This window comes from Olsenella absiana, from assembly GCF_036408855.1.
In the GTDB taxonomy this organism is placed as follows: domain Bacteria; phylum Actinomycetota; class Coriobacteriia; order Coriobacteriales; family Atopobiaceae; genus Olsenella_K; species Olsenella_K absiana.
Genome location: NZ_JAZGJQ010000004.1, coordinates 1 through 56,989 on the forward strand (window position 1 = coordinate 1; position 56,989 = coordinate 56,989).

Here is a 56,989-nt window from a genome sequence, read left to right on the forward strand (position 1 = left end):
CTTCCTCGATGGCCACCCTGCTATCCTTGTCCATGTGCTTCCTCTTGCCGTCCCTCATCGCCGTCTCCCTTCCGGCGGGAGCCAGCAGCAGCAAAAGGGATGCTAGAGGAGACGGAGGCAGGACGGATGCGGAATCCGTCCTGCCTCCAATTTCATCTGCCGTCCCTGCATGACTTGGTGCAACGGTGTTGCTTTTCGAAATTCAATTCACGCACCCGGCCGGCGCTGGCATCCGCCAGCGCAGCGGGCACGCGACCGACGGCGCTACAGCATCCTGAGCACGCCGCGCACCAGTTTCTGGAACTCCTCCTCCTTGCGGCCGGACTCCTCGAGCACGCTCTGGTGCGACGTGTCGCTCGCGCCCGAGTAGTTCGTCGCCAGCGTGAGCCCCAGCACGTTCATGCCCAGCGCGCGGGCCATGATGACCTCGTTCACCGTGGACATCCCCACGTAGGAGACGCCCAGCCCCGCCAGGGCGCGGACCTCGGCCTCGGTCTCGAAGCAAGGGCCGAGCACCCCGGCGTAGACGCCCTCGGCGACCTCGATGCCCTCGTCTTCCGCCACCGAGCGCGCGAGCGTGCGCAGGTAGGGCGAGTAGGCATCGGTCATGTCCACGAACGGGTTGTCTACCCCGCGCACCTCGTCCCACTCCGCCAGCGGATTGCGCCCGGTGAGGTTGATCTGGTCGCACAGGATGCCCAGGCCCGGCTCGGCGTTGCCCCGGATGGCGCCCGTCGCGCACGCGAAGATCACGTCGCGGCAGCCGAGACGGTGCGCATGGCGCACGAGCGAGGTCACCTCGGCGGCTGAGTAGCCCTGGTAGAGGTGGATGCGCCCCGGGTAGACGACCACGGGCACGTCGTCGATGCTGCCGATCGTGGCCTCGAAGCTGTGGCCCGCCATCGGGCGCGCCTCCTCCGGGAAGCCCTCGACGTCGTGGTAGTCGACCCTGCGGACGGGCCGCACCAGCTTGGCGAGGTGCCCCAGGCCGGTCCCCAGCACGATCGCGACGGGATGCTCCACGGACGGCTTGCAGCTCTCGACTACTTCCTCGCTCACCACGCAGATCCCCTCCTCCTCGAGCAGGCGGGCGAAGACGCCCTCCCCCTCGGTCAAAGAACCGGTATACGTACCATCGTAGATGTGGTGCACCCCGCAGGACGGGCTCTTCGCCTTGAGTACGGCGAGCGGCGCCGGCCGCGCGCGCACCTTGGCGAGCGAGCGGGCGGCGCCCAGCCGGAACTCCTCCGTGACGTCGGTGCCGTCGGCGAGAAGGACCCGCCCTCCGCGCTGTTCCGCGGGCGGGCGCGGCACCGGCAGGCCCGAGGCCGCCTCTGGGCAGACGCCCACGACCTCGGCCTTGCGCGCGAGGTCCCGGACGGCGGCGCTCGGCTTGGATCTACCGTCGTAGCGGCAGGCCACGCCGAGCAGGCAGCTGCTTATGATGAGGCGCATCGGGTCCCTCTCGCCGCTAGGCCATCAGTGTGCCGAGCGAGATGGTCGCGTTGGAGAGCAGGCCGTTCACGTAGTTGGTCCACTGCGAGGTGGCTTCGGAGTTGGCGGAGCTGTAGTTGGAGTAGGCCACGTAGTAGGCCGCCTGGGCGGCGTCGTAGGTGGCGGAGTCGTTGGAGATGGTGTAGCTGGAGAGCGCCGCGTAGTACTGGCCGTCGGTGCGGGCCCAGGTGTTGGCGTTGGAGTCCCACTCGTCGCCGACGAGGTTGATGATGTAGCTCGCGTACTCGGCGGTCGGCGTGCTCTCCTGGCCGCTCGCGGGCGACGACGGGGCGTCGGGCACGCTCGGCACGCTGACCGTCACGATCTGGTCGTGCAGCTTCTTCATGGTGGCAGAGGAGGTCATGAGGGACTTGACCTGGTCCTCGTCCATGCCGTAGGTCGAGGCGATGGTCGCGTAGTCGCTCGAGCCGATGGTGCTCTGCGCGTAGGAGGCGACCTCGTCGTCGCTCACCGTGACGCCGCGGTCGGCGGCGTCCTGCGCCACGATGCCGTTGCGGGCGATGGAGAGGACGTTGTCGACGGAGGGAACGTTGTAGGTGCCGTCGTCGTTCTTGGCGGCGTCGAGGGTCGTGGTCTCGAGGATGGCCTCGCGGGCGGTGACCTCGTGCTTCTCGCCCTTGTAGGTGTAGGTGCCGAGCACCGTGTCGAGCTGGCCCTCGGAGAGGGTGGTCTTGCCGGACAGCGGCGCGGTGGCGTCGCCCACGAAGCGATAGCCCACGAAGCCGCCGACGAGGCAGCCCACGAGGAGGCAGACGACGCCGACGACGGCGAGCCGCGCGCCCGCGCCCTTGCCGCCGCGCTTCGAGGAGCGCTTGGACGCGGACTTCGCGTCCTTATCGGCCTTCGCGGCCTTGTCGGCCTTCGCGGCCTTCTCAGACTTGTCCGCCTTCTCGGACTTGTCGGCCTTTGCGTCCTTGTCAGCCTTCTCGGACTTGTCGGCCTTCGCGGCGGCCTGGTCCTTGTCCTTGGAAGTGTCGTCCATGTGGTAATCCCCCTAACTTCAGGCCACCCAGCGGGCGGCGTCGAAGCCGCCCCGCGGGAGCGGGCGGCAGCGCTATGGTACAGCGGCGCGACGCGGCGCCCCCAGGAGCGCGGCAGGCCCTACGGCTTCTCCGCAGCCCCAAGCGAGGCTTAGCGCTTGGCCGCGGCCTTGGCCTCGTCGATGATCTGGCGCGAGTAGGCCCTGATGTAGCCGGCCGACGACCCCTTGTTGGCGTCGAAGTCGACGCGCGCCACCAGGGCGTCGCGCGCCTCGTCGGAGATGTCGCCCTTCACGAACTCGATGAGCGCCTGCAGCATGTCGCGGTACTCCGGGTCGCCGTGGAAGCACTGGATGGCCTCGTCGAGCAGCGGCCAGGCCTTGTCGGAGTGCTCGGGAGAGGTGGCGCCGACGCGCGCGATGAAGCGGAACGCCGCCAGGCGCACGGCCGCCGAGTCCTCGTCGAACAGCGACGCCTCGGCGCCCTCGAAGGCGCCTAGGACCTTGGCCGGGTCGTGCTCGGCCAGGTCGGCCAGGGCGTCGAGGCACTCCCAGCGCGTCTGCGCCTCGGGGCGGAAGAGCGCCTCCTCGAGCGCGTCCGCGTGGTCGATCAGGACGTCCGGTGCGTACTTCGCCATGATCGCCAGCTGGTGCGAGGCCTCCTGGCGACGGCGGCGATTCGCGCTCCCGAGCTGGTCGAGGAGGGCGTCTCGGGACTCCTCCGGGCTTGCGCTGCGTCTAGTGTCTTCTGCCATGTGTCCTTATCCCCTTCTGTCGCTGCACTGCCGGGCGCCTGCGCTGCCGGCCTACTCGCAAAAGCCGTCGACCGCGATGGTCCCGCTCTTGGGGTCCTGGTGGATCTCTATGAGCCCCAGCTTGGAGGCCTCCCTCAAGAGGTTGCTGAAGGAGCGGTACCCGTAGGTGCGCTCGGAGAACTGCGGCTTCTTGCGGCGCATCGTGTCCTTGATGCGCGAGGCCACCACGGCCCCGTCCGCCTCGCGCTCGAGCGCGTCGACGGTCTCGAAGAGCAGCTCGTAGCAGGGGTACTTCTCCTTGGGCACCTTGCCCTCGAAGCTCGGGATGCCGGCGGTGCTCGCGATGTCCTCGTAGAAGATGAACTCGTCGCAGACCTCGGCGAGCAGCGTGCTCGTGGACTCCTTCATGCCGACGCCGATCACCGTCTTGCCGAACTCCTTCAGCTTGGAGACGAGCGGCGAGAAGTCCGAGTCGCCCGAGAGGATCGCGAAGGTGTCGATGTGGTCTTTGGTGAGGCACATCTCCACCGCGTCGACCGACAGGCGGATGTCCGCGGAGTTCTTGCCCGTGTAGGCGCGGTCCGGGATCTCTATCAGCTCGATGCCCAGCTCGTGCATGGGCGTGACCGCGTTGTCGAAGCGCTGCCAGTCGCAGTAGGCGCGCTTGGCGACGATGCGGCCCTTGTCCACGAGCCGCTCCAGGATGCGCTTGACGTCGGGCGTGGGACCCGGCTCCTGGTGGCCGTTGCGCCTGCGCTTTCCGGTCCCCAGCGCGAGGTTCTCGTAGTCGATGAACACCGCGATGGAGCTCTGGATTGTTTCGCTATTCATTCTCTTGCATTGTTCCCTTCGTTTCGTGCGCGCGCGAGAAGGACGTGGCGCCGCGGGCAGGCTCCGCCCGGCCGATGCGCCCCGCCCTGGGCGCTACGCGCCGCCGTGGGGCCTGAAGTACCCCACGCCGTGGTAGTACTTGGGCTCGCTGCCGGAGCCGCCGTGCGCTCCTTCGCCCGCGGCGCCCCCGCGAGCCGGCGCCTGGTCCGCGCCCGCGGCGTCGGCCGCGGCGTCGGCGGCGTCGAACGCGTCGCCCTCGGCGTAGTCGTCCTCGTCGAGCAGGGACCAGTCGAGGCCCGCCTTGGCCGTCTCCGCCTGGCCCTCGTAGAGCAGCGAGACCGCCTGGGTGCCCAGGCGCTTGCCGCCCACGCGGCACAGGACGTCGTAGAGGTCGAAGGCGTTCTGCGTCCCGGGCAGCGTGAGGTCGAGGTCGTCGGCCTCGGCGAGGGCGAGCCCCACGTCCTTGCGCAGGTGCTCGGAGAGGAAGCCCGGCCTGAAGTCGCCGTCCACGGACTTGGGCGCCAGGCGCTGGAGCGCCACCGAGCCGCCCATGCCGTGCGCGACGAGGTCGACGACCTTGCGCTGGTCGAGCCCCGCCTGCTTGGCGAGCGAGATAGCCTCGGCGTAGCCCACCATGCAGGACGCGAGCGAGACCTGGTTGCAGAGCTTGGCCACCTGGCCGGCGCCCGGCTCGTCGAAGTAGTAGACGGAGTCCGAGAAGGTCTCGAGGACCGGCAGGAGCGGCGCGACCTCCTCCTCGCGCGCGCCGAGCATGAGCGTGAGAGTGCCCGCGCGGGCGCCCTCCTCGCCCCCCGTCACCGGGCAGTCGACGGCGTGCTTGTCCATGACCTCCGCCGCGTCGTGGATGTCGCGCGCGAGCTGGGGCGAGGAGGTGGTGAGGTCCACCATCCATGCCCCCTTGCGCACGGTGCGGATGAGCCCCTCGGTCGTGAGGTAGACGTCCTCCACGTCGTCGGGGTAGCCGAGCATCGTGAAGACCACGTCCGCGTCGCGCGCGGCCGCAGCCGGGCTCTCGGCCCAGGAGGCGCCGCGGGCGAGAAGCCCCTCGGCCTTCTCCTTGGTGCGGTTGTGGACCGTGAGCTCGAAGCCGGCGTCCAGGATGTGGCCGGCGATGGGGGCACCCATGATGCCCGTCCCTATGAACGCGACCCTGCGGATCATCTCTCCCACCTCGTTCGCTCCCGCCGCGCACGGCGGCACTGCCGTCGCCACGCGCGGCGGCAGACCCTCTCCCTCTCGCTACCTCGAGCTGCGCACCTTGCGGGCGATCCGGTCCGTGAGCGAGACCTTCTCGCGGCGGTCGGTGCCCCAGAACACCAGGGCCACCATGCCGGGCCCCACGTGCGAGCCCAGGATCGGCGAGACCTGGCTGCGGATGATCGTCACGTCCTCGCAGCCCTTCTCCTTGCGGACCTCCTTCTCGAGCCAGTCCGCGTCCTTCTCGGCGTCGGTCGAGACGATCGCGAGGGGCAGCGAGGTGTCATAGGAGTAGTTGTCGCGGAAGTCCTGCAGGATCGCGCGAAGCGCCTTCTTGCGGCCGCGGCACATGCCGCGCAGCGTGAGGGCGCCGTTGGTGTCGTAGGAGAGCTCAGGCTTGATGTCCAGCTTGCTGCCCACGTTGGCCGCGGCCGGCGGGATGCGGCCGCCCGCCTTGAGCGCGTTGAAGTTGTCCAGCGTGAAGTAGCCGTGGACGAAGTAGCGCGCGTCGCGCGCCCACTCGAAGACCTCGCGCGCGGAGAGGCCGCTCGTGGCCTGGCGCACGACCTCGATCGCGAGCAGCTCGCCGGCCGCCGAGTCGCAGCGGTTGTCCAGGACGTAGAGCTCGTAGTCCGGATACTTCTCGCGAATCATGTCCGCCGCCTGGCGCGCCGAGTCGATCGAGGAGGACAGGCCCGCCGGCAGGCTCATGTAGATGGCCGGCAGCCCCGAGAGCGCCGCGCGCTCGAAGACCTCGAAGTAGTGGCCGGGCGTGACCGCCTGCGTCTTGAAGTGGACGTCCGGGTGCTTGCGCATGTACTCGTAGAACTCGTGCGGGTCCCTGGTCTGCCAGAGGTCGTCCTCGTGCTCGCCGTCCTGGTCCACGTAGTGGAAGGGGATGACCTCCACGCCGAGCTGGCGGGCGACCTCGGGCGAGTAGTCCGCCGTCGAGTCCACGATGATGTGGCAGGAGGCCTTCTGGTGGTAGGCCTTGCCGACCCGTATGACGTCGGCGGGAGCCGCCTTGGTGGCGGCTCCCGCCTCTGCCGACGAATCAGCCTCGTTGCCCTGGACGTCCTCGCTAGCGCTCGGCTTCGCCATCTTCGCTCTCAATCTTCGGCTTGATGATTCCGTACCCACCGTTCTTACGGTGATAGAGTACGTTCACCAAGCCCGTCTCGTCATTCTCGAACACATAAAAGTCATGACCGAGCAGGTCCGCCTGGAAGATGGCCTCGTCCACGCTCATCGGCGCGAGGTCCACGTACTTCTCGCGCACCAGGGTGTCGTCCTCCTCCTCGGGCAGGGGCTCGAGCAGGTCGGAGAGGTCCTTGACGCGCTCGGCCGCGACCTCGGGCCTGCGTGCGCACTGGCGCTTGTCGATCACGCGCGTCTTGTACTTGCGCAGCTGGCGGGTGACCTTGTCGGCCGCCTCGTCCACCGCGGCGTAGAGGTCGTCGTTGCTGGCCTCGACGCGGACCACGTTGTCGCGCACGAAGACCGTGACCTCGCAGGTCTTGCGGTCGAGGTTGGCGGGGTTCTTGTCCACTCTCAGCACGACGTCGCACGTCATGGGCTTGATGTCGAAGACCTTCAGGGCGTCGCCTATCTTGGACTCGACGCGCGTGCGCATGGCGTCCGAAACCGTGACTCTGCGGCCCGAGATCTTGATATCCACCATGGTTGCCTCCTTGTGACCGTCGCGAACGTATGCGCGGGACGCGGCGGCGCTCCCGCCTCAGCGGGCGACCCGCCTCGGGGCCTCCCCCGGCGACCGGCGTCCCGTACCCTCTCCTTACCCATTCTTCGCGGGAAGCGACACCGGGAATCGCGGGGCGGGCGGGCGAGAAGGACGCGCGGCCCGGGCGCGGAGGCGCTCCCCGCGCGGCGGCCTACTGCGCGGCGCGGACCACCGAGCCCTCCCCGAGCCTCTCGCCCGTGCCGAACCAGCGCGCGCGGATGCAGGCGAGGCGGCCGTTGGACTCGAGCCTCGCGTAAGCCTCGTCGACGGCGGACTCGAGCGCCTGGTCTGAGGAGAGGAGCGCCACGCCCTGCCGCGAGGGGGCGGCGATGGTGCCCGCGAGCGAGACGTCGTCGTAGAAGGTCGAGAGGTAGCCGCCGGAGTTGACGTCGCACAGGACGTAGTCGACCTCGCCGGCGTCGAGCGCGTCGAAGGCGGCGTTCACGTTGGCGTAGGTCCTGGTCCGGACGGCCAGGTCGGTGGCCCCGAGCGCGCGCAGGGAGGAGGAGCTATCCTGCGCGCCGACGGTCGCGCCAGCGAGCGCGGCGGCGTCGGGCACGTCGGAGGCGCCCTTCCCGAAGAGCCCCACGCCCTCGTCCTCGAAGGGCGCGACGATGGTGGCGACGGCGGACTCGCCCGAGCGCACGCCCAGGACGGCGTCGACCGAGTCGGAGAGCGCGGCGTCCACGCCGCTCACGCTCACGAAGGTGACCCTCAGGCCCATCTCCTCCGCCAGCGCCGAGGCGAAGTCCACGTAGTAGCCCTCGAGCTCGCCGTCGGCGCCGGTGAAGGCGGCGGGGCACCCCGCGTCCGCGCGGACGCCCACGGTGAGGCGGCCCGCGGTCTTGAGGGTGGGGATCTCCTGCGCCGGCACGAGCGAGGCCGCGCGTTCGGCGCGCGCCTGCTCGACGCTCGTGGTCACGGAGCCCCGCAGGGCCCCTGCGAGCGAGGCGGGGTCGGCCGCCGCGGGCAGCGCGCACCCCCCGAGCGCCGCGGCCAGGGCGACGGTGAGCGCTGCCAGCGAGCGAGCGGCGATCTTCATGGGCGCGACTCCCAACCCGAGGCGCCCCGCCGCCCGTCGCGCGGGCCGCAAGGCGCGGTTCCTGTGATGCGTCCCACCCCAGCTGACCTGGTATTTGACCCCACACTCGCGTACCGGGGCGCTCGCTCGGGGGCGTACCCCTCACTGGTGGCCCTCTCGCCCGCAGGGCACCGTGCCCTGAAGTCGGCTGTTCGGGCGGTACGACTTACCTCTAGGACGAGCCATGCTCGCGCGAGCCCGCGCCCGCGCTTACGTGGATCCCTTCGACCTCGTCTGCCATGGACTAGGGCGCAGAGGCGCCCGCAACCACAGACCTGGGGCGAGACCAGGTTAGTATAGCTTTCTATGGCCGCGGGCGCCGCCCGGAGGCCGCCCGGAAAGGTCCCTCCCCTGGCGGGCGGCACGGGCGCCGGCCCGGGGAGGGGCCGCCACCCTCACCAGACGCGGGCGAAGGCACAGCAGGTCACGCTCCTCGCGCCGCGGGCGAGGAGGGCGCGGGCGCACTCGCGCATGCTCGCCCCCGTCGTCACCACGTCGTCCGCGAGCAGCAGGGCGAGCCCGCTCACGTCCGCCACGCAGCCCACGCTCCCCGCGAGGTTCTCCGCGCGCTGCTCGCGCCCGAGCGCGCGCTGGTCGCCGGCAGCCGCGCGCACCAGCACGTCGGCGAGGGGCACGCCCGTGAGGCGGGAGAGCTCGCGCGAGACGAGCTCCATGTGGTCGAAGCCGCGCCGGGCGAAGGCCTTGGCGGTCGCGGGGACGAAGCAGATGGCGTCCGTGGCGGCGAGGTCCGCGCGGGGCGCGCCGTCCGGGGCGAGAAGGGCCGCGGCCTCGTCGAGCGAGGTGGCCATCGCGGCGGCCATGACGGGGGCGAGCCTGAGCTCGTGCGCGTCCTTGAGGGCGCAGGCCACCAGGCGGGCGACGCCGCCCGAGCCCGCGAAGTCGAGCGCGCAGACGGTCGCGCGCGACTCCCACGCACCGTCGCACTCCGTGCAGGTCAGCCACCCGAAGGGCGCCCCGCAGACCGGGCAGGCGAAGCGCTGGTCCACCCAGGGGAGGGATGCGCGGCACTCCTCGCACAGGAGCTCCCCCGGCTGGTCGCAGCCCGCGCAGCGCGTGGGCCACAGGAGCTCGAGCGCGGCCTCTGCGAGCGCGCCCGCGACCCCGCGCGGGCCCGCCCCGCCGCCCGCGGCGAAAGCCTGGTCCATGGACGCCCACCTCCCGGCGCTCGGGAGGCCCCGGTCGGGCTAGCTTAGCACGCGCGCCCCCGCCGGGTGCCCGAAGAGCGCGCAGGCGTTCTCCCACAGCGCGGCGTAGGTGTCCGCGCGCGACGCCACGCCCGCGGCCTCGCGCGCCCCGGCCACGCAGGCGGCGGAGAAGCCCACCATGGCCGGCTCGCACTCGAGCCCGCGCAGCGGCACGGGCGCCATGTAGGGGCTGTCCGTCTCGCAGAGCAGCTGCCCCGCCGGGCAGGCGACGGCCGCGGCGCGCACGTCGTCGGAGCGGCGGAAGGTCGAGACGCCGCCGAAGGCCACGTGGCAGCCGAGCTCCACGAAGGGGGCCATGACCTCGGGGCCCTGCGTGAAGCAGTGCAGGTCGCAGCCGCGCCGGGGCACGCCCACGCGCTCGAGGACGCGCACCGCGTCCGCGTGGGCGCTCGCGGCGGCGTCGCGGGCCGCGTCCCTGATGTGGAGCTCCACGGGCAGGTCGCGCTCCTGGGCCAGCCGGAGCTGCCACTCGAAGGCCGCGAGCTGCGTCTCGCGGGGCGCCTCGTTGTACGGGCCGTAGTCGAGGCCCACCTCCCCCACGCCGACGCAGCGCCCGCTCTCGAGAAGGACCTCGAGCTGGGGGCGCGCCTCGCGGAGGCGCTCCGCGCCGTAGGGGTGGACGCCAGCTACGACGCGCACGGACGAGACGAGGTCGGCGACGCCGCCCCAGCCCTCCGGGGCCACGCCCTCGATGCCGAGCTCCCGGGCGCGCCCGAGGAGCTCCCCCGCGCGCGCCACGACGCCGTCGAGCCAGTCGAGGGTCGCGCGCGCGTCCGTCGCGTCGTCGGCTGGGTCGAGGGGGCAGACGAGCAGGCGGACGCCGGCCAGCGCCGCGCGCGCGACGGCGCAGGCGGCGTCGGTCCCGTCGAAGTGCGTGAGGTGGCCGTGGGTGTCGGCGAGGGGCGCGAGGGGCCGGGGCAGCTCCTGCGGGCGGCCCTTCTTGTCGCGGAAGAGCGCGCCGCCTGGCAGGAGCGCCTCGAGCTCGGGCGCGGCGCCGGCGCCGGGTGCGGGCAGCGGGTCCTTCTCGCCCGTGGGGCCGGACGCGGGCAGCGGGCCCTTCCCACCTGCGCGGGTCACGAGAGCCTCCCGGCGAGGCGCACGAAGTCGGCGGGCGAGAGGCGCTCCGCGCGGCTCCTGGGGTCGATGCCCGCCGCGGCGAAGGCGGCGTCGAGCTCGGCCTTGTCGAAGCCCGAGGCGCCCATGGAGTTGCGGATGGTCTTGCGGCGCTGCGCGAAGGCGGCGTCGATCACGCGGGCGCACGCGGCGAGCCCCTCGGGGCCGAGCGGGGTACCATCCGCCCCGAGGGCGGGCGCGCGGTCGATCCTCACGACCGCGGAATCGACGTGGGGCGCCGGCATGAAGCAGCCAGGTCCGACCTCGAAGCGGCCGGTCACGCGCCCGAGCAGGGCGAGCTTGGCCGTGTAGGCGCCGTAGGCCCTGGAGCCCGGCTCGGCGGAGATGCGGTCGGCGACCTCGGCCTGGACCATCACGACGATGCGGCCGACCGAGGGCATCTCGGAGAGCACCTTGAGCACGAGGGTCGCGGCGACCTGGTAGGGCAGGTTGGAGACGAGCTTGTCGGGCAGGGCCGGGACGCCCGCCACGCCGAGCGAGGCGAGCTCGGCGGCGATGCGGTCCTTTCCCACCCTGAGCGCGTCGCCCAGGATGAGGCCGAGGCGCTCCGAGTCGCTCGCGCAGGTCTCGGCGAGCACGGGGGCGAGCGAGCGGTCCGCCTCGACCGCCACGACGGCGCCCGCGCGCTCGAGCAGGGCGACCGTGAGCGTGCCGATGCCGGGGCCCACCTCGAGCACCACGTCCTCGCGGGTGAGCTCCGCCAGGCCGAGGATGCGGCCGATCACGGAGTCGTCCACGAGGAAGTTCTGGCCGAGGGCGTGCACGGCGGCGTGGCCGTAGCCGTCGAGCACCGCGCGGGTCTCGCGCGGGTTGGCGAGCCAGGAGTAGCCGCGGGGCCCTGGCGCGGGGGCGCCGGGCGCCGGGGCGGGCGCCGGGGCGCCGCGGCGGGCGGAGTCCCTTCTCGCCACGCCTACGCGCCCTTCTTCTGCAGGCGCGGGAAGAGCGCGTCGCCCTTGATGACCGCAAGCCCGCCCGAGAGCTGGCCCCAGGCGCAGGCGGCCGCGAGGTCCGTGCAGGCGGCCTCGTCGCCGTGGCTCATGCGGCGCAGGGCCTCCGCGGAGGTCTCGGGCATGAAGGGGGCGAGCAGGTGGGCGCAGATGCGGATCGACTCGAGCAGGTTCAGGATGATGCGCGCCAGCTCGCCGGAGCGGGCCGGATCCTTGGCGACGTTCCAAGGCTCGGAGTCCTCGATGTAGTGGTTGGCGGCGTGCACGAGCTCCATCACCACGTCCTTGGCCTGGACGTACTCGATCTTCTCCATGTGGGCGGCATAGCGGCCGAAGATGCCCTCCGCCACGTCGTGCAGCGGACTCGCCTCCGCGGCCCAGCCCGCCGGGACCTCGGGGCTCTTGCCGTCGAAGTACTTGGCGCTCATGTTGAACGCGCGCGAGACCAGGTTGCCCCAGCTGTTGGCGAGGTCGGCGTTGTAGACCTGCTCCATGCGGGAGAAGCTGATGGCGCCGTCCTCTCCGGGAGTGACGTCGGTCATGAAGTAGTAGCGGTAGCCCTCGACGCCAAGCAGGTCGATGACGTCGTCGGGCGCGATGGCGTTGCCGCGCGACTTGCTCATCTTCTCGCCCTGGCCGGTCTCCTCGTTCCTCACCATGAGGAAGCCGTGGGCGAAGACGTGCTCGGGCAGGGCGTCGCCCATCGCCATGAGCATGGCGGGCCAGATGACGCAGTGGAAGCGGATGATGTCCTTGCCGACCACGTGCATCTGCGCAGGCCAGCGGTAGGCGAGCTCGCGCCGGGCGGCCTCGCTGGGGTCGCCGTAGCCCACGGCGGTCATGTAGTTGAGCAGGGCGTCGAACCACACGTAGGTGACGTGCCTGTCGTCGAAGGGCACCTTGATACCCCAGTCGAAGCTCGTGCGCGAGACCGAGAGGTCCTGCAGGCCGCCCTCGACGAAGCTGCGCACCTCCCTCATGCGGAAGTCCGGCTGGACGAAGTCGGGGTGCTCGTCGTAGAGCCTGAGCAGGCGGTCCTGGAACGCGGAGAGCTTGAAGAAGTAGGACTCCTCCTGGACGCGCTCGAGCGGGCGGCCGCAGTCGGGGCAGAGGTGCTCGCCCTCGGTGTGGCGCTCCTCGTCGGCCTTGGCGACCTGGGTCTCGGTGAAGTAGGTCTCCTCGGGCACGCAGTACCAGCCGTCGTAGGAGCCCTTGTAGAGGTAGCCGGAGTCGCGCATGCGCTCCCAGAGGTACTGGACGGCGCGCACCTGGCGCGGCTCGGTCGTGCGGATGAAGTCGTCGTTGGAGACCTCGAGCCTCCGCCAGAGGTCCTGGAAGTACGGGGCCTGGCTGTCGCACCACTCCTGCGGCTCCATGCCGTGGGCGCGCGCGGCCTCCTCGACCTTCTCGCCGTGCTCGTCCATGCCGGTCAGGAACTTGACGTCGTAGCCCTCGGCCCTGCGGAAGCGCGCCTGGACGTCGCACAGGATCGTGGAGTAGGCGGTCCCGAGGTGCGGGCGGGCGTTGACGTAGTAGATGGGGGTGGTGATGAAGTAGGACCTCTTGTCTGCCATCTGGCGGCTCCTCGTGTGGTACGGCTGTGCGGCGGCGGGCCGGGCGCTGCCGCACGTCTGGGGGCGCGGGCAGCCCGCGCGCCCCGCGTGGGCGCACGCCCGGGCACGACCGCCTATTGTAGCGCAGCCGCCCCTGGCTAGCGCCTGAGGGAGACGCCGGTGTCGTAGGCCTCGAGCAGGGCCTTCAGGTCCTCGATCTGCTCGCGCACCTCGGCGCCGGTGTCGGAGTCGGAGACGAGCTGGGGCCGGTCGTAGGTCTGCACCACGGTGGTCTCGCTCTCGATGTCCGCGTCGTCATCCAGCGCGGCCTCCACGCTCTCGAAGGGCGCGTGCGAGCGCAGGGTCATGGCGTTCTGGTCCGAGACGAGCGTGAAGCCCGCGATGCCGGTCGCCGCGTGGTAGGCCTTGCAGAAGCCGCCGTCGATCACGAGGAGCCTGCCGCCGCCGCGGATGGCGCTCTCGCCGCTGCTCACCTTGACCGGGGTGTGGCCGTTGATGATGTGGCCGCGCTCGGGGCTGACGCCGAACTCGCGCAGGATCTCGCGGCAGGCGCGCTCGTCCTGCGTGAGGGTCCAGTAGGCGTCGCGCGGCTCCTGCCAGGTCGACCTGTCCTTGACCAGGGCGCGCTCGAAGGTCTTGACCACCCTGCCGGACAGGGGCGAGTTGCGGCCGCACCACAGGTACCACATCCAGTCGAGGGCGTCCTGGTCGCCCTCGCGCCAGGCGCGACGGGCCACCTGGTCGCAGAAGTCGAAGTAGGCCCTGCCGGACAGCCTCCTGGAGCCGCAGTCGACCATGTGCAGGGTGCCGTCCTCGTTCATGGGGACGCAGCCGTGGAAGATCAGGTTGTCGTTGCGGACCAGGTAGACCGAGCCCTTCTCGAAGAGGAAGTTCACGTGGTCCTGCAGCTTCTGCGAGGAGCGGAAGCTCGCGACGAGGTCGTCGATCACGGCCTCCTCCTCGCGGGTGAGCGCGTAGGGGTCGTCCGGGTCGATGGTGGGCAGGTCGCGCGTGGAGAGCTCGTAGTCGACGCCGTCGATGCGCACGCAGCCGCGCGAGAGGTCGACCTTGTCGAGCAGCAGCCGGTCCGCCATGTCGAACTCGGGGTGGCGGCGGATCAGCTGGCCCTCGAGCTTGAGCAGGATGACCGAGATGGCCCGCTCCTCCGGCGTGCGCCCGCCGCCCTCCGAGCGCGCCGCGTAGGTGTGCTCGGCGAAGAGGGCGAGCTTGCGCAGGGGGATGCCGTAGGAGCTCTCGAGGATGGAGTAGGAGTCGTAGCGCACGTTGTTGCGCACTGCCGTGGCGACGCAGGCGGCCGAGCCGGCGGCGGCGCCCATCCAGAGGATGTCGTGGTTGCCCCACTGGACGTCCACCGAGGGGTGCGCCATGAGCCCGTCGAGGATGCGGTCGGCGTGCGGGCCCCGGTCGAAGACGTCGCCCACGAGGTGCAGCCGGTCGACGGCCAGCCGCTTGATCAGCGAGGCGAGCGAGATGAAGAAGTCCTCGGCCGAGCCCGTCTCGACGATCGAGGTCAGGATCCTGCGGTGGTACTCGTGGCGCGAGAGGTTCCTGATGCCCGCCTCGTGGAGGAGCTCCTCGATGATGTAGGCGTACTCGACCGGCATGGCCTTGCGGACCTTGGAGCGCGTGTAGCTGTTGGAGAGGTAGCGGGCGATGCGCACCATGCGGTGCAGGGTCGTCTCGTACCACTCGGGCGTGTCGCGCCTCTGGGCGCGGATGCGGGCGAGCTTCTGCTTGGGGTAATAGATCAGGGTGCAGAGCTCGGCCTGCTCGGCGTCCGTGAGCTCCCCGTCGTAGGTGGCGCGCACGCGGTCGCGGATCACGCCGGAGCAGTTGTTGAGGATGTGGTTGAAGGCCTCGTCCTCCCCGTGGACGTCGCTCATGAAGTGCTCGGTCGCCTTGGGGAGGTTGAGGATCGCCTGCAGGTTGATTATCTCCGTGAAGACCGACTGCCTGGTCGGGAACTTCTCTGCGAGGAGGCGCAGGTACTTGAGGTCGCCTTCGGACCTGAAGGACATCGTGGGCAAGGTATCACCGTCCTGGAATCTAGTCCCGCCCCGTGGCGCGCCGGCTGGGCCGGGCCGGGCGGGAGGCCCCCAGACAGTATGGCAAGCGGGGCGCCGCGGGCGGGGGTCCAAACAGCCAGCGCGCAGGCCCCCTCGGCCGAAGGGCGCGGGCGGGCGCGGGCGAGAAGGACGCGCGGCCCGGGCGCGGCCCGGGCGCTACGCGCCCGCGGGGCCCGCGCCCTGCGAGAGGGCGACGACACGGTCGTAGACCTCGGGGCGCGGGACGCCGAAGGCGCGGGCGAGGCGCTTCGCGAGGCGCGTCTTGGACTCGCCGGCAACGAGGCCGGCCGCGATGGCCTCGTCGAGGCTCGGCGCGGCGGGCGCGCAGGCGCCCTCGGCGGCGGCTCCCGCGGGGACGCCGGGCGCGACGGCGGGCCGCACGGCGCCGGCCACCTCGGCCAGGGCCTCCTCGCGGCGCCAGGCCTCCTGCTCGCGCTCGTCGGGGCCGCCGACCACGATGACGCACTCGCCGCGCACCTCGCCGCGCTCGGCGACCGCGCGCGCGAGCTCGGCGGCCGGGGCGCGCAGGCACTCCTCGTGCACCTTGGTCAGCTCGCGCACCAGAGCGACCCGACGCGCGGGCAGGGCGCTCGCGACGGCCTCGAGCGTGGCCTGGACGCGGTGGGGCGACTCGTAGAGCACCACGGCGCCGGGCACGCGCGAGAGGGCCCGGAGCCTGCGGTCCCTCTCGCCCGCCTTGCGGGGCAGGAACCCCTCGAAGAAGAAGTGGTCCATGGGCAGGCCAGACGCCACGAGCGCGCAGGTCACGGCCGAGGGGCCGGGGACGACCTCCACCCTGAGGCCGCGGTCGAGAGCCGCGTCGACGAGGCGCTGGCCCGGGTCCGAGACGCCCGGCATGCCCGCGTCGGAGACGAAGGCCACGCGCCGGCCGTCCTCGAGCTCCTCGAGCACCTCGGGGACGCGCTCCAAGATCACGTTCTCGTCGCAGCGGCGGAGCGGCGCGCGGACACCCAGGCAGGACAGGAGCCTGCCCGTCACACGCGTGTCCTCGCACAGGACGACGTCGGCGGCGGCGAGGGTCTCGACCACGCGCGGCGAGGCGTCGCGGAGGTTGCCGATCGGGGTGCCCACCATGGAGAGCAGGCCCTCCACCTCGCGCGCGCCAGGCCGCGAGGGGCCGGACGCCGCCTCGCCGCGCCCCTTGCCGGCCGCCGTCACCCGAGCATCCTTCGCTCGAAGCTGGAGAGGGCGATGCGGGAGTCCCAGGCGGAGATGCGCCCGGAGGTCTTCCACGTCTGGAAGAACCACGCGGGGTGGTCGCGGAAGGTCGCGATCTGGTCCGCCACGTACATGCGCTCGAGCGCGATGCGGCCCTCGGGGGTCATCGCGGAGTCCGCGAAGGGCAGCGCCGCCGACCAGGCGCCCACCATCACGGGCAGGCCGCTCCTGGCCGCCTCCCTGAGCGAGCGCGCCGACGAGGCAACGAGGCCGCGGGTGCCGGCCGGCCCCGTGGCGTCGACGCGGTCGGCGTAGTGGTAGAGGTGGCAGTCGAGCCAGACGTTCTGGTAGCGCTTGGGCGCCATGAAGCCGCGCCAGGCCGAAGGCACGCCGGCGTCCGGGAAGACGATGACCGGGGCCTCCCCCGCCCGGTCGCGGATGGCCTCGTAGGCGTCGCGGTAGTAGTTCCGCAGCACGTGCAGGGGCACGCCGTCCGTGATGGAGAGGCCGTGGCGGCGCTGGGCCACCGGCTCGTCGGCGACCTCGATGCCGAAGAAGGCGGGCCAGTCCGCGTACCTGTTGGCGAGGGCGGCGAGCACCGTCAGGACGTCCTCCCTGTGGCCGGACTCCCCCGTCGAGAGCACGTCCTCCTCGCCCTGGGCGCCGGGGCTGATGGCCAGGCTGAGCAGGACCTTTACGCCGTGGCGCTCCGCCCACACGAGCGCGTCGTCCACGTGCATGATGCAGCCGACGTAGGGGCCCGGGTTGGGGCCCTGCCCGCCGAAGGCGTACCAGGGCACGGGGAGGCGCACCGCGTTGTGGCCGCGGCTGGCGATCTGCTCGAAGTCGCGCTCGGTGACGAAGGCCTCGCGGTGCTCGCAGACGAGGTCGGCGTAGAGCTCGTCGCCGAGGGCCGCGACGAGGGTCGCCTCGCCGAGCGAGCCCGTGCCCGCGAAGAGCTCCGGCGTGACCCAGGGCTCCAGCACGAGCCAGCCGCTCAGGTTGACGCCGTGCAGGACCTCTCCGCCCTCTCGTGCCATCTGACCACCTCCAAGCCCGTCCGCTCGGGCGACGACGGAGCCGAGCGGGACAACAACTCAAGTATATGCCGAGGGCGCCGCGCGTCAGTCGGGCAAGTCCGCCACCTTCGCCTCCACGAACCAGCGCGGGCCCTCGAAGAAGAGGTAGGTGGAGCGCCCTCCCACGCTGACGGTGTAGCGCACGCCCGTGCCGCCCGTCTTGAGCGAGCAGGCGCGGCGCCGGTCGAGCACGCGGTCTATGTCGTAGCGGCGCCCGTCCGACCAGACCACCACGAGCGGCGTGACCCTGCCCTCCTCGTCCGTCCGGGAGATGACCTCCACGTAGCGCTTCTCGCGTGCGGCTATCCCACGCATGCCGGCCTCCCTCCCCATCAGGCGAAGTAGGAGACGGGGTGGACGTTGTGGTCGCGCTCGGGGTCGAGCGCGGCGAGCCGGGGGTCGCCCAGCTCGGAGAGGCGCCGCACGGCGTGGTTGCCGAAACGCGAGCGCAGGTCGTCGACCGTGGCGTCGAGCCGGGCGCGCCCGAGGCGGGCGGCCTCGACGCCCTCGAGGTCGAGCTGGACGGGGAGCTCGGCCGGGACGAGCTGCGAAGCCCGCACGCCGATGCCGCGCAGCTTCTCGTGGCGGAAGTCCCAGTCGCCGAGGAGCAGCTCGCACGCGGCGGAGCAGATCTCCCCCGTCAGGTCGCTCGGGCGGGCGAGCTGGCGCTGGCGGGAGCGGCAGGCCAGGGTCTCGAAGTCCCTCCCCGTGACGGAGACGCAGCGCGCGCGAAGCCCCAGGGCGCGCAGGCGCTGGGCCACGGACTCCCCCATGAGCCACACGACCTGCCGGGCGCAGGTGGCGTCGTCCACGTCGAAGGGGCAGGTGACGCCGTTGCCCACGCTCTTGACCTCGCGGCGGACGTCCAGGGCGGAGGCGTCGAGGGGCCTGACCGGGCTCGTGTCGCGCCCCTGGGCGAAGGCCTGCACCACGTCGCCCATCCTGCCGAGGCGCTGGTGGACGAGCTCGGGGTCCGCGCAGGCGAGCTCGCCGACGGTGCGGATGCCGAGCCGGCGCAGCTTGCGCGCGGTCGCCGGGCCCACGTAGAGCAGCTCGTCCACGGGCCTGGGCCAGACGAGGCGGGCGGCGTTGCCCGGCGTGATGCGCATGAAGCCGTCCGGCTTGTCGTGGTCGCTGCCGAACTTGGCGAAGACCTTGTTCCAGGAGAGGCCCACCGAGACCGAGAGCCCCAGCTCGGTGCGGACGCGCTCCGATATCTCCTGCGCCACGAGGACGGGGTCGCCGCCGGCGAGCCCGACGGAGTGGGTGACGTCCAGCCAGGCCTCGTCCGGCCCGAAGGGCTCCACGAGGTCCGTGTAGTCGTAGTAGATCTTGCGCGCCAGGCGGGAGTAGCGCTGGTAGAGGCCATAGTGCGGCGGCACGACGACGGCCTCCGGGCAGGCGCGGCGCGCCTCCCAGAGCACCATCGCGGTCTTGACGCCGCGGCGCTTGGCCTCGTAGCTCGCCGTGAGCACGATCCCGTGGCGGGACTGCTCGTCCCCGCCCACGATCACGGGCCGCCCGCGTAGCTCCGGCCGCTCCGCCTGCTCGACGCTCGCGTAGAACGCGTTCATGTCGCTGTGAATGATGACCCTCGAGACGTCCATGGTCCTCTCCCCCTCGACACCACGATAGCAGAACTTCTGTTCGTATCATGTCCGAGGAACGGGACAACAATGGACGTGCGGGCGGGCCGGGCGAGAAGGACGTGCGCCCCGGGCGGGCGGCCGGCTACTCCTTGGGGCTGCCGGCGCTGCCGTTGCCGCCGGGAGCGCCGTCGTTGCCGGAGCCGTTGCCGCCGGGGGCGCCGTTGCCGCCGTTGCCGCGCCCGCGGCCGCGACCACCGCGGTGGCGCCGGCGGCGCGCCGGCCTCTCGGGGTCGCCGGACGCCGGGCCCTGGTCCGCGCGCGGGGCGCCCTGCTGGCCCCTGGGCTGCGGCTGTCCGCCCTGGCCCTGGCCGGCCTGGCCGCCCTTGTCGCCCGGGTGGCGCAGGTGGCGGGGCTGCTGCGCGCCGCCCTCGGCGCCCTGCCTGCCCTGGCCCTTGCCCTGGCGGCGCTGGCCGCCCCGCTCGCCCGCGGCCCCCTGGCCCTGGGCCTGCGGGGCGTCGCCGGAGCGGTGGTGGCGCCGGCGCATGCCGCCGCCGCGGGGACGGCCCCCCTCGCCCTGCGCGCCCTTCTCGGCACGCTCGTCCTGGCCGGCCTGCCCCTGCTGGCCCTTGCCCTGCTGGGGCGCCTCCTCGGCGGCGGCGCCGGCGGCCTTGCGGTGGTGGCGCCTCGTGCGCGTCTGGGAGGCGTCTGACGCCTGGCGCTGCGCGTCCTCCTCGCGCCCCTCGTCTCCGCGGCGACGGCGCGCCCTGCGCTGCTCGCCCTCCTGGCGCCCCTCGTCGCCGCCCGAGCGCTTGCGGCCGCCGCGGCGCGAGCGCTTGGGTTCCACGAAGATGTCGCTCTCGTCGAAGGCGTCCTCGGGCGGGACGACGCCGTGCTTGCGGTCGAGCTCCGCCAGGGCCATCTGCACGTCGGGCGAGTTGAGCTTGTCGAGGGAGGAGCGCAGCACCGTGTCCGGGCGGCAGGCGCAGCCGAGCTCCTCGGACTTCTTCTTGGCCGCCTCGGAGGGGACCATCTCCGCCAGCGGGATCCTGACCTGCTTGCCGTTCTCTATGCGCAGGCAGATCTCCTCCTTGGGGGTGTCGTACTCCACGATCTTGGCCTTGCCGAGCGGCGTGTCGATGACGGCGTTGCGCTTGGGGGCGCGGCCCTTGAAGTCGCGGTAGGCCTCGAACTCGTAGCGCAGGCAGCACATGAGCCTGCCGCAGGCGCCGGAGATCTTGTTGGAGTTGAGCGGGAGGTCCTGCTCCTTCGCCATGCGGATGGAGACCGGCTCGAACTGCAGGCCGAACCTGCGGCAGCACAGCTCCTGGCCGCAGTGGCCGTAGCCGCCGACGATGGCCGCCTCCTCGCGCACGCCGATCTGGCGCATGTCGATGCGCTGGCGCAGCGCGTGCGAGAGGTCGCGCACGAGCTGGCGGAAGTCAACGCGGTCCTCCGCGGCGAAGTAGCACACGGCCTTCTCGCCGCCGAAGAGGTACTCCACGCCCACGGGCTTCATCTCGAGCCCGCTCTGCTTCACGAGGTCGCGGAAGACGGGCATGGCGCGCTCGCCCTTCTCCGCTAGGGTCTCGGCGAGGGCGAGGTCGGAGTCCGTGGCGACGCGCAGGACGCCGGCCAGGCGGGAGTGGCCGACGGTGTCGCCCAGCTCCGCCTCGGAGACCTCGAAGGGGTCGGCCGTGGCGAGGCCGATCTCCGTGCCGCGCTCGGTGGCGCAGATCACGTGGTCGCCGCAGACGGCGCCCGACTTCTTGGGGTTGAACCACAGGTCGCGGGCGGAGTACCTGAACTTCACCGGGATGACGGTGGGCATGTGAGTGCCTCCTTGACACAGAGGAGCATGACCTCGAAGGCCAGCTGGGGAGAGACGTTGTGCGAGAGGTCGTCCGCGGCGCGCCGGACGGCGCCTATGGCCGCGAGGGCGCCCCGGGTGTCCGTGAGCGCCGCGATGCGGTCGACCACGTCCGCCACGTCGGCGTTGACGGGCTCTTTGGCCACGTCCTCGCAGCGCATGAGGACGTCGCGCAGGAGGGAGTCGGCCGCGGCCAGAGCCTCCATCATACCCGAACGCTCCCGGGCGGTGAGCTCGCGCTTGTTGGCGTCCTCGATCTGCTTGAGGGCCTTCGCGGAGAGGAAGTCCGCGCTCTCCTTGGCGCCCTCCGACTGCTGTCTGCGGTAGTCGTCGAGCGGCGAGCGCACGGCGGCGACGATGTCGCGCGCGGAGCAGAGCACGTCCCACGAGTCGTCGCGGGCGAGCTCGCCCAGGGTGCCGACCACGAGGCGGCGCACCTTCCGGCGGCCGGGCGAGGAGAGGAACTCCTCCGCCCGCTCGGGCGTGCCGGCGACGGACAGGGCGATGGCGACCTCGGGGCCGGCGAGGCCCGACGCCTCGGCGACGGCCCCCTCGGCGAGCCGCGGGGGCACCGGGCGGAAGGGCACCTGCTGGCAGCGCGAGGCGATCGTGGGGAGCACCTGCTCGGCGCTGCGCGCCAGGAGCACGAAGATGACCCCCTCGACCGGCTCCTCGATGGTCTTGAGCAGGGCGTTCGCGGCCGCGCCGCGCAGCAGGCCCGCGTCCTCGAGGACGTAGACCTTGGCCCTGGCGCGCACGGGGGCGAGCGGGACGTCGGCGATGAGCTCGCGGACCTGCGAGACGAGGTAGCCCGTCACGCTCGCGGGCGCGAGGAGGTGCACGTCGGGGTGGGTGCGGTGGCGCACGCGGATGCACTCGTCGCAGGTCGCGTCGCCACCGTTGGGGCAGACGACGAGCTGGGAGAGGGCGAGGGCCGCCTCGAGCATGCCGGACCCGGGCGCGCCGCAGAACAGGTAGGCGTGGCTGAGGCGCCCCTCCATCCAGGCGGCGGCGATAAAGTCGCGCACCCGCGGCTGGATGTCGAGGACCCCGAGCGCCGGCGGCACGTGCGGTACCTTGGAGGGAGCTGCCATCGGCTCACCCCCCGAGCCCGGGGAGGAGGTCGGCGAGGCACGCGACGAGGCGCCCCGTGACCTCCCCGACCGTGCCGGCGGCGTCGACGACGCGCACGCGGCCGGGCTGCTCGCGGGCCAGCTCGAGGTAGGCGGCGCGCACGCGCTCCTGGAGCGCGAGGCCGGAGCGCTCGAGGCGGTCGGCGCCGCCCCTCGTGGCGCGCGCGAGGGCGCGGGCGGGGTCGATGTCGAAGACGACGGTGCGGTCGGGCAGGAAGCCGCAGCTCCCGAGCTCGTTGGCGCGCCGGACGAGGCCGGCGTCGAGGCCGCGGCCCGCCGCCTGGTAGGCGAAGGTCGAGTCGAGGAAGCGGTCGCAGACCACGACGTCGCCGGCGGCGAGGGCGGGCTCGACCACCTGGCGCACGAGCTGGGCGCGCGACGCCTCGTAGAGGAGCAGCTCGCACTCGTCGCACATCTCGGCGTTCGCCGGGTCGAGCACGAGGGCGCGGACCTTCTCGGAGATGGCCGTGCCGCCGGGCTCGCGCAGGGAGACGACGTCGGCGCCTCCCTGGGCGAGAAGGTCGCGCAGGATGGCGGCCTGCGTCGACTTGCCGGAGCCGTCCACCCCCTCGAGCGAGACGAAGACGCCGCGGGCGCCCTCGGCTGGTTGGACCCTGTCCATGCTCCCCGCCCTAGCCCTGCTCGGCGGCGGAGGCGTCGCCTTCCGCGGCCGGCTTCGCCTTGGTGGACGTGCGCCTGGCCCTGCCGGCGGTCGCCCCGGCCTTCGTGGCCGCCTTGCTCGAGGTCGACTTGGCCCTGCTCGCGGCCGCCTTGGACTTGCTGGCGCCCGCTTTGCTCGCGCCCGCCTTGCCCTTGCCGGCAGCCTTGCTCCCGGACGCCTTGCCCTTCCCGGCAGCCCTGCCCTTGCCAGCGGCAGCGCCACGCGTGGCCTTGGCCTTCTCCTTGGATGGGCAGTCCATGTTGACGCAGATGCGCCACGGGCCGCGCTGGGTCACGATCTCCACCATGGGCGCGCCGCACTCCGGGCAGGTCTCGCCCAGGGCGTGCAGCTCGCCGCGCTGCGGAAGCGGGTAGCTCGTGCCGCACTCGTCGTAGTTCTCGCAGCGGATGAAGCGCTTGCCCGTCCGCTCGCTCTTGTGGGCGACGAGTTTGGCCTCCTTGCCCTTGGCGGCGCAGGCGGCGCAGGTGCCCACGACCACGTCGGGCTCGTAGTTGGTCTCGCAGGCGGGGTTGACGCAGATCTCGTACGGACGCTGGCGGAACGGCGTCACCTTGACGCGCGGGGCACCGCACACCGGGCACGGGTCCGGCAGGGGCTCGATGCGCCCCTTGGGGACGGGGTAGGTCACGTCGCAGTCCGGCCAGCCCATGCAGCCGATGAAGCTCGAGTGGTTCTTGGCCGAGGTCTTCATGACGAGGTCCCTGCCGCACTTGGGGCACACGCCCACCTTGGCGTCGGCGGTCACGGCGTCGGCAATCTCCTCGCCGAGGTCGTCCTTGTGCTCGATGAGGTTGTCGATCAGCCCCGCGAGGATCGCGCGGGAGCGCTCGACGACCTCGTCCTGGGTGTCGGTGCCCTCGGCGACCTTGTTCATGTCCTCCTCGAGCTCCGCCGTCATGTGCGGCGTGGTGATGGGCGGCGCGAACTCGTGCAGGGCCGAGATGACGGCGATGCCGAGCTGGGAGGGCTCGACCGGGTCGCCCTTGAGGTACTTGACGTCGTAGAGGCGCTGGATGATGTTGGCGCGCGTGGACTTGGTGCCGAGCCCCTGGCGCTCCATCTCCTGGATGAGCCTGCCCTGGCTGTAGCGCGCGGGCGGCTCTGTCTGCTTGGCGTCGAGCGCCATGTCCACGACGTCGCAGACGTCGCCCTCCTCGAGGGCGGGGAGCTGGTCGTCCTTCTTGAGGCCGAAGGGGTAGATGGCGCGGAAGCCCGGCTTGGTGAGGACGCTGCCGGTCGTCTGGAAGGGCTCGCCCGCCACGTCGAAGGTGAGCTTGGTGCCCTCGGAGGTCGAGGGGCCCATGAGAGTCGCCAGGAAGCGGCGCGCGATCAGGTTGTAGAGCTTCCACTCGGCAGGCTGCAGGTCGTGGGGGTCGGCCGCCGCCGTGGGGTAGATGGGCGGGTGGTCGGTCGTCTCCTGCTTGCCGCGGGTGGCCACGATCTTCTCCTGCCCCAGGATCTCGCCGCAGACCTTGGCGTACTGCGGCACGTGGGAGAGGGTCCGCACGCACTCCCTCAGGTCGAGCGAGCGCGGGTAGACCGTGTTGTCCACGCGGGGGTAGGACGTGAGGCCCTTCATGTAGAGCGACTCCGCGAGGCGCATGGTGCGCGCGGGAGAGAGGCCCTCGGAGGCGGCGGCCGCCTGCAGGGAGGTCGTGTTGAAGGGTGCGGGCGGGCGCTGGGTGCGGGCCTTCTTGGCGACCTCGGTCACCGTCGCCCGCCTCGCGCCCTGGACGTGCGAGAAGGCCGCGTCCGCTGCGGCCTTGTCCTTGAAGCGCGCGGTCGCGTGGGTGCAGCGGAAGGGCTCCGAGCCGTCGTGGGAGAGGTGGCCGGAGATAACCCAATAGTCCTCCGGGACGAAGCGCTCGCGCTCCAGCTCCTTCTCCACCACGAGGGCGAGGGTGGGCGTCTGGACGCGGCCGGCGGAGCGAACGTTGCCGAAGCCGCCCTGGCGGGCGAGCGTGAGGTAGCGCGTGAGCACGGCGCCCCAGACGAGGTCGATGTACTGGCGGCTCTCGCCGGCGTCGGCCAGGTCCTGGTCGAGGTCGACGAGGTTGGCGAAGGCGTGGTCGATCTCCGCCTTGGTGAAGGCGGAGTAGCGGGCGCGCGAGACGGGCGTGTCCGGCGCGACCTGGCGGATCTGGTTCAGGGCGTCGGAGCCGATCAGCTCGCCCTCGCGGTCGAAGTCCGTGCCGATCACGATGCTGTCGGCCTTCTTGGCGAGGTTCTTGAGCGCGCGGATGATGCCCTTCTCGGCGGGCCTCTTCTCGATCGGCGCCCAGACCAGGTACGGCAGGCTCGGGACCTTCCAGCCCTTGATGTCCACGCCGTCGGCGAGGAAGGGCTTGCGCTTGGTCGGGAAGGGCGGCCGGGCGAGGCCGTCGGGGACGTCGGCGGGCATGACCTCGCCCTCGTCCGAGACGGCGTACCACCCCTGGCTCTCGTCGAACTTGAGCTCGGTCGGGAAGTCCGGCGCGAGGATGTGGCCGCGCAGGCCGATCGTGACCCACTCCTCGCCGTCCACCGCAAAGCGGTAGACCGGCGTGTCGTAGACCTTGTCCGCCTTGGGCCTCCCCGTGCCGAGCAGGCGCGCTATCTGCTGGGCGGCGTCGTTCTTCTCCGTGACAACGAGCTTCAAACCCCGAACCCCCTACTTTGAATCAGACTCCGCCTCGTGCTCGGCGTACTCCTCGCGGCTCCACTTGAGGGCCGCCTTGCCGTCCCTCTGGGTGATCACGTAGCGGGCGATGCCGAGGGAGACCTCGTAGAGGGCGAGAAGGACCACGTACATGAGGATCATCGTGATGGGCGAGGCGTCGGGCGTCACGATGGCGCAGACGACCATGAGGCCCACGTAGATGTAGCGCCACTGGCTGCGGAAGACGCTGTAGGGCACGATGTGAAGGATGGACAGGTAGAAGATGATGAGCGGCAGCTGGAAGGCGAAGCCAAAGCCGACCTCGAGCAGCATCATGATGTTGAGGTAGTCGTCCGCGTTGGGGACGATGGTGGCGAACTCGAGCGACTGGTCGATCAGCCAGCCGAAGGCGGCCTGCTGGATCACGATGTAGCAGAAGACCATGCCGAGGAAGAACAGGGCGACCATCGCCGCGACCGTCGGCACGACCCACTTGCGCTCGTGCTCGTTGAGCGCAGGCAGGAAGAAGGCCATGACCTCCCAGATGATGATCGGGGTGCAGATGATCACGCCCCAGAACATGGCGACCTTGAAGCGGATCGTGAAGCCGTCGAGAACGCCCAGGATCGCGAGGCCGTTGCCCTGGAGCGACTCGCGGATCGGGTCGATCATGAACTCGATGAGCGTGGGCGTGGCGAAGTAGATCACGAGGGCGGTCACGACGACCGAGACCACTATGATGGTCAGGCGTCGCCTGAGCTCCTGGAGGTGGTCCATCAGGGGCATGCGTGCGGGCCCGATCGGGCTCATGTGCTTGTTGTCCTTAGCCATTCGTGTGAGGGAGGCCTAGGCTTCGGCCTTCCCGTCCCCCTCCCCGGAGTCTCGAGTGGAATCGGCGGCCTTGCCGGCAGGGGCCTCGGCAGCCTCCTCCTCGGCAGCCTCCTCCTCGGCGGCCTGCGCGGCGGCCTTCGCCTGGGCGCGCGTGGAGCGGCGGCCCGCCGTGGAGTAGAGCGAGGCGAGACGCGCGCTCGCGTCGTCCGCCGGCGCCGCCTCGGGCTCGAGGTCGTCGTCGGAGTCCGCGTCGGCCACGGTGCGCAGGTCGACGACGGAGTCCGCGTCGGCGTCCGAGTCCGCGTCGTCGATGTCCGCACCGGCGGCGACGGTCGCGGCGGAGGCGGCGCCCGCCTCGGCGGCGGCCTCGCGCTCGGCCTTCAGGCGGGCCTTGCGCTCCGCGAACGTCTCGCGCCTCTCGCCCGCCCCCTCGATGTCGGAGTCGGTGTCGGCGCCCTCCTCAGCCCTGCGCTGCTTGGGCGACTTCTTCAGCTCCTCGGCCGCAGGGTCCATGATGTTGGTCTGCATGACCTCGGTGAAGCTGTCCGACGCGTCCCTGAACTGGCGCAGCATCCTGCCGATGGTCCTGCCCATCCCCGGCAGCTTGTCCGGGCCGAAGAGCAGGAACGCGAAGAGCAGGATGAGGACCAGCTCCGTCTCACCAATTCCAAACACGAGCGTGTACCTCCCCTTCCGGGATGTGTCCTTGAACCTCGGGACCCCTCGGCCGCACGACCGAGGGGTCCCATCTTATACCCGCATGGGCCTAGTCGGCCTTGACGTCGAGCTCGCGCCCGACCCCGAGCAGGCCGAGCACGCGCGCCACGTTGTGCTGGGGGTGCGAGACGCTGAGGCCCACGCCCTTGTCGTGCGCGCGGTGCGCGGCCCCCACGAGCACGCCGATGCCGGTCGAGTCGATGTAGGGGACCTCGGTGAGGTCCACCTCGACGGCGGTGGCGCCGCCCTCGAAGGCCCGGTCGAGGGCCTCCCTCAGCTCGGGCGCGTTGGAGACGTCCACCTCGCCCGCGACGCTCACGACGCGCTCGTTGTCCTTGTCCGACGTAGTGATGCTCAGTGGCATGATGTTCCCTTCCTGGCTAGAAGCCGATGCCCGACTTGCTGCTCAGCGCGTCGCTCAGCCCCTGCTCGCTGGTCGAGGGGACGGAGGCGGAGTCGCTGCCGGTCGAGCCCGAGGAGGCCGTGGAGGACGCCTTGATCTGGATCAGGCGCTGGTTGGCGAAGGTCTTGGCTCCGTACTCGTCGTCCGGGTCGGCGTCGACCGCCTTCTGGTAGGCCTCGGACGCCTTGTCCGTGTCGCCGGCGTACTCGTAGAGCATGCCGAGGTTCGCCCAGGCGGGACCGTAGCCCGCGTCCTCGGCCGTGACCTTCTCGAGGTCCGCCCGGGCCGCGTCGGCGGAGCCCGCGTAGAACTCGCAGAGGGCGCGGTCGACCTTGGCGGCCGAGGAGTCGTTGAGGGCGAGGTAGCGGTCGTAGTACCCGACGGCCTTCTGGAGCAGGCCCGTGCTGTAGGAGGTCTCCTCGTCCGTGGTGCTCGACCTGAGCGAGGCGTAGCCCCAGCTCATGTAGTCCTGGGCGAGGTTCAGCAGGGCCGCGAGGTTGTTGGGGTCCGAGGAGAGCTTGGCCTCCAGGGAGGAGACGGTCGTGGCGTACTTGCCCGCCGTCGACCGCAGGTTCTCGGGGACGCCGTCGAGGCTCGCGTCGGAGCTCTCGCCCGCGCCCGCGTCCGCGCTCGAGGAGGCGTCCGTCGAGCCGGAGTCGCTCGTGGAGGCGTCCGTGTCCGCGGAGGAGTCATCCGTGCCCTGCGCCTGGTTTGCGAAGATACTCACGAAGGAGGGCAGCATCATGCTCGCCGCCATGATCACCGCGAAGACGATGACGATGACCTTCGTCGAGGTCTTCATCTGCGAGGGCTTGACCTCGCCGTGCGCGCGCGAGGCGCCGCGGGGGCCGCCGGGACGCTTCTTTGACTTGCTGGCCATGGGGACCTCCCTCGATCGAGCACGAGCTCGCGCGGGAGCTCCTACGCGGGCGTGGCACGGGCGTGCCGGGCACACATATATATAGAGTGAAAAGGGCGCACCGGCAAAGCTTTCCGCCGGCACGCCCGTTCATTCTACAGAACCCACATCCAAATCTGAGCCTGTGCGTTCAAGATGCCTCAGTGATAACCGCTAGCGCTGCTCCCTCACAAGCTTGGCCGAGACGAGCTTGACAGCCACGACGAAGACGTCGAGCGCAGCGCCGAGTTCCTCGAGGGAGGGGTAGGTCGGCGCGATGCGGATGTTCGTGTCCTTGGGGTCCCTGCCATAGGGCCAGGTGGCACCGGCGGAGGTGAGCTTCACGCCGAGGTCAGCCATGAGCTTCACGATGCGGCGCGCCGAGCCCTCGGGACCCTCGAAGGAGACGAAGTAGCCGCCGCGGGGGTGCGTCCAGGTGGCGACGCCCAGCCCACCCAGGCCCTCGGAGAGCTTCGACTCGACGAGCTCGAAGCGCGGGCGCACGATGGCGGCGTGCCTGCGCATGTGCGCCCTCACGCCGTCGAGGTCCTTGAGGTAGCGCGCGTGCGCGAACTGCGAGAACTTCTCGGGCGAGACGCGTGCGACCTGGAAGCTCTTGCGGATCTCGGCCATGTCCTGGGGGCTGGCGGTGACGAAGGCGATGCCGGAGCCAGGGAAGGTGACCTTGGCGGTGGAGCCGAACTCGTAGACGAGGTCGGTGGTACCCGCCTCCTCGAGCGCGTCGAAGATGTTGAGCAGCGGGTCCTCCTCGTCCATGAAGCCGTGGACGACGTAGGCGTTGTCCCAGTAGACCCTGAAGTCGGGAGCCGCAGGCTTGAGCATCGCGAAGCGGCGGACGACGCGGTCGGAGTACACGACCCCCGTGGGGTTGGAGTACTTGGGGACGCACCAGATGCCCTTGACCGAGGGGTCGCTCTCCACGAGTCGCTGGACCATGTCCATGTCCGGACCCTCTTCGCCCATCGGCACGGGGACGTTCTCGATGCCGAGGTGCGCCGTGATGCCGAAGTGGCGGTCGTAGCCGGGAGCCGGGCAGAGCCACTTGACCTTGCCCTGCTGGTACCAGGGCTTGTTGCCCGCGACGCCGTTGGTGAAGCCGGAGGTGACCAGAGCATGCATGAGAGAGAGGCTCGACGAGCCGTTGACCAGCACGTTCTCTGCATCGACGCCCAAGATCTCGGCGGCGAGGGCGCGCGCGGAGGGCAGGCCGTCCGGCGAGCCGTAGTTGTCCACCACGCCGTCGCCGTCCACGAGCTCCGTCGTGGAGCCGATGAGGTCGAGCATGGGCTTGGAGAGCGCGGTCTGCTCGGGCGAGGGCTTCCCACGCGCCATGTCGAGCCTGAGGTGGCGGGCGCGGACCTCGTCCGCCTGCCTCTCGAGTTCCACGATGGTCCTGTCGAGCTCCTCGGGAGCCATGTCCTCGAAGACGTTTGCCATAGCCTGGAGCCTCCTTGTCGCTTGGTTGGCTGGCCTCACCCGCCGGCGCGGACGCCTGGGCCAGGGGCGGGTACGTCTCACGATACCCCACGCGCTCCCCCGCGCTCGCCCCGTCGGCGAGACCGCTCCCCAGTTTTTACCTGGGGGTGACGAGGGGCGCCGCCCGGGTGACGTGGGACGCTGGCCGGAGCGGCGCGGAGAAGGACGTCGACTCCCGGCGGGTGTCACGAGCACGAGGCCCGTCGCCAGCTAGCCTGCTACCATGGGAGGTCCGAGACCGCGCGGCCGACCCGCGCCCCACCAAGGAGGCCCTATGGCACGCATCTCCCCCTCCTCCCCCTCCCAGGACTTCGGCGAGCTGCAGAAGCTCGTGGACGACCTCTTCCGGGAGAGCGCAACCGGTACGGTCAAGCGCGTCGACCTCGTCGTGCGCGCGGAGGTCAACGACCTCTCCGATGAGGTCATGGAGGTCGTGGACCTGCTGCCGGCCGGGACCTACCACAGGGCCCGACTCTGCGACCAGCTCAACTCCATCGTGACCGCCCACGGCTGGGCGTACCTCCTCGGCACCGTCTCGTAGGCGCCCGCACGCCGCCGGGCCCATCTCCGCCGCACTCCCGCATGCCCGCGCGGGCATGCGGTTTTGCCGTTCGTTGCGGAACGAGCGTGTAAGCCGGGGGTGGATGGATATGCTAGGGTCATCGACATCCGATTAGGGGGCCCCATGAACGACCAGCGCATCGCCATCCTCACCGACTCCGGCACCGACACGCCCGCGGACTTCGTCCGCGCCCACGACGTTCGGGTGGTCCCCCTCCACATCAACTACTCCGACGGCACGAGCTACCGCTCCGGCGTGGACATCACGGAGCGGGAGGTCATCGAGCGCTTCTCCGAGGAGATCCCCAAGACCTCCCTCCCCTCCCCCCAGGAGATCCTCGACCTGTGCGAGCAGGCCAAGGCGGATGGCTACGAGCGAGGTGTCTTCGTCACGATCAGCTCCGCGCTCTCGGCCACCAACCAGACCGTGCGCCTGGTGAGGGAGCAGATCGAGGACTTCCCGCTCGCGGTGGTCGACACCAAGAGCATCGGCGTGATCGCGGGCCTTCAGGTCATGGAGGCCGTGCGCCTGGTGGAGTCCGGCGTGCCCTTCGAGGACCTGGAGCGACGCCTCTGCGACCTCTCGGAGAGGAGCGACGTCTTCTTCACCGTGAAGGACCTCTACTACCTGCGTCAAGGCGGCCGCATCTCCGAGGCGGTCTACCGCCTGGGCAGCGTCCTCAACATCAAGCCGGTCCTCTACTGCGACGCCGAGGGCTACTACGCCGTCATCAAGAAGGCACGCGGCTGGGACAAGGCCCTCGCCTCTCTCGTCAAGCTCGTCGCCTCGCGCGCCGCCAAGTTCGTCCGCGTGCGCGTCGGCATCTGCTGCTCGGAGGCCGACGACTGCCTGGACGAGCTCGAGGAGCGCGTGCGGCGCGAGGTCCCCAACGTGGGCGAGGTCATCCGCTCCGGGCTCTCCCCCGACCTCATCGTGCACACCGGCCCCGACCTGGTCGGCATGGGCGTCCAGCCCCTGGAGTAGCCTGGCTGGCCGACGGCCGGCCAACGGGGACGCTGGGCGGGCGCCTCGCCCATGCGGCTCCAACCGGCGCCGCGAGCGAGCGGGAACCCTAGGCCCCCATGAGCTGGAAGGCGAACATCACGACCGTGAGGACGATCACCGCCACGACGGTGAACCAGGTCAGGGCGTTCCAGACGCGCCCGTTGGCGTGCTCCCCCATGATGTGGCGGTCGCTCGCGATGAGCACCAGGCAGACGAGAAGGACCGGCAGCAGGATGCCGTTGATGACCTGCGCCGCCATCATGATTCCGAACAGGTCCATGCCCGGGACCAGGATGATCGCCGCGGAGACGAGCGTGATGCCGGTGATCAGGCCCTTGTAGACGGGAGCCTCCTGCCAGGTGCAGTCGTTGCCGCGCTCCCAGCCGAAGGCCTCACAGACCGCGCTCGCGGTGATGCCGGGCAGCACGCAGGCCGCCAGGAACGAGGCGCCCACCAGGCCGACGGCGAACATCGCGCCGGCGTAGGCACCGGCGAGCGGCTCCAGGGCTCGCGCCGCGTCGGCCGCGTCGTTCACGACTATGCCGGCCGGGAAGAGCACGGTGCCCGTCGCGAGCATGATGAACCAGGTGATGACCTCAGCCACCACGGCGCCCGAGACGTTGTCCGCACGCTGGCCGGCGATGTCGCCGGCATCGAGCTTCTTCTCCACCACGTTGCTCGCGACCATGAAGATCATGTAGGGCGAGATGGTGGTGCCGACGTTGGCGACGAGAAGCGACACGTAGCCCGGGTCGAACGACATCTGCGGGACCACCGTGGCCGTGAGGGCGCTGCCCCAGTCGGGCTTGGCGAGCACGCCGGCGACGATGTAGGTCACGAAGATGCAGCTGATGGCGAGCAGGATCTTCTCCACCCGGCGGTAGGAGCCGCTCATGACGAGGATCCAGGTGAGCAGGGCCGCGACCGGCACCGAGTAGACCACCGGGACGCCGAAGATGCCGAGGCCGGAGGCGATGCCAGCGAACTCGGAGAGGGTGACCGCGAAGTTGGACACGACGAGGGCGAGCATGGCGAGGGCGGAGACGCGGATGCCGAAGCGCTCGCGGATCAGCGAGGCGAAGCCCTTGCCCGTGGCGCAGCCCATGCGTGCGGAGGTCTCCTGTACCACGACGAGCAGCAGGCACATGAGCGGCACGGTCCAGAGCTGGCCGTAGCCGTAGGTGGCGCCGGCGTTGGAGTAGGTCGCGATCCCGCCGGCGTCGTTGCCCGCGAGCGAGGTCAGGAGGCCCGGCCCCATCACCGCGAGGATCGAGAGGATCTTCGACCTGTTGGAGCGGCGCATGGCTACACCAGAGCGGGCGCGAGGCACGCCACGAGGACGAAGAGGAAGAGGGCGACCGCCATCGCCACGCACGCGAGGACGATGCCGGAGGTCTCCTTGTTGCGTTCGTCACGCCGACGCAGGACCCTCAGGTAGGCTACGCAGAGCAGGAAGGAGACGAGCACGGAGGCCGCGGAGGCGACGAAGCCGGACATGATCGAGCTCGTGATCTCGCCCAGGGCCTGGCCCGAGGAGACCATGGAGACCACGGCCGCAGCGAAGGCGAGGATGAGGACGCCGAGCACCAGGCCGATGCCTGCGCTCTTGATGCCGAAGCCCAGGTAGGATGGGGTATTCTCCGCGTTGGGGTCATGCTCCAGGTAGAAGTTGGTGACGTAGTCCACCGAGTCGTCCGCCACGATGAGCGCGACGGGCAGGGCGGCGGCCATGAGAAGGGCGTCCACGAGCGCGAAGGTACCCCCGCGGGCCCCCTGGAGGACCGCCCACAGCACGGCGACGCCGACCATCCAGAAGAAGAACCACAGCTCGCGCCTGAGCGCCCAGCGCAGGTCGCGCAGGGGCAGCTCCTCGGTGCCCTCGCTCGAGCGACCGGCGCCCGCGATCTGCAGGTCCTCCTCGTGCTCGTCCTCCATGACGTCGAGGGCGTCGTCGACGGTGACGGCGCCGAGCAGGTGGCCGTTGTCGTCCACGACGGGCATCGCGAGCAGGTTGTACTTTGCGATGTCGTTGGCCACGTCCTCCTGGTCCTCGTCCGGGCTCGCGGTGACGAGCTCGTGGGTCGCGAGGTCGGACAGCTTGGTCTCCGGGTCGGCGACGATGAGCCGGTCGAGCGAGACGACGCCGGAGAGGCGGTCCTCGTCGTCGGCGGTGTAGACGTAGCGGACGGCCTCGAAGTCCTCGTCGAGCCCGCGCATCTTCTCGATCGCGTCGCTCACGCAGGCGTCCTCCGGCAGGAGCACGACCTCCTGGGTCATGATGCGGCCCGCCGTGTCGTCGGGGTAGCCGAGGAGCTGGCGGATGGCCGTCTCCTCCTTGACGCCCATGAGCTTGAGGAGCTTCTCGGCGCGCTCGTAGTCGAGCTCGCCGACGAGCTCCGCCGCGTCGTCCGGGTCCATCTCCTGCAGCATGCGGCTCGCCTCCTGCTCGCTCATGCTGCCCACGAGCTCGGCCGCGTCGTCGCCCTCGAGCTCGGCGATGGCGCCGGCGCGCTGCTCGTCGTCGAGCTGGGCGAAGACCTGGCCGCGCAGGCGCGGGTCCAGCTGCTCGATGATGTCGGCGATGTCGGCGGGGTGCAGCTCGTCGAGGGTCTTGTGCGAGACCGAGAGCTTCACGTTGGAGAGGTCGCGCTCGACGAGGTCCATGTAGGACCAGGCGATGATGCGCTCCGGGATGGGGTGGCCGAGCGCGCGGCCCATGCTCAGCACCATGCGCTCGAGCCCGGGCGAGAGCGAGCGCAGGATGCCACGGACGCCCACCTCGGCGCCGAGGAGGCGCAGCTGGGTGGAGCTCGTGTCGGAGAGCTTGAGGTCGTTCACGCGCACGACGCGCATGCCGTGGGTGTCGACGATCTGCTTGTTCAGGATGTCGCGGGCGAGAAGGACCTCGTCGGGCTGCAGGTACGAGAAGCGGATGTCAACCGCCTTGACGCGCAGGCGCACCTCGTTCTCGTCGTAGCTGCCGACGTACTTGCCCCACGAGATCATCAGCGGGTCGTGCCCGCGGTCGCGGAACGCCAGCGAGGTCACGCGCGGGAAGACCTCGCCCGTCGCGATGCCGAGGTCGTCGATGGTCCCCAGGCGCTCGCCGTCGACGTCGATGACGGGCTTGCCCAGGATCTGAGAGAGGTAGATCATGTGTGCTTCCTTCCGCACGGGCGCGTGGGCCCGGAGCTGCCGGGCGACGGTCGCGCGCCGTCGTGTTCCGAGCCCCTGACGGCTCCGGAAGGAGGCGCCACGGGGCTATCGACTGTGTGGTCGATCCTTCATCGATTGCCCTTCTCTGCTTTGGGGTGCCAAGCACCCGCCTGTCAGGTGCGAGGCGCCGGTTGGGACGCGAGGCACCGCACGTCGGACGCGGGCCCCGCCTGGGGCGCCGCCCGTCCTTGCGCCACGGCCGCGAGCGGACGCAGCCGGCAAGAGGCCCGGATGGCGCAGCGTGCCGCCCGGTCCGTCGTCAAGATAGTAGACTCTCTCCTGTCCCATAACTACCCCCGCCCACAAATCGACCAAAAATGTCGGCTCGTACGCGCGGCGGGGCACGAGAGCGGGGAGGCACCATGGCAGCAAGCGCACAGCCCGAGGGCGCGACGCCGCAGGCCGCGGGGCGCACGGGCGCGGCGCCGGGGGTCGCATGGCCCGACGTCACCGAGGCCAGGGAGGACGTCTGCGCCGTGGGGAGGCTCCTTTACGAGCGCGGCTACGTGGCCTCCAACGACGGCAACATCAGCGTGAGATGCGGGGAGGACGAGGTCCTTATCACCCCCTCCGGCGTGAGCAAGGGGCGCATGGAGCCGCGGATGCTCGTGCGCTGCGACCTCTCGGGACGGCCCCTGACCTGCGACGAGTCCGGACGCTTCCCCTCCTCGGAGATCAAGATGCACCTCGAGGTCTACCGCGCCCGCCCGGATGTGCGCGCCGTGGTGCACGCCCACCCCGTCTTCGCGACTGCCTTCGCGATCCTCAGGAAGGACCTCGACGAGGCCTACCTCCCCGAGCTCGTGCTCAACTTCGGCAAGATCCCGGTCGCTCCGTTCGCGATGCTCTCCACCGACGAGGTGCCGCTGAGCATCCGGCCCTACCTCGCGGACTACAACGGGCTGCTCCTCGCCAACCACGGCGCGCTCGCCTGGGGCAAAGACGTCTGGGCCGCCTTCGACCTCATGGAGACGATCGAGCACTCGGCGAAGATCTACAAGGCCGTCCACGACCTCGGCGGCGGGGTGGAGCTCACCGACGGGCAGGTCGCCCACCTCGAGGGGCTCCGCGCGTTCTACCGCGAGCGCGCGGCCAGGAAGGGGTAGGCTGGGCGCCAGGCCCGCGGCAGCGCGGCGCCAGGCCCGCGGCAGCGCGGCGCCAGGCCCGCGACGGCGCGGCGCCAGGCCCGCGACGGCGCGGCGCCAACCCGGGGCCAGTTGCCAGCAAGAGCGCCGGGAGGTCCCGGCGAGAGAGGAGAAGAGCGTGGAGCAAGAGGGAAGCAAGGGCGTCGTGGGCATCGACGCGGTCGAGCTCGCAAAGGACGAGGGGGCCGTGGTCATCATCGACCAGACGAAGCTCCCCAACTCGCTCGAGCACATCCGCCTGGAGACGCCCGAGCAGATGTACGACGCGATCCTGCACCTCAAGGTGCGCGGCGCGCCGGCGATCGGCGTGTGCGCGGGCTACTGCTACTACGTGTGCGCCCGGCAGGACAGCGCGGGCGCCAAGAGCTGGGCGGACGTGCGCGAGCCGCTCCGGGCGCACAAGGAGTACCTCAACGGCTCCCGTCCGACGGCCGTGAACCTCTCCTGGGCACTCGACCGCATGGAGGCCTGCGCCGAGGCGCACGCCAGCGAGCCCGTGGCCGACGTCCTCGCCGCCCTCGGGCGCGAGTGCCGCGCCATCCACGAGGAGGACGTGCGCATGAGCGCAGCCATCAGCGAGCTCGGCGCGAGCCTCCTGCACGACGGCGACGGCGTTCTCACCCACTGCAACGCCGGTCCCCTCGCCTGCCTCGGCTACGGCACCGGCCAGGGTCCGCTGTTCTTTGCGCACGACCACGGCAAGGAGATCCACGTCTTCGCCGACGAGACCAGGCCGCTGCTGCAGGGCGCGCGCCTCACGAGCTACGAGCTCTCGCGCGCCGGCGTCGACGTGACGCTCATCTGCGACAACATGGCCTCCATCGTCATGCGCAACGGCTGGGTGCAGGCCTGCATGGTGGGCTGCGACCGCGTCGCGATGAACGGCGACGTCGCGAACAAGATCGGCACGTCCGGCGTCGCCATCCTCGCCAAGCACTACGGCATCCCCTTCTACGTGCTCGGCCCCACCTCCACGATCGACCGCGCCTGCGCCACGGGCGACGACATCACCATCGAGCTGCGCGACCCCGACGAGATCAAGACCATGTGGTACGCAGAGCCCAAGGCGCTGCCCGAGGTCAAGTGCTACAACCCCTCCTTCGACGTGACCGACCACGAGCTCGTGAGCGCCATAGTCACGGAGAAGGGCATCTGCCGTGCGCCCTACACCGAGAGCCTCGCCGCCCTCTTCGAGGAGTAGCGCCAGCGCGGCGCTGGCACCGCAACCAAACCGCACCCCGAAGGCGGCCCAGCGAGTAGTCATGCGAGAAAGGAAGCACCATGTTCGAGACCGGATCCGCCTGCATCCGCTGCAACAAGGAGGACGTCGCAAAGGTCGTCCTCATGCCCGGTGACCCCCTGCGCGCCAAGTTCATCGCAGAGAAGTACCTCGAGGACCCCATCCTCTTCAACGACGTGCGCAACATGCTCGGCTACACGGGGACCTACAAGGGCAAGCGCATCTCCGTCATGGGCTCCGGGATGGGCATCCCCAGCATGTGCCTGTACGCCCACGAGCTCTACACCCAGGTCGGCGTCGACGCGATCATCCGCGTGGGCACCACCGGCTCCCTGCCCGAGGACATCCACACCGGCGAGATCGTGATCGCCCAGAGCGCCGCGACCAACTCCGCCATCGCGAGCCTCTACGACTCCCCCGTCAAGCTCGCGCCCACCGCGAGCTGGGACATGCTGATCGACGCGGTCAGGAGCTGCGAGCGCCTCGGCGTCGGCTACCACGTCGGCCAGGTCGTCTCCTCCGACGTCTTCTACAACCCGCGCGAGGATGCGCCCGTGCGTTACAAGGAGCTCGGCCTGCTCTGCGTCGAGATGGAGACCGCCGGCCTCTACATCGAGGCCCAGACCAGCCACAAGAAGGCCGTCTCCATCCTCTCCGTCTCCGACACCTTCTTCACCGGCGAGGCCCTCTCCGCGGACGAGCGTGAGAAGAGCTTCACCGACATGATGGAGGTCTCGCTCGAGACCGCGCTTAACTACGCCTAGCCGGTCCGGCGGCGCCCGGCGCCGAATGGGCGCCCAGCGCCGAATGATCCAGGACGCCCGCATATCCGCACGTCGAGAGGCCCCACCAAGGGGCCTCTCCCCTTTTGCGAGCCCGTCGCACCCCCGAGCGACGGCATGGGGGACGCGGCGGGCCGCCGGCGCAACTCCCGCACCTCAGACGTGCAGTTTTCCGAGTTGTGGACGACCTGGCCGTGGAGACGATGCCCGGGCGCCCTCGCTCCAACGGCACCACGCACGTCTTTCCTGGGCAACCGAGGAGAATGGGGACTTGGCCATCCCCGCGAACGCACCCGAACCTCCCCCCAGGCAAGCCGGCGGAGGTCGGGACCCGTCCATAACTCTCGATAATGCACGGGTCGCTCGAGGATCCTGCGGGAGACACGGTCCGCATGCGACCGCGCCCCTCTGCAGGCCCGGACTTCTGCAGCAGGCGCCTCAGGGTATTGCAGCCGCAGCCCCGCGCCGCCCTACTCCCCCACGGCGAGCGAGGCCACCATGTGGTCCACGATGCGTGCGCACAGGTCGGCGGCACGGCGCTCGAAGGCCGGGTAGTCCATGGCGTCCGACCCGTCAGCCTTGTCGGAGATGGCGCGCACGATCACGAACGGCACGTCGTTGAGCCAGCAGGCCTGGGCGATGCTGGCCCCCTCCATCTCGCAGCAGTCTGCCGAGAAGGTCGCGCGGATCCGCGCCTTCACCGCGTCGTCCCGCACGAACTGGTCGCCCGACGCCACGCGCCCCTCGAGCACCCCCGTCTCGGGGGCGACCGCACGGACCGCTTCGACGGCCGCGCGGCGCAGCCCGGGGTCGGCCGGGAAGGCGACCCGCCCCAGTCCCGGGACCTCGCCGGGCTCGTACCCGAAGTTCGTGGCGTCCACGTCGTGGTGGACGGCGTCGGTGGAGACGAGGACGTCGCAGATGTCGAGCCCGTTGTTGAGGCTGCCCGCCACGCCCGTGTTGATCACGTGCGTCACGCCGAAGCGGCCGATAAGGACCTCTGCGCACACGGCCGCGTCGACCTTGCCCACGCCGGAGCGCACGACGACCACGTCCACGCCGCCCAGCCGGCCCTCGAAGAACTCCATGCCAGCCGTGCTCACTGGCTCGCCCGCCGTCGCGCCGAGCTCGGCAATAAGATGCCTGACCTCGACTTCCATCGCGCCGATGATTCCGACCTTCATGCTATACGTCCCTTCTGGCCGCCTCGCGGCGCGCTTACGCCTCCGGGTAGTTGAGGTGCGCCTCGTCGATCCCGTAGAGGGTCCCCTCCAGGAAGCGACGCGCCCACCACTGCGCCATGGGGAGGCTCGCGTCGTGCCAGTTGCCACAGTCACGCGGGGCGGCGCCGGGGATCTCGCCCTCGAAGTCGCGCACGAACTCGAACATCCTCGTGACGGGTCCAACCGCGTCCGCGCTTGTCAGGTCGCCGAAGAGCACCAGGTAGAAGCCCGTGCGGCAGCCCATCGGCCCAAAGTAGATGGTGCGCGGCGCCAGCTCGGGGTCATTGCGAAGGAAGGTGGCGCCCAGGTGCTCGACCGCGTGGACCGCGTCGGTGTCCATGACCGGCTCGCGGTTGGGCGCCGTCAGGCGCACGTCGAAGGTCGAGACCACGCAGCCGCTCTCGGGGTCGCGATCCTTCCTCGAGAGGTAGACGCCGGGCTCGAGCAGCAGATGGTTGACGGTGAAGCTTGCGATCTTCTCCATGGTTCCTCGTTTCTAGTGGTCTGTGATGATGCCGGCGCCGGGCCAGCGACGCCAGCGGTGCCGGACCAGCGACGCCCCCGTCGCCGCTGGCGGTGCCGCCTCAGCCGCGCCTCAGCCGCGCACGCCCTCTGCGACGTCGTGGCGCGGCTCGGCCAGCGGGCGCACGGCGCAGGCGAGCCACTCCCTGCCGCCGAGCGCGCGTGCGGCCGCGTCCAGCGCGGACGAGAAGGTCACGTCGTCGCGGACGTTGAGCCACACCGTGCCGTGCGCGCCCCAGGCGTCGATGGAGGCGTAGCTCACCGACGGTTCCGTGCCGGGCCTCAGCAGCGGCGCCGTCGCCTCCCTGACGGCGGCGGACGCCTCGCGCGCGACCTCGGAGAGGTCCCAGCCGGGCGCGACGTCGAACGCGAGGCCGCACGACCCGCGCTGCGCGTCGCTGAAGCGCTTGAACGACGTCTTGTTGAGCACCGAGTTGGGGATTATCTGCACGTTGCCGAAGCGGTCCTCCACCGTGGTATGGCGCCAGTTGACGTCGCGCACCATGCCGCGGAAGCCGGAGACCTCGACGCAGTCGCCCGGCGCGACCACCCGCCCGACCATGAGCCCCAGCCCCGAGAAGATGTTGGAGACCGTGTCCTGCAGGCCGAAGGAGATGACCACGGAGGTGATCCCCAAGGCGGCGACCAGGCTCGTCGGGTCGATCCCGAAGACCGGCTTCAGGACCGTGACCAGCGCGAACACCCACACCATCCCGCGCAGGATGTTCACGAAGATCGAGGCCGAAGGCACGCTCGAGGCGTCGAGCAGCCGGCGGGAGACCCGCGCGACGAGGCGCTCCACCACGGCCGCGATCGCGACGACCACCGCGAGGTAGAGCACCCGGCCGAGAAGGTCGGTGCCGCTCATGCCCAGGACGGTGACCTCGGAAAGCTCTCCCAGCATGCCTGCCTACCCCTCGACCTTCACGATCGGCGCGAACCCGCGCATGAGCTTCTTGCGCTTGCCCGTCCGGCTGAACTGCACCTCGATCACGTCGCCGGAGACGGACAGCACCACGCCCGGCCCGAAGGTCTTGTGCGAGACGTGGTCGCCCGCGCGCAGCGCCTCCTGCGGCTTGGGCGCCTCGCGCCGCGGCTGCGGCTGCTGGTGCTGCGAGGCGGGCGCGCCGCCCGTGGAGCGCGTGCGCGAGCCGAAGACGTGGCCGCCGTAGACCTCCGAGCCCCTGCCGGAGCCGAAGGTCCCCCTGCGGTCGCCGCGCTTCTCCCAGCCCACGCCCGAGAAGCCCGAGGAGCCCACGCCGATGGCCTCGACGTCCTGCTCGGGAATCTCGTTCACGAAGCGGCTGCGCGGGTAGGCCTGCACCGAGCCGTACATGCGGCGCGTGGCCGCATACGTGAGGTAGAGGCGCTCCTCGGCGCGGGTGATGGCGACATAGGCCAGGCGCCGCTCCTCCTCGATGCGCCCGGGCTCCGTCTCGCCGGCCGCGTGCGGGAAGATGCCCTCCTCCATGCCGGCCACGAACACCACGGGGAACTCCAGGCCCTTGGCGGCGTGGATGGTCATCATCGTGATCGCGTGGCTGTCGCCGCCCATCGTGTCGAGGTCCGAGCGCAGGGCCAGCCATTCCATGAAGGCGGGCAGCTTCTCGGCGGCGACGGGCGGCCTCAGGCTCGCCGCGGGGTCTGCAGCCAGGGCGGCGCCGGCGGCGGAGAAGCCCGAGGCGTCCGCGCCTGCGCCCGCAGCGCCGACGGCAGCGGCGCCCGGCGCCGCGTCGAGCGCCCCGGCCTCGCGCAGCTGGCGCAGGCTCTCGAGCGTCTCCTGCACGTCGTCGTGGGACTCGTCGAAGTCCGCCGCGACGCCGTAGAACTCCTGGATGTTCTCGATGCGGCCGTCCGCCTCGTCGGTGTGCTCCGCCTCGAGCGCGCGGACGAGGCCGGCCTCCTCGACGATGGTGCGCACCACGTCGGCCAGCTCCCCGTCCACGTGGCGCGCGCGCTCGATCGCGTTGGTCCACTGCGCCACGGCACCCCTGACCTTGGCGCTGAGCAGCCCGGACTCCATGGTGCAGGCCTCGGCGGCCGAGAAGAACGAGAGGTTGTGGCTCGCCGCGTACGCCGCGATCTTGTTGACGCTCGTCGTGCCCACGCCGCGCCTCGGCGTGTTGATCACGCGCTGCGCCGAGACGTCGTCGTCGGGGTTGACGACGAGCTTGAGGTAGGCCATCACGTCGCGGATCTCCGCGCGGTCGTAGAAGCGCGTGCCGCCCACGAGCTTGTAGGGCACACCGGCGCGCAGGAACATGTCCTCGAGGATGCGCGACTGCGCGTTGGTGCGGTAGAAGACCGCCATGTCGTCGTAGCTCCTGCCACGGTCGTGGAGCTTCTCGATCTCCGCGCCGATCCAGCGGCCCTCGTCGCGCTCGTCGGACGCCTGGAAGACGCGGACCTTGTCGCCCTCCCCGCGTGAGGTGTACAGGCGCTTGGGGGTGCGACGCGAGTTGTGCGCCACCACGGCGTTGGCCGCGTTCAGGATGTGGCCGTACGAGCGGTAGTTCTCCTCCAGCTTGACCACGTGCGCCTGGGGGTAGTCCTTCTGGAAGGAGAGGATGTTCTTGATGTCCGCGCCGCGCCAGGAGTAGATCGACTGGTCGTCGTCGCCCACGACCATGAGGTTCTGGTACTTGCGCGCAAGCAGGTTGGTGATCGCGTACTGCACGCCGTTGGTGTCCTGGTACTCGTCCACGCTGATCTGCAGGAACCTGTCCTGGTAGGACTCCAGCACGTCCGGGCACTTGGACAAGAGCTCGAAGGCCTTGACGAGAAGGTCGTCGAAGTCCATGGCGTTGGCGCGCTCGAGGCGGCGCGAGAGCTCGTGGTAGACGCGGGCTGAGGCGGTGTCGAGCGGGGCCTCGGCCGAGCCCTCCATCTCGTCGGGGTAGACGAGCGCGTTCTTGGCCGCAGAGATCCTCGAGCGGACGGCGTTTATCGGGAACTTCTTCTGGTCTATGTCCAGGTCCTGCATGATCTGGCGGACCAGGCGCTTGGAGTCGTCGTCGTCGTAGATCGTGAAGTTGGGCTTGTAGCCGATGCGGTCCGCGTCCTCGCGCAGCATACGCACGCACATGGCGTGGAAGGTGCAGATCCACATGCCGCGCGTGTTGGCGACGAGGGCGCCGAGCCTCTCGCGCATCTCCGCGGCGGCCTTGTTGGTGAAGGTGATCGCGAGGACCTGCCAGGGGCGGACGCCCTCGTCCTGGATCATGTGGGCGATGCGGTAGGTCAGGACGCGCGTCTTGCCCGAGCCCGCGCCGGCGAGCACCAGCAGCGGCCCCCTCGTGCAGAGGACGGCCTCGCGCTGCGCGGGGTTGAGCCCGTCTATGTCCACGCTCGCGCCTGCCTGGCCTGCCGTCCGTGCGTCCTGCGTCATGGTCCCCCCGTTGCCTCGAGCGTCGAAGGGCCGGCGGCGGCGCGCAGCCAGCTGCCAGCCCGGGTTACAGAGTCTGAGTGTAGCCGCCGCGCGGGGCGCAGATGTCCTTCGAGGGGGTCTGCACACGGCCACCACGCGGCCGCGGGGGGCCGGGCCGCGCGCGGGGCGCGGGAGCGCGGGGGCCTGGGCGGCTCGCGCGGGGCACGGGAGCGCGGGGGCCTGGGCGGCTCGCGCGGGGCGCGCCTACACGAGCGGCTTCAGGAAGTCGCGCAGCTCGTGGTAGTAGGTCGCAGGGTCGACGAGCGCGGACTCGAGGTGCCCCGCGCCCCTAAACATCCTGAGGCGCCTGTTGTCGCCCGCCGCGGCGCCGCTCGCCGCGTCGTAGATCTTCTTGGCCATGTAGGGCGGCACGATGGCGTCGCGCTCGCCCTGGAAGAGCAGCAGGGGCACCTGCGCGTGCGCGGCGGCGTCGGCGGCAGAGGCCAGGGCCAGGTCGAAGCCGCCGGGCATGAGCAGGTAGACCGCACGAATCGCGTCCAGGGTCGGGTGGACCGGCGCGCCCTTGGCGCGAAGCAGGCGCGCCAGGCCGTTCCAGGCGTCGGAGTAAGCCGAGTCGCACACGCAGGCGACGACGCCGGACGGCAGGGTCTTCTCGCCCGCGGCGATGCAGGCCGCCGCCCCTCCAGCGCCCTGGCCGTGCAGCACGATCCGGGCGCCCTCGTCCTCGTTGCGCACGATCCAGCGGCACCACTCCACGAGGTCGGTGCGGTCGAGCCAGCCGAGGCCTGGCCTCCTGCCGCCGCTCGCGCCGTGGGCGCGCAGGTCGGGGACGAGGAGGTTGAAGCCGAGCGCGGCGTAATGGCGCGCGTAGAGCATCACGTCGGTCCAGCCGCCGCCGTAGCCGTGGACGAGCACCGCCCACCGGGAGCTGTCGAGGGCGCACTCGAAGACGTGGGCGGCCAGCTCGCAGCCGTCCTCCGCCGTGAGGGTGACCTCGCGCGGGGCGACGATCGCGTCGAGCCACTCCTCCGTCAGGTGCGCCTCCGCGACGCGGTTGGTCTCGATCAGCGAGAGGGTCTCGGCGTCGCCGCGGTGCGACCGCTCGGCGAAGGGCTGGTCGGCGGCCGGGCGGCCGAGGGGCGCGCCGAGGCGGCGGACCCGCTGCGCCTGCTGGGCGAGGGCACCCTCGGGGTCGGCCCTGAGCGCGTGGCGCTCCGCGGGCGTGAGCTGGGGCGCCCGATGCGGGCGGAGGAGGTAGCCCACGAGGACCGAGGCCGTCGCCACGGTCACGACGACCAGGGCGATTGCCACGACCAGGAAGAAGGCGCCGTCGGCGACGCTGCCCGAGGCGAGGCGGGCGATGCCCCACAGGAGGACGGCGAGCACGAGGGCGGCGAAGGCGAGCGCGTGGCACAGCCGGGGGCGCTCGTCGTGCCTGCCGACGAGGTCGATGCCGGAGGGAAGCTTGAGGCGCCTCTCCGCGACGGTCCCGAGACCTTCTCCCCCTCCTGGCATGTTCCACCATCCTTTGCATACACGGAGCCCAAAGGCGCAGCTCACGAGGTTGCTCGAACCATCCTATAGTAGCGCCGCGGACGGATGCGGGCAAACGCGGGGGCGTCTATGCAAAAGCGCGGCAGGCACCCCGCCCTAGGCCAGCAGGGCGAAGTAGGCGACGACCAGGGCGCCGAGCACGATGCGGTACCAGCCGAAGGACTCGAAGCTGTGCTTGCGCACGAAGCCCATCAGGAACCTGATGGCGGCGATCGAGACGAGGAAGGCCACGACGCAGCCCACGAGCAGGGTCATGCCCTCCGTCGCGGTGGGGACGCCGCCCGCGAGGAGGTACTTGACGAGCTTGAGCGCGCTCGCACCGAACATCACGGGGATGGCCAGGTAGAAGGTGAACTCGGACGCCACGGTGCGCGAGCAGCCGAGCAGGAGGCCGCCGATGATGGTCGAGCCGGAGCGCGAGGTGCCGGGCACCAGCGAGAGGACCTGGAAGAGGCCGATTCCGAGCGCCCTGCCCCAGCCGAGCTCCGAGATGTCCTGGACGGGGGCCTCCTCGTCGGCGAGCACGGTGGCGGAGGCGCCCTCCGCGACCTCGGGCAGGGCGAAGTGGGCGCCGCCCGAGGAGGTCAGCGCGCGGGCCCTGCCGGCGCGGACGCGCTCGATCACGATGAAGGCGACGCCGTAGGCGACGAGGGCGGCAGCCACGACGAAGGGGCCCTCGAGGTGCTCGGTCATCCAGTCGTCCAGCGGCAGCCCCACCACGGCGGCCGGCACGCACGCCAGGACTATCTTGCCCCACAGCGTCCAGGTGCCGCGGCGCTCCTCGGGCGTCTTGGCGCGCGAGAAGGGATTGAGCTCGTGGAAGAACAGCACGAGGACCGCGAGGATGGCGCCGAGCTGGATCACGACGAGGAACATGTTCCAGAACTGCTCGGTGACGTCGAGCTTCACGAACTGCCCGAGAAGGAGCATGTGCCCCGTGGACGAGACCGGCAGCCACTCGGTTATGCCCTCCACCAGGCCGAACAAGGCCGCCTTCAAGAGTTCCACCAGATTCATGAGCCCCTCCTAGAACGTTGCAGGACGCGCTCCCGGCGCGCCGGCGCGGATGTGCCTGTACATAATCCACCCCTCGGGGCGCCCGGGCCCCATCAACATAAAAAGGGGACAATGCCGGCGCGCGCCCGGCGGGACCCGGGGCGCGCGTCCTTCTCCCTGCCTTCGCCCGGGCGCCCCGCACGCCCGCCCACCGGCACCGCGCGCCCACGAGCGGGCGCGCGCGTACGGGCGCGGTTGCTAGACTCGAGGCGTACGGCAGGTCCGATCGAGAGGCAGGTAGCACATGGCGGACGAAACAAGGGTATGCCCCAGCCTGAGCGAGCTCGGCTACGACAAGGTCTTCGTCTCCCTCGACGGCTCCGAGCAGCAGGGCAAGGTGCTTGAGCGCGCCATCGTCACGGCGGCAAACAACGGCTCGGAGCTCTACATCGGGCACGTGATCGACTCGTCGGCCCTGGAGACCACGGGGTCGTTCCCCGCGGAGCTCGTCAAGGAGCAGGAGCAGAGCTTCCGCGCGAGCATCGCGGAGGAGGTCGAGCGGGCGCGGCAGATCCCCTCCATCAGGGGCGTCGAGGTCCTGGTGAAGTTCGGCCGCATCCGCGAGACCCTGAAGGACGAGATGATCGACGAGATCGAGCCCGACCTCATCATCTGCGGCGCGCGCGGGCTCTCCTCGATCAAGTACGCGCTGCTCGGCTCCATCTCCACCTTCCTCGTCCGCAGCGCCCGCTGCGACACGCTCGTCATCAAGTAGCCCCGGCCCGGCGGCGGCGCCCGGCCCGGCGGCGGCGCCCGGCCCGGCGGCGGCGCCCGGCCCGGCGGTCCCGACGTGGTGTTTTTCTGGCTGTCCACTACATATTGTATGATGGGGGCGCTGTCGGCGTAGGCACCGGCGGCGCCCCCGCTTGCTCGCATGCCGCTCGCAGGGGTCAAGACGGACGAGACCCGGAGGTATGCCCATGAGAGACCGCAAGACCCAGGGGGAGGGCCGCCGCGCGCGCGGCGCGATCGGACGCGCCGCGACGATCGCATGCTCGACGCTCGCCCTCACCGGCTTCGCCCTCGCGCCGGCAGTCGCCCAGGCCGCGACGGCCGACGAGCTCGCGAGCGAGGCGGCGAGCCTCAACCAGCAGCTGCAGCAGGCCACGCAGGACTACGCGTCCGCGCAGGCCGAGGTGGAGGGCATCCAGTCCTCGATCGACCAGAACGAGGAGGACGTCGCCGCCCTCGAGGCGGAACTCCCCGAGAAGCGCGCCAGGGCTGCGGAGTCCATCCGCACGCTCTACAAGTTCCAGCAGGGCACCCCGGGGCTGATCGAGCTCATCCTCTCCTCCGAGGACTTCAACGACTTCATCTCCACCGTCACCTACATCGACGCCATCCACCAGCGCAGCACCGAGCAGGTGACCGAGCTGGCCACCCTCTCCGACGAGCTCGCGCAGAAGCGCGCCGAGCTCACGAGCCAGAGGGACGAGGCGCTCCAGCGGCAGCAGACGGCCGAGCAGGCCCTCTCCTCCGTGCGCACCGCCCAGGCCAGCGTCCAGGCGCAGGCCGACGAGCTCGCCCGCCAGGAGGAGGCCGAGCGCCAGGCCGCCATCGCCGAGGCGCAGCAGGCCGTGGACGCGGCGGCCGGCGCCGCAGAGGTGAGCCCGGACGGCACGTCCTCCTCCGACGCCGCCCCCTCCCAGGCGACCTTCACCACGAGCTCCGGCAACACCGCCGCCGTCGAGGTGCCCTCCGCCCCGAGCGCGGACAACGCGGCCGTCTCCGAGAACACCACCACCTCCGAGCAGGACGGCTGGGCCGCGCGCATCGACGCCTACCTGGCCGGCTCCCCGCTCGCGGGCCAGGGCGCGACCTTCGCGGCCGCGGCCGCCCGCTACGGCGTGGACCCGCGCATCTCGCCGGCCATCTCGGCTGTCGAGAGCTCCAAGGGCGCCGTCTGCTTCCGCCCGCACAACGCCTGGGGCTGGGGATCGAGCAGCTGGTCGAGCTGGGAGGAGGCCATCTACGCCCACGTCTCCGGCTTCGCCTCCGGCTACGGCTCGACCATGTCCATGGCGGTCGCCCGCAAGTACTGCCCGCCCACCGCAGGCGAGTGGTACGCGAGCGTCCTCGCGGAGATGAGCCGGATCTAGGGACCTGCGGCGCGCCGCACGCCCGGCCGCGCGCCACGCACACGTCGCGAGACGAGTTCCGGGAAGGCCCCGGGGCGCCCGTCGAGGGCAGCCCCGGGGCTTGTGCTTTCTCGGGGCTCGCTCCCCAGGCCCCAGGCCCCCTCGGATGCCCATGCTAGAATGTGGCACCAAAAACCCAGGCGCCCGCGCGGCGCCGTCCGAGGAGGTCCGCCTCATGCCCATCGACTACACCCAGCCCCTGGAGACGCTCGCCAGGGGCAGCCGCCACGCCGGCTTCACCGTCACCGACCAGATCCCCCTGCGGGAGATCTCCGGCTACGCCTACGTCATGCGCCACGACGCCACGGGCGCCCGCCTGCTCTGGCTCGCCTGCGCCGACGACGACAGGTCCTTCTCGATCGCCTTCAAGACGCCGCCGGCCGACTCCACGGGCACCTTCCACATCCTGGAGCACTCGGTCCTGTGCGGCTCGGACCGCTTCCCGGTGAAGGAGCCCTTCGTCAACCTGCTCAAGACGAGCATGCAGACCTTCCTCAACGCGCTGACCTTCTCGGACAAGACCATGTACCCCGTGGCCTCCACCAACGTGGCCGACCTCGAGAACCTCATGGACGTCTACCTCGACGCGGTGCTGCACCCGGCGATCTACAGGCGCCGGCGGATCTTCGAGCAGGAGGGCTGGCACCTGGAGCTCGTCGGCGAGGACGGCAGGCCCGCCGCGCCCGCGGACGCGGACGCGCGCCTCGCGCTCAACGGCGTCGTGCTGAACGAGATGAAGGGCGCCCTCTCGGACCCGGACGCCGTGGTGGAGAACGGCCTGGACGCCGCCCTCTTCCCCGAGAGCCCCTACCGCTTCGAGTCGGGCGGGGACCCGCGCGAGATCCCGACCCTGACCTACGAGGCCTTCCTCGACAACCACGCGCGCCACTACGACCTCGCCAACAGCTACACGGTCCTCTATGGAGACCTCGACATCGAGCGCGAGCTCGCCTTCATCGGCGAGCGCTTCGACGGCGCCTGCCGCCGCGGGGCGGGCGCCCCCAACCCGCTGCCGCTGCAGCCGCCCGTCGTGGCCGCGCCCCGCACCGTGGAGATGGCGACCGCGCCGGAGAACGCGCAGGTCGCCCTCGCCTACGTCGTGGGCACGGCGGCCGACCGCGAGCGGGTCCTCGCGGCCGACGTCCTGGTGGACGCCCTCGCCGGCTCCAACGAGGCCCCGCTCAAGCGCGCCGTGCTCGACGCCGGCCTGGGCGACGACCTGGAGGCCGTCCTCGTCACCGGCGAGCTCCAGCCGCGCGTCGTCCTCGCGCTCAAGGGCGCCAGGCCCCACGTGGCGGAGAAGTTCCGCGAGCTCGTGGAGGCCACCTGCGCCAGGCTGGCGCGCGAGGGGATCGGCCGCGAGCGCCTCGAGGCCTCGCTCGCCCAGGCGGAGTTCAACCTGCGCGAGGGCGACACGGGCGACTGCCCCGACGGCGTCGTCCACTCGATCCGGGTGATGGCGAGCTGGCTCTACGACGACGCACGCCCCGTGGACTACCTGCGCTACGAGGACGCGATCGCCCACCTCAAGGAGGGCGTGGCCGAGGGCGCCTTCGAGCGGCTGCTCGACGAGGTCGTCTGCCGGAGCGCGCACTCGGCCCAGGTGGAGCTCGTGCCCTGCGAGGGCGGTGCCGACGACGAGGAGGCGGCCGAGCTCGCCCGCAGGAGGGAGTCGCTCTCCGACGCCGAGCTCGCACGGATCGCGGAGGAGGTCTCGGCCCTGCGCGAGGAGCAGGAGGCGCCGGACTCGCCGGAGGCCCTCGCGACCCTGCCGCAGCTCTCGCTCGCAGACATCGGCCCCGCGCGCGAGCGGCCGGCCTGCCCCATCGTGGAGGCCCCCGCCCCCTGCATCGCCCACGAGCTCGACACCCGCGGGATCGACTACGTCTACCACTACTTCGACCTCGACGGCATCGGCTTCGAGGAGCTGCCCTACGCGGCCGTCCTCGCCGACGTCCTCGGCAAGCTGGACACCGCCGAGCACACCGCCGCCGAGTTCGACACCCTCTCGGAGCGCCGCCTGGGCGACCTCGCCTACTTCGTCGAGGCCTACGACGACCACGCGGACCCCACGAGGTTCTCCGCCCACTTCGTCGTGGCGGCGAGCGCCCTCTCGGAGAACGTGGGCTGGCTCGCGAAGCTGCCCGCCGAGACCTGGTCCGAGACGGACTACGCCGGCTCCCTCGACCGCATCCGCGACATCCTGCAGCAGCGCCGCGTCGCCATGGAGCAGACCTTCACCAACGCCGGCCACGCGGTGGCGCTCTCGCGCCTCGACTCCTACTTCTCCCCCTCCGCCGCCTTCGTCGAGAAGGTCGGCGGCGTGGACTACTACCTCTTCCTGAAGCGGCTCCTCGCCAACTTCGACGAGCTCGGGGGCTACCTGGCGGACCGCCTCCTGGACGTGGCGCGCCGCGTCTTCTCCAGGGGCAACCTGACCGTGAGCTTCGTGGGCCCGGCCGCCGACCGCGCCCGCTTCTGGGAGGCGGCCGGCTCGCTCGGCCTCTCGGATGCGCCGCGCGGCCACTACCTCGAGGTCCCCGCCCCCAAGCCCGCCAACGAGGCCTTCGTCACCCCCTCCAACGTCGCCTTCGTCGCGCTGGGCGCCCCGCGCCGGGCGAGCGACGCCGGCGGCTGGGGCACCTGGCAGGTGGCGGCGCGCGCCCTCTCCTTCGACTACCTCTGGAACGAGGTCCGCGTGAAGGGCGGCGCCTACGGCGTGGGCTTCAGGCGCACGCAGGCGGGCCTGCGCGAGTTCTGGTCCTACCGCGACCCCTCGGTCGACGCGACGCTCGAGCGCTACGCCCGGGCGGCCGACTGGCTCGCCGCCTGGCAACCGAGCGAGGCCGAGCTCGAGGGCTACGTCATCTCCGTCGTCGCCGCCATCGACGCGCCGCTGAAGCCGCGCCAGCTCGCCCGCAGGCAGGACGCCGACCTCTTCTGCCACAGGCCCGACGGCTGGCGCATCGAGATGCGCGACCAGGTCCTGCACGCCACGCCGGACGCCGTCCGCGCCCTCGCGCCCTCCCTCGCGGACGTCGCGGAGTCCGGCGCCGTCTGCGTCTTCGGCTCACGCGAGAAGATCGAGGCCTCCAAGGCCGACCTCTGCGTGCACGACCTCATGGAGGCCGTGCCCTCCGCCGGACCCTTCGGCGACGACGCCCACGAGGACGGCTGCCGCTGCGGCCACGGCGACGGGTGCTGCGATGGCGACTGCTGCCACGACCACGACGGGGGCGAGCGCTGATGGCGGGAGAGTCCTGGGTCGGCGGGATCCTCGACTGGGGCGGAAACCTCCTCAGCGAGTACTCCACCAACGCCCCGGACACGGTCCGCTGGGTGCTCAACCGGGGCTTCGACGCGGTGAGGTGGGGCACCAGGCACCTGCCCAACCGCAGGAAGCTCCCCTCCGGCCAGACGGCGTCCAGGATCGCGCTCGAGAGCGTCACGCGCGCCCTCGACGACTTCGGCGACGCGGTGGTCACGAGCATCTGGCTGCCGAGCGAGCCCTTCCTGGCCCTCGGCACCAACCCGGTGTGCGCCGAGGCGCTCGCCGGGTTCGTGGCGGCCGCCAAGTCCGAGGCGGGCTTCGCCGCCGAGGCCGAGGCCTGCGGCATCCCGCCGACGTACTGCTCCTACCACCGCGTCCTTCTCGGCATGGCGGCCTCCAACGTGCTCGAGTCGCCGCGCATGCTCGCGAGCTGCTCGGTGGCCTGCGACGCCAACAACCTCACCTTCAAGGCGCTGTCGCGCTACTGGGGGACCCCCCACTTCTACGTGGACGTCCCCTACGAGACCGACGAGGCCTCGATCCGCTACGTGGCCGACCAGCTGCGCGAGATGACCCACCAGGCCGAGGAGGTCTTCGGCAGGAGGCTCGACGAGGAGGCCCTCAGGGCCTGCGTGGACAGGACCAACCGGACGCTCGACAACCTCCAACGGGCGCTCCCCCTTCGCCGCGGGCGCTACCTCGCGAGCGACATGGGCCTGGAGATGCAGGAGGCGCTGGCCGAGCACCTGTGGCTGGGCACGCCCGATACGCTCGCCATGAGCGAGCAGCAGCTGGACGACTTCGCGCATGCCGATTCCTACCAGGGGCTCAACCTGGTGTGGGCGCACACGCCGCCGTTCTTCCTCGACTCGCTCAAGCGCCTCCTCAACCAGAGCCAGGAGGCGCAGATCGTGGCCTCCGACATGCTCTACGACCAGGTCCTGCCCGAGGGGCGCGCCTTCGGGGCCGACCAGCCCTTCGAGTCCATGGCCGAGCGGCTCGTGCGCTGCTGCTTCAACGGCCCCGCCGACCGGCGCGCCGCCCGGCTGCTCGAGCTCGCGCGCGCCACGGCGGCCGACGGCGCCGTGGTCTTCTGCCACTGGGGCTGCAAGGAGACGGCCGGCGCGGCCCAGCTCATCTCCTCCACCCTGGAGGAGGCGGGCTTCCCGACCCTCGTGCTCGACGGCGACGGCTGCGACCGCTCCAACGACATGGAGGGCCAGATGTCCACCAGGCTCACCGCCTTCCTCGAGATGCTCCGAGCGCGGCGCGCCGAGCTCGCCGCCGAGGGGGCAGGCCATGGCCAGGCGCGCTAGCCGGGGCACCCGGGGGAGGGAGCCGCTGGACCTCTACGGCGACGTCGTGGGCGCCGCCCTCGCCCGGAGGCCCTCCCTCGCGCGCGACGCGCTCAGGGCGGGGTTCGACTTCACGGCGTGGCGCGTCTCGCACCTCCCCGACAAGGACGCGCCGCTCTCCTCCCAGCACGCGGCCGAGCTCTTCTTCACCCGGCTCACCGGTGCGCTCGACCACCCCGAGTCGACGGCCGTGACCAGCCTCTTCCTGCCGACCGAGGTCTTCCAGGCACTGGGGGCCTCCCCGGTGTGCGCCGAGGCCCTCGCCGGAACCTGCGCGGGCGCCCACGCCGAGGTGCCCTTCGTGACGGCGGCCGAGGGGGCAGGCATCCCCGAGACGTACTGCTCCTACCACAAGGTCCTCATGGGGATGGCGACCTCGGGCGTGCTGCCGCCGCCGCGCATGCTCGCGAGCTGCTCGGTCGCCTGCGACGCCAACAACCTCACCTTCAAGACCCTCGCCGACCTCTGGGGGGTCCCCCACTTCTACGTGGACGTCCCCTATGAGGTCACGCGCGACTCGGCGCTCTACGTGGCCGAGCAGTTCCGCGGGCTCGCGCGGGCCGCCGAGGAGTGCTTCGGGCACAGGCTCGACGAGGCGGAGCTCTCGGCCTGCGTGGCGCGCTCCCAGCGCACGCTCGCCCTCCTCGACCGGTCGGTCGACCTCAGGCGCGGGCGCTACCTCGCGGGCGACCTCATGGGCCACCTCATGGGCGCGGTCAACGCGCAGCTGGCCCTGGGCACCACGGCCGAGCAGCTCGTGGCCACGCAGCTCTGCTGCGACCTCAAGGCGGCGCCCGCCTCGCGCGGACTCGACCTCGTATGGGTGCACACGGCCCCCTTCTTCCTGGCGCCGCTGACCTCCCACCTCGACCGCAACCCAGATGCGCAGGTCATCGCCACCGACATGGAGCTGTGCTGCCCGGGCGGCGAGGCGCCCTGGTTCGGGCCGGACGAGCCCTTCGAGGCGATGGCCGAGCGCATCGTACGCAACTGCTACAACGGCCCGGCGGAGCGGCGCGTGGCGCGCGTGCGCGAGCTGGCCCGGCGCTCTGGGGCGGACGGCGTGGTGGTCTTCAGCCACTGGGGCTGCAAGCACACGGCGGGCGCCTCCCAGATCATCCGCGCCGAGCTCGAGGAGGCGGGCTTCCCCACCCTGGTGCTCGACGGCGACGGCGGGGAGCGCCAGAACAACATGGACGGACAGATGCGCACGCGCTTCGAGGCCTTCCTCGAGCTTCTGCGCACGCGCAGGGAGGAGCGAGATGACTCCTAGCACTTCCACGACGAGCACCACCACGACGGCCGGCGCCGAGCCGCGCACCGTCTTCTACGCCTGCAAGTACACGCCGGTCGAGCTCCTGGCGGGCTTCGGCTCCCAGGCAAGGCTGGCCGAGGCGGACGTGGCCTCCTTCGACCACGCCGACGCGCTGGCCCACCCCAACCTGTGCGGCTACGGCAAGGGCCTCATCGAGCGCCTGCTCGCGCCGGACGTGCACGAGGTGGTGCTCGTGACCTGCTGCGACGTGATCAAGCGCTGCTACGACGTGCTCAGGCGACAGGGCAAACTCGACTTCGTCTACCTCCTCGACCTGCCGCACAAGCGCGGCGAGGCCGAGCGCAGGCTCTTCCGGGCACGCCTGGCCGGCCTCGCGGAGGCCTATGCGGCCTACTCCGGCGAGACCTTCGACGTCGGCCGGGCGCTCGCGGCCTGCAAGCCACCCGTGCCCCGCACGGACGAGCGCGTCACGCTGCTCGGAGCCCACGCGACCTCGGCGCTGCTCAGGACCGTCTCGCGCGACGTGGGCATCGCGGTGGAGAACGCGACCTGCACCAACCGCCAGCTGCTCGTCTCCCCGCCGCCGCAGCTCGCGCGCATGGCCGCCGCAGGCGACTGCGAGGCCTGCGAGGCGCCCGCCGCGCCGGGCCAGGTGGACGTGGGCCGCGCCGGCGGCACGCTCGACACGTTCCTGGACTGGTACGCCGAGGCCCTTCTCGACCAGATGCCCTGCATGCGCATGGACGACGTCTCCCAGCGCAAGGCACTGCGCGACGAGAGGGGCGAGCTGGGCGTCGTCTATCACACGATGAAGTTCTGCGACTACTACGGCTTCGAGTACGCCGAGGCCACCCAAGACGGAGGGACCCCCATGGTCAAGATCGAGACGGACGGAACCTCGCAGAGCGCCGGGCAGCTCAAGACCCGCCTGGCCGCGTTCGGCGAGACCCTGCGCGGCGTGTCGCGCGCCAGGAGCGCGGCGGGCGAGCGCCGGGAGCGCGGGGGCGCCAAGGACGGCGCCAGCTACGTGCTGGGGATCGACTCCGGATCCACCTCCACCGACGCCGTCGTGATGGACGCCGAGAGGAACCTCGTGGCCACGGTCATCCTGCCCACGGGCGCCAAGGCCACCGAGGCCGCCGCCCGTGCCAGGCAGGAGGTGCTCGAACGGGCGCACCTAGGAGAGGAGGACCTCGCGCTGGAGGTCTCCACGGGCTACGGCCGCGAGGCAATACCCGGCATGGACGCCTCCATCACGGAGATCACCTGCCACGCCCGCGGTGCCCACTACCTCATGCCCGAGGTCAAGACGGTCATCGACATCGGCGGCCAGGACTCCAAGGTCATCCACCTCGACGAGGCGGGCGACGTCATCAACTTCGTGATGAACGACAAGTGCGCGGCGGGCACCGGGCGCTTCCTGGAGATGATGGCGCGCACCCTCGAGATGCCGCTGGCGGACTTCTGCGCCAAGGGGCTCGAGTGGAAGCACGACGTCAAGATCTCCAGCATGTGCACCGTGTTCGCGGAGAGCGAGGTCGTCTCCCTCGTGGCCAACGACACCCCCACCCCCGACATCATCCACGGCCTCGACAAGTCCGTGGCGAGGAAGACGGCGACCCTCGCCAAGCGCGTGAGCGCGGAGCCGCCCTACCTCATGACCGGCGGCGTCGCCAACAACGAGGGCGTGGTCAAGGCCCTGGAGGCGGTGCTCGGGGCGCCCGTGGCGACCCACCCGGACTCCCAGCTCTGCGGCGCGATCGGCGCGGCCCTGCTCGGGCTCGAGTCGCTCGCCTAGGCCGCACGACAGACGCACGACAAGGGCGCCGGTCCCGTCGGGGGACCGGCGCCCTTGCTCGCAACGGTGCCGCCGCGCGGCGCCCGCTGCCGGCACCTCCTAGACGAGCAGGTCGTCCACCCCGAGCTTGGGCACGTGGTGCACGTTGGGCGCGGTGCGCCAGTAGCGCAGGCCGTGCTCGGTCGTCGCGGGCTCCAGGACCACCCGCTCGTCGGCCGCGGGCCTGCCGAGGGCGACGAGGAGGACGAGCTGGTAGCCGTCGGGGACGCCCAGGATGCCCGCGGCCTCCTTGTCGTAGCTCTTGATCATGCAGGTGCCCAGCCCCTTCGCGCAGGCCGCAAGGCAGAGCGTCTGCGCCATGATGCCCGCGTCGACGTTGCGCAGGGGCGAGGCGGCCGAGGCCTCGGGACAGAGGATCCCCATGTAGGCGCCGGGAAGCTCGCCCTCGGCCGGGCCTTCGAAGTCCTTGAGCGCCCCGGCCCAGCCGTGGTGGCGCGCAAGGAGCGCGACCGTCTCGGGGTCGTTGGTAACGGCGAGGCGCAGGACCTGCAGGTTGTTGCCCGAGGGCGCGAGGCGGGCCGCGTCCACGAGTTCGCGCAGGATCTCCTCGCCCACCTGCTCGCCGCTGAACCTGCGGTAGGTGCGCGAGGCGCGCACGAGCTCGTGGAAGCCCTCGTAGGAGGCGGGTCCTGCGGGCGAGCCTCCCGTGGCCCCCTCGGCCGCCGCGTCCTTCTCCGCCTCCGCGGCCCTCTCCGCCGCCTCGCCCTTGCCGGGCTCGCTCGTGCCCTCGTACATGTGGCTACCGCCTTCCATATCGCCTAGATGCCCGCCGCGCCGATGGCCGCGACGGCCTCCTTGATCGTCTCCACGGGCGAGACGAGCGCGAAGCGCACGTAGCCCTCCCCCGCCGGGCCGAAGCTCCTGCCGGGGGTGACGATGACGCCCGAGCGCTCCATCAGCTCCACCACGAAGTCCATGGAGTCCATGCGCCCGTGGGGGATGCGCGCCCAGACGAAGAGGGTGCCGTGCGCGTTGGGGCGCTCCCAGCCGATGGCCTCGAGGCCGTCTGCGAGGGCGTCGCGACGCTCCTGGTAGCGCAGACGCTGCTCCTCCACCTGCTCGCGCGGGCCCGTGAGCGCCGCGATGGCGGCGTCCTGCTCGGGGTAGAACATGCCGAAGTTGACCTGACTGCGGAGCTTGCGCGTGGCCGCCACGATGTCCGGGCGCCCCACGAGGAAGCTCAGGCGACAGCCGGTCACGTTGTAGGACTTGGAGAGCGAGAGGAACTCCACGCCCACGTCGAGCGCGCCGGGATAGCTCAGGAAGGAGCCGCCCGCCGGCCCGTCGAAGACGATGTCGGAGTAGGCGTTGTCGTGGATCACGACGATGTCGTGGCGCCTGGCAAAGTCGATGACCTGCTCGTAGACCTCGGGCGTGCCGACCGAGCCCACGGGGTTGGCTGGCAGCGAGACCACCATGTACCTGGCCGCGTCCGCCACCTCGTCGGGGATGCCGGCGACGTAGGGCAGGAAGTCGTGGTCGGCCGTCAGCGGATAGTAGGCCAGCTTGGCGCCGGCGAGGAGGCTGCCAGCGCGGAAGACAGGGTAGCAGGGGTCGGGCACGAGGACGGTGTCGCCGGGGTCTGCCAGCGCCTGGCAGACGTAGCCCATGCCCTCCTGCGTGCCGGCCACGCTCATCACCATGTCGGGCGTGATGCCGTCGACGCCGTAGCGGCTCGCGTAGTAGTCACACACCGCCTGGAGCAGCTCGTCCTTGTCGTGCAGGGAGTACTTCCAGTTCTCGGGGTCGCGCGCGCTCTCCACGAGGGTGTCGACCACGTGCTGGGGAGGCGCGAAG

The 56,989-nt window shown here is 71.2% G+C and carries 47 protein-coding genes (1 of these 47 cut by a window edge); 11 read left to right on the forward strand and 36 right to left on the reverse strand.

The annotated features are described in order from the left end of the window. Positions 1-264 precede the first annotated feature (264 nt). From VXJ25_RS04905 to VXJ25_RS05030, 26 genes are all read right to left on the reverse strand, one after another. The gene (locus tag VXJ25_RS04905) at positions 265-1,455 is read right to left on the reverse strand and encodes a purine-nucleoside phosphorylase (protein WP_330958097.1); all 1,191 of its coding nucleotides are present in this window, start codon (positions 1,453-1,455) and stop codon (positions 265-267) included. A gap of 16 nt (positions 1,456-1,471) precedes the next feature. Next, on the reverse strand, positions 1,472-2,497 hold the full coding sequence (locus VXJ25_RS04910; protein WP_330958098.1) for a hypothetical protein: 1,026 nt from the start codon (positions 2,495-2,497) through the stop codon (positions 1,472-1,474). 149 nt (positions 2,498-2,646) lie between these two features. Next, positions 2,647-3,249 (reverse strand): hypothetical protein, encoded by a 603-nt coding sequence (locus VXJ25_RS04915; RefSeq protein ID WP_330958099.1) that lies wholly within the window; start codon positions 3,247-3,249, stop codon positions 2,647-2,649. Positions 3,250-3,300: 51 nt separating this feature from the next. Then, positions 3,301-4,080: an NYN domain-containing protein gene (locus tag VXJ25_RS04920; RefSeq protein WP_330958100.1), complete on the reverse strand. Its 780-nt coding sequence runs from the start codon at positions 4,078-4,080 to the stop codon at positions 3,301-3,303. A gap of 93 nt (positions 4,081-4,173) precedes the next feature. Further along, positions 4,174-5,262, reverse strand: coding sequence for an NAD(P)-dependent oxidoreductase (locus VXJ25_RS04925; protein ID WP_330958101.1), 1,089 nt, complete (start codon positions 5,260-5,262; stop codon positions 4,174-4,176). Between the two features lie 78 nt (positions 5,263-5,340). Next, positions 5,341-6,399 (reverse strand): DegV family protein, encoded by a 1,059-nt coding sequence (locus VXJ25_RS04930; protein WP_330958102.1) that lies wholly within the window; start codon positions 6,397-6,399, stop codon positions 5,341-5,343. After that, the gene (hpf, locus tag VXJ25_RS04935; protein WP_330958103.1) at positions 6,380-6,979 is read right to left on the reverse strand and encodes a ribosome hibernation-promoting factor, HPF/YfiA family; all 600 of its coding nucleotides are present in this window, start codon (positions 6,977-6,979) and stop codon (positions 6,380-6,382) included. Before hpf ends, VXJ25_RS04930 begins: the two co-directional genes overlap by 20 nt. 211 nt (positions 6,980-7,190) lie before the next feature. After that, positions 7,191-8,081 (reverse strand): substrate-binding periplasmic protein, encoded by an 891-nt coding sequence (locus tag VXJ25_RS04940; protein ID WP_330958104.1) that lies wholly within the window; start codon positions 8,079-8,081, stop codon positions 7,191-7,193. Positions 8,082-8,515: 434 nt separating this feature from the next. Then, the gene (locus tag VXJ25_RS04945) at positions 8,516-9,286 is read right to left on the reverse strand and encodes a ComF family protein (RefSeq protein ID WP_330958105.1); all 771 of its coding nucleotides are present in this window, start codon (positions 9,284-9,286) and stop codon (positions 8,516-8,518) included. 39 nt (positions 9,287-9,325) lie between these two features. Beyond that, positions 9,326-10,423 (reverse strand): TatD family hydrolase, encoded by a 1,098-nt coding sequence (locus VXJ25_RS04950; protein ID WP_330958106.1) that lies wholly within the window; start codon positions 10,421-10,423, stop codon positions 9,326-9,328. After that, positions 10,420-11,388, reverse strand: a complete 969-nt coding sequence (rsmA, locus tag VXJ25_RS04955; RefSeq protein WP_407941912.1) for a 16S rRNA (adenine(1518)-N(6)/adenine(1519)-N(6))-dimethyltransferase RsmA — start codon at positions 11,386-11,388, stop codon at positions 10,420-10,422. The genes VXJ25_RS04950 and rsmA overlap by 4 nt, the downstream gene beginning before the upstream one ends. Positions 11,389-11,390: 2 nt before the next feature. Then, complete coding sequence (gene metG, locus VXJ25_RS04960; protein WP_407941913.1) at positions 11,391-13,001, reverse strand: methionine--tRNA ligase; 1,611 nt, start codon at positions 12,999-13,001, stop codon at positions 11,391-11,393. A 137-nt stretch (positions 13,002-13,138) separates the two neighbouring features. Next, a complete protein-coding gene (locus VXJ25_RS04965) occupies positions 13,139-15,040 on the reverse strand; it encodes a fructose-1,6-bisphosphatase (RefSeq protein ID WP_330958107.1) in 1,902 nt (633 codons plus the stop codon). 204 nt (positions 15,041-15,244) lie between these two features. Continuing rightward, positions 15,245-16,267 carry a 16S rRNA (cytidine(1402)-2'-O)-methyltransferase gene (gene rsmI, locus VXJ25_RS04970; protein ID WP_407941914.1) on the reverse strand — a complete coding sequence of 341 codons (1,023 nt, stop codon included), beginning with the start codon at positions 16,265-16,267 and terminating at the stop codon, positions 15,245-15,247. Beyond that, positions 16,264-17,307, reverse strand: a complete 1,044-nt coding sequence (locus VXJ25_RS04975; RefSeq protein WP_330958108.1) for a glycoside hydrolase family 5 protein — start codon at positions 17,305-17,307, stop codon at positions 16,264-16,266. The genes rsmI and VXJ25_RS04975 overlap by 4 nt, the downstream gene beginning before the upstream one ends. 84 nt (positions 17,308-17,391) lie before the next feature. Beyond that, positions 17,392-17,661 (reverse strand): hypothetical protein, encoded by a 270-nt coding sequence (locus VXJ25_RS04980; protein ID WP_330958109.1) that lies wholly within the window; start codon positions 17,659-17,661, stop codon positions 17,392-17,394. Between the two features lie 17 nt (positions 17,662-17,678). After that, complete coding sequence (locus VXJ25_RS04985) at positions 17,679-18,953, reverse strand: Y-family DNA polymerase (protein WP_330958110.1); 1,275 nt, start codon at positions 18,951-18,953, stop codon at positions 17,679-17,681. 124 nt (positions 18,954-19,077) lie between these two features. After that, positions 19,078-20,763 carry a PSP1 domain-containing protein gene (locus VXJ25_RS04990; protein WP_330958111.1) on the reverse strand — a complete coding sequence of 562 codons (1,686 nt, stop codon included), beginning with the start codon at positions 20,761-20,763 and terminating at the stop codon, positions 19,078-19,080. After that, a complete protein-coding gene (locus VXJ25_RS04995; RefSeq protein ID WP_330958112.1) occupies positions 20,742-21,896 on the reverse strand; it encodes a DNA polymerase III subunit in 1,155 nt (384 codons plus the stop codon). The genes VXJ25_RS04990 and VXJ25_RS04995 overlap by 22 nt, the downstream gene beginning before the upstream one ends. A 4-nt stretch (positions 21,897-21,900) precedes the next feature. Beyond that, positions 21,901-22,557, reverse strand: a complete 657-nt coding sequence (gene tmk, locus VXJ25_RS05000; RefSeq protein ID WP_330958113.1) for a dTMP kinase — start codon at positions 22,555-22,557, stop codon at positions 21,901-21,903. 10 nt (positions 22,558-22,567) lie between these two features. Beyond that, positions 22,568-25,255, reverse strand: coding sequence for a DNA topoisomerase I (locus tag VXJ25_RS05005; protein ID WP_330958114.1), 2,688 nt, complete (start codon positions 25,253-25,255; stop codon positions 22,568-22,570). 12 nt (positions 25,256-25,267) lie between these two features. Further along, positions 25,268-26,086 carry a twin-arginine translocase subunit TatC gene (tatC, locus tag VXJ25_RS05010; RefSeq protein ID WP_330958115.1) on the reverse strand — a complete coding sequence of 273 codons (819 nt, stop codon included), beginning with the start codon at positions 26,084-26,086 and terminating at the stop codon, positions 25,268-25,270. A gap of 15 nt (positions 26,087-26,101) precedes the next feature. Beyond that, complete coding sequence (locus VXJ25_RS05015) at positions 26,102-26,761, reverse strand: Sec-independent protein translocase subunit TatA/TatB (RefSeq protein WP_330958116.1); 660 nt, start codon at positions 26,759-26,761, stop codon at positions 26,102-26,104. Between the two features lie 91 nt (positions 26,762-26,852). Further along, the gene (locus VXJ25_RS05020) at positions 26,853-27,167 is read right to left on the reverse strand and encodes an STAS domain-containing protein (protein ID WP_330958117.1); all 315 of its coding nucleotides are present in this window, start codon (positions 27,165-27,167) and stop codon (positions 26,853-26,855) included. A gap of 16 nt (positions 27,168-27,183) precedes the next feature. Then, positions 27,184-28,086 (reverse strand): tetratricopeptide repeat protein, encoded by a 903-nt coding sequence (locus VXJ25_RS05025; protein ID WP_330958118.1) that lies wholly within the window; start codon positions 28,084-28,086, stop codon positions 27,184-27,186. A gap of 192 nt (positions 28,087-28,278) precedes the next feature. Continuing rightward, positions 28,279-29,562 (reverse strand): PLP-dependent aminotransferase family protein, encoded by a 1,284-nt coding sequence (locus VXJ25_RS05030; RefSeq protein ID WP_330958119.1) that lies wholly within the window; start codon positions 29,560-29,562, stop codon positions 28,279-28,281. Positions 29,563-29,875: 313 nt separating this feature from the next. Between VXJ25_RS05030 and VXJ25_RS05035 the strand changes: the two genes are divergently transcribed. Both VXJ25_RS05035 and VXJ25_RS05040 read left to right on the forward strand, forming a co-directional pair. Continuing rightward, entirely contained in the window at positions 29,876-30,142 is a 267-nt protein-coding gene (locus tag VXJ25_RS05035; RefSeq protein WP_330958120.1) for a hypothetical protein, read from the forward strand. A gap of 144 nt (positions 30,143-30,286) precedes the next feature. After that, positions 30,287-31,147 carry a DegV family protein gene (locus VXJ25_RS05040; protein WP_330958121.1) on the forward strand — a complete coding sequence of 287 codons (861 nt, stop codon included), beginning with the start codon at positions 30,287-30,289 and terminating at the stop codon, positions 31,145-31,147. A gap of 88 nt (positions 31,148-31,235) precedes the next feature. Here VXJ25_RS05040 and VXJ25_RS05045 read toward each other — a convergent pair whose 3' ends face one another. Then, complete coding sequence (locus VXJ25_RS05045; protein ID WP_330958122.1) at positions 31,236-32,471, reverse strand: Nramp family divalent metal transporter; 1,236 nt, start codon at positions 32,469-32,471, stop codon at positions 31,236-31,238. 2 nt (positions 32,472-32,473) lie between these two features. Continuing rightward, entirely contained in the window at positions 32,474-34,324 is a 1,851-nt protein-coding gene (locus VXJ25_RS05050) for a magnesium transporter (RefSeq protein WP_330958123.1), read from the reverse strand. A gap of 422 nt (positions 34,325-34,746) precedes the next feature. On the opposite strand from VXJ25_RS05050, the gene VXJ25_RS05055 reads away from it, so the two are divergent. From VXJ25_RS05055 to deoD, 3 genes are all read left to right on the forward strand, one after another. After that, complete coding sequence (locus VXJ25_RS05055; protein ID WP_330958124.1) at positions 34,747-35,490, forward strand: class II aldolase/adducin family protein; 744 nt, start codon at positions 34,747-34,749, stop codon at positions 35,488-35,490. 157 nt (positions 35,491-35,647) lie between these two features. Next, positions 35,648-36,730 (forward strand): S-methyl-5-thioribose-1-phosphate isomerase, encoded by a 1,083-nt coding sequence (mtnA, locus tag VXJ25_RS05060; protein WP_330958125.1) that lies wholly within the window; start codon positions 35,648-35,650, stop codon positions 36,728-36,730. Between the two features lie 80 nt (positions 36,731-36,810). Then, on the forward strand, positions 36,811-37,533 hold the full coding sequence (deoD, locus tag VXJ25_RS05065; RefSeq protein WP_330958126.1) for a purine-nucleoside phosphorylase: 723 nt from the start codon (positions 36,811-36,813) through the stop codon (positions 37,531-37,533). Between the two features lie 488 nt (positions 37,534-38,021). Here the strand turns inward: deoD and VXJ25_RS05070 are convergent, their stop codons facing one another. The 6 genes from VXJ25_RS05070 to VXJ25_RS05095 form a co-directional block, all read right to left on the reverse strand. Then, a complete protein-coding gene (locus tag VXJ25_RS05070; RefSeq protein ID WP_330958127.1) occupies positions 38,022-38,735 on the reverse strand; it encodes a 5'-methylthioadenosine/adenosylhomocysteine nucleosidase in 714 nt (237 codons plus the stop codon). A gap of 34 nt (positions 38,736-38,769) precedes the next feature. Beyond that, positions 38,770-39,258 (reverse strand): S-ribosylhomocysteine lyase, encoded by a 489-nt coding sequence (locus VXJ25_RS05075; protein WP_330958128.1) that lies wholly within the window; start codon positions 39,256-39,258, stop codon positions 38,770-38,772. Between the two features lie 111 nt (positions 39,259-39,369). Beyond that, positions 39,370-40,200: a mechanosensitive ion channel family protein gene (locus VXJ25_RS05080; protein WP_330958129.1), complete on the reverse strand. Its 831-nt coding sequence runs from the start codon at positions 40,198-40,200 to the stop codon at positions 39,370-39,372. Positions 40,201-40,206: 6 nt separating this feature from the next. Then, complete coding sequence (locus tag VXJ25_RS05085) at positions 40,207-42,684, reverse strand: ATP-dependent helicase (RefSeq protein WP_330958130.1); 2,478 nt, start codon at positions 42,682-42,684, stop codon at positions 40,207-40,209. Between the two features lie 243 nt (positions 42,685-42,927). Further along, a complete protein-coding gene (locus tag VXJ25_RS05090) occupies positions 42,928-44,199 on the reverse strand; it encodes an alpha/beta hydrolase (protein ID WP_330958131.1) in 1,272 nt (423 codons plus the stop codon). Between the two features lie 135 nt (positions 44,200-44,334). Beyond that, positions 44,335-45,255, reverse strand: coding sequence for an undecaprenyl-diphosphate phosphatase (locus VXJ25_RS05095; RefSeq protein ID WP_330958132.1), 921 nt, complete (start codon positions 45,253-45,255; stop codon positions 44,335-44,337). Positions 45,256-45,538: 283 nt separating this feature from the next. Here VXJ25_RS05095 and VXJ25_RS05100 point away from each other — a divergent pair, with 283 nt between their 5' ends. The 6 genes from VXJ25_RS05100 (at position 45,539) to VXJ25_RS05125 (ending at position 55,132) form a co-directional block, all read left to right on the forward strand. Beyond that, the gene (locus tag VXJ25_RS05100) at positions 45,539-46,009 is read left to right on the forward strand and encodes a universal stress protein (protein ID WP_330958133.1); all 471 of its coding nucleotides are present in this window, start codon (positions 45,539-45,541) and stop codon (positions 46,007-46,009) included. Between the two features lie 205 nt (positions 46,010-46,214). Beyond that, positions 46,215-47,393, forward strand: coding sequence for a hypothetical protein (locus VXJ25_RS05105; RefSeq protein ID WP_330958134.1), 1,179 nt, complete (start codon positions 46,215-46,217; stop codon positions 47,391-47,393). 214 nt (positions 47,394-47,607) lie between these two features. Beyond that, on the forward strand, positions 47,608-50,679 hold the full coding sequence (locus VXJ25_RS05110; RefSeq protein ID WP_330958135.1) for an insulinase family protein: 3,072 nt from the start codon (positions 47,608-47,610) through the stop codon (positions 50,677-50,679). Continuing rightward, positions 50,679-52,019, forward strand: a complete 1,341-nt coding sequence (locus VXJ25_RS05115) for a 2-hydroxyacyl-CoA dehydratase subunit D (RefSeq protein ID WP_330958136.1) — start codon at positions 50,679-50,681, stop codon at positions 52,017-52,019. Before VXJ25_RS05110 ends, VXJ25_RS05115 begins: the two co-directional genes overlap by 1 nt. Next, positions 52,003-53,331, forward strand: coding sequence for a 2-hydroxyacyl-CoA dehydratase subunit D (locus VXJ25_RS05120; RefSeq protein WP_330958137.1), 1,329 nt, complete (start codon positions 52,003-52,005; stop codon positions 53,329-53,331). Before VXJ25_RS05115 ends, VXJ25_RS05120 begins: the two co-directional genes overlap by 17 nt. Continuing rightward, entirely contained in the window at positions 53,321-55,132 is a 1,812-nt protein-coding gene (locus VXJ25_RS05125; protein WP_330958138.1) for an acyl-CoA dehydratase activase, read from the forward strand. Before VXJ25_RS05120 ends, VXJ25_RS05125 begins: the two co-directional genes overlap by 11 nt. A 99-nt stretch (positions 55,133-55,231) precedes the next feature. Here the strand turns inward: VXJ25_RS05125 and VXJ25_RS05130 are convergent, their stop codons facing one another. Both VXJ25_RS05130 and VXJ25_RS05135 read right to left on the reverse strand, forming a co-directional pair. Continuing rightward, complete coding sequence (locus VXJ25_RS05130) at positions 55,232-55,945, reverse strand: nitroreductase family protein (protein ID WP_330958139.1); 714 nt, start codon at positions 55,943-55,945, stop codon at positions 55,232-55,234. A 5-nt stretch (positions 55,946-55,950) separates the two neighbouring features. Beyond that, a protein-coding gene (locus tag VXJ25_RS05135; RefSeq protein WP_330958140.1) for a pyridoxal phosphate-dependent aminotransferase crosses the window boundary here: on the reverse strand, positions 55,951-56,989 show its 3' portion. The gene runs 122 nt beyond the window's last position; 1,039 of the gene's 1,161 nt are visible here — the last part of the coding sequence; the start codon falls outside the window, past its right edge — the gene reads right to left on this strand; the stop codon is at positions 55,951-55,953.

Bases quoted from the DNA above. Each gene is read 5' to 3' on its own strand.
- hpf (WP_330958103.1), bottom strand. From the start codon at position 6,979: ATGGTGGATATCAAGATCTCGGGCCGCAGAGTCACGGTTTCGGACGCC.
- tmk (WP_330958113.1), bottom strand. From the start codon at position 22,557: ATGGACAGGGTCCAACCAGCCGAGGGCGCCCGCGGCGTCTTCGTCTCG.
- VXJ25_RS05040 (WP_330958121.1), top strand. From the start codon at position 30,287: ATGAACGACCAGCGCATCGCCATCCTCACCGACTCCGGCACCGACACG.
- VXJ25_RS05115 (WP_330958136.1), top strand. From the start codon at position 50,679: ATGGCGGGAGAGTCCTGGGTCGGCGGGATCCTCGACTGGGGCGGAAAC.
- VXJ25_RS05130 (WP_330958139.1), bottom strand. From the start codon at position 55,945: ATGGAAGGCGGTAGCCACATGTACGAGGGCACGAGCGAGCCCGGCAAG.
- VXJ25_RS05125 (WP_330958138.1), top strand. From the start codon at position 53,321: ATGACTCCTAGCACTTCCACGACGAGCACCACCACGACGGCCGGCGCC.
- VXJ25_RS05110 (WP_330958135.1), top strand. From the start codon at position 47,608: ATGCCCATCGACTACACCCAGCCCCTGGAGACGCTCGCCAGGGGCAGC.
- VXJ25_RS05045 (WP_330958122.1), bottom strand. From the start codon at position 32,471: ATGCGCCGCTCCAACAGGTCGAAGATCCTCTCGATCCTCGCGGTGATG.
- VXJ25_RS05090 (WP_330958131.1), bottom strand. From the start codon at position 44,199: ATGCCAGGAGGGGGAGAAGGTCTCGGGACCGTCGCGGAGAGGCGCCTC.
- VXJ25_RS04980 (WP_330958109.1), bottom strand. From the start codon at position 17,661: ATGCGTGGGATAGCCGCACGCGAGAAGCGCTACGTGGAGGTCATCTCC.
- VXJ25_RS05085 (WP_330958130.1), bottom strand. From the start codon at position 42,684: ATGACGCAGGACGCACGGACGGCAGGCCAGGCAGGCGCGAGCGTGGAC.
- VXJ25_RS04920 (WP_330958100.1), bottom strand. From the start codon at position 4,080: ATGAATAGCGAAACAATCCAGAGCTCCATCGCGGTGTTCATCGACTAC.
- VXJ25_RS04925 (WP_330958101.1), bottom strand. From the start codon at position 5,262: ATGATCCGCAGGGTCGCGTTCATAGGGACGGGCATCATGGGTGCCCCC.
- VXJ25_RS04945 (WP_330958105.1), bottom strand. From the start codon at position 9,286: ATGGACCAGGCTTTCGCCGCGGGCGGCGGGGCGGGCCCGCGCGGGGTC.
- VXJ25_RS05030 (WP_330958119.1), bottom strand. From the start codon at position 29,562: ATGGCAAACGTCTTCGAGGACATGGCTCCCGAGGAGCTCGACAGGACC.
- tatC (WP_330958115.1), bottom strand. From the start codon at position 26,086: ATGGCTAAGGACAACAAGCACATGAGCCCGATCGGGCCCGCACGCATG.
- VXJ25_RS04930 (WP_330958102.1), bottom strand. From the start codon at position 6,399: ATGGCGAAGCCGAGCGCTAGCGAGGACGTCCAGGGCAACGAGGCTGAT.
- VXJ25_RS05100 (WP_330958133.1), top strand. From the start codon at position 45,539: ATGGCGGACGAAACAAGGGTATGCCCCAGCCTGAGCGAGCTCGGCTAC.
- VXJ25_RS05075 (WP_330958128.1), bottom strand. From the start codon at position 39,258: ATGGAGAAGATCGCAAGCTTCACCGTCAACCATCTGCTGCTCGAGCCC.
- VXJ25_RS04985 (WP_330958110.1), bottom strand. From the start codon at position 18,953: ATGGACGTCTCGAGGGTCATCATTCACAGCGACATGAACGCGTTCTAC.
- VXJ25_RS05105 (WP_330958134.1), top strand. From the start codon at position 46,215: ATGAGAGACCGCAAGACCCAGGGGGAGGGCCGCCGCGCGCGCGGCGCG.
- VXJ25_RS04910 (WP_330958098.1), bottom strand. From the start codon at position 2,497: ATGGACGACACTTCCAAGGACAAGGACCAGGCCGCCGCGAAGGCCGAC.
- VXJ25_RS04965 (WP_330958107.1), bottom strand. From the start codon at position 15,040: ATGTCCTTCAGGTCCGAAGGCGACCTCAAGTACCTGCGCCTCCTCGCA.
- VXJ25_RS05025 (WP_330958118.1), bottom strand. From the start codon at position 28,086: ATGGCCAGCAAGTCAAAGAAGCGTCCCGGCGGCCCCCGCGGCGCCTCG.
- VXJ25_RS04990 (WP_330958111.1), bottom strand. From the start codon at position 20,763: ATGCCCACCGTCATCCCGGTGAAGTTCAGGTACTCCGCCCGCGACCTG.
- VXJ25_RS05055 (WP_330958124.1), top strand. From the start codon at position 34,747: ATGGCAGCAAGCGCACAGCCCGAGGGCGCGACGCCGCAGGCCGCGGGG.
- VXJ25_RS04975 (WP_330958108.1), bottom strand. From the start codon at position 17,307: ATGGCACGAGAGGGCGGAGAGGTCCTGCACGGCGTCAACCTGAGCGGC.
- VXJ25_RS04915 (WP_330958099.1), bottom strand. From the start codon at position 3,249: ATGGCAGAAGACACTAGACGCAGCGCAAGCCCGGAGGAGTCCCGAGAC.
- VXJ25_RS04995 (WP_330958112.1), bottom strand. From the start codon at position 21,896: ATGGCAGCTCCCTCCAAGGTACCGCACGTGCCGCCGGCGCTCGGGGTC.
- VXJ25_RS05020 (WP_330958117.1), bottom strand. From the start codon at position 27,167: ATGCCACTGAGCATCACTACGTCGGACAAGGACAACGAGCGCGTCGTG.
- metG (WP_407941913.1), bottom strand. From the start codon at position 13,001: ATGGCAGACAAGAGGTCCTACTTCATCACCACCCCCATCTACTACGTC.
- VXJ25_RS05120 (WP_330958137.1), top strand. From the start codon at position 52,003: ATGGCCAGGCGCGCTAGCCGGGGCACCCGGGGGAGGGAGCCGCTGGAC.
- deoD (WP_330958126.1), top strand. From the start codon at position 36,811: ATGTTCGAGACCGGATCCGCCTGCATCCGCTGCAACAAGGAGGACGTC.
- VXJ25_RS05035 (WP_330958120.1), top strand. From the start codon at position 29,876: ATGGCACGCATCTCCCCCTCCTCCCCCTCCCAGGACTTCGGCGAGCTG.
- VXJ25_RS04905 (WP_330958097.1), bottom strand. From the start codon at position 1,455: ATGCGCCTCATCATAAGCAGCTGCCTGCTCGGCGTGGCCTGCCGCTAC.
- VXJ25_RS05050 (WP_330958123.1), bottom strand. From the start codon at position 34,324: ATGATCTACCTCTCTCAGATCCTGGGCAAGCCCGTCATCGACGTCGAC.
- VXJ25_RS05070 (WP_330958127.1), bottom strand. From the start codon at position 38,735: ATGAAGGTCGGAATCATCGGCGCGATGGAAGTCGAGGTCAGGCATCTT.
- VXJ25_RS05080 (WP_330958129.1), bottom strand. From the start codon at position 40,200: ATGCTGGGAGAGCTTTCCGAGGTCACCGTCCTGGGCATGAGCGGCACC.
- VXJ25_RS04940 (WP_330958104.1), bottom strand. From the start codon at position 8,081: ATGAAGATCGCCGCTCGCTCGCTGGCAGCGCTCACCGTCGCCCTGGCC.
- VXJ25_RS05095 (WP_330958132.1), bottom strand. From the start codon at position 45,255: ATGAATCTGGTGGAACTCTTGAAGGCGGCCTTGTTCGGCCTGGTGGAG.